At 59.3% G+C, this 45,575-nt stretch carries 43 protein-coding genes, 1 pseudogene and 1 riboswitch (1 of these 45 only partly in view); of the genes and pseudogenes, 28 read left to right on the forward strand and 16 right to left on the reverse strand.

Annotated features, from left to right (window positions below; all coding sequences use genetic code 11):
• Window positions 1-1,388, forward strand: partial view of a hypothetical protein gene (locus tag A462_RS06280; RefSeq protein ID WP_008438125.1) — the 3' portion only. Its footprint begins 544 nt before the window's first position; only the last 1,388 of its 1,932 coding nucleotides appear in the window; the start codon falls outside the window, past its left edge; it ends in the stop codon at window positions 1,386-1,388.
• A gap of 12 nt (window positions 1,389-1,400) precedes the next feature.
• Window positions 1,401-1,769, forward strand: coding sequence for a hypothetical protein (locus tag A462_RS32940; RefSeq protein WP_008438127.1), 369 nt, complete (start codon window positions 1,401-1,403; stop codon window positions 1,767-1,769).
• Between the two features lie 102 nt (window positions 1,770-1,871).
• Here the strand turns inward: A462_RS32940 and A462_RS34380 are convergent, their stop codons facing one another.
• Both A462_RS34380 and A462_RS06275 read right to left on the reverse strand, forming a co-directional pair.
• Complete coding sequence (locus tag A462_RS34380; RefSeq protein WP_177325583.1) at window positions 1,872-3,302, reverse strand: site-specific integrase; 1,431 nt, start codon at window positions 3,300-3,302, stop codon at window positions 1,872-1,874.
• A gap of 445 nt (window positions 3,303-3,747) precedes the next feature.
• Window positions 3,748-4,449 (reverse strand): annotated as a pseudogene (locus A462_RS06275) (mechanosensitive ion channel domain-containing protein); the annotation flags it as partial.
• Window positions 4,450-4,642: 193 nt separating this feature from the next.
• On the opposite strand from A462_RS06275, the gene A462_RS06270 reads away from it, so the two are divergent.
• The gene (locus A462_RS06270) at window positions 4,643-5,989 is read left to right on the forward strand and encodes a DEAD/DEAH box helicase (RefSeq protein WP_003210717.1); all 1,347 of its coding nucleotides are present in this window, start codon (window positions 4,643-4,645) and stop codon (window positions 5,987-5,989) included.
• Between the two features lie 46 nt (window positions 5,990-6,035).
• Here A462_RS06270 and A462_RS06265 read toward each other — a convergent pair whose 3' ends face one another.
• Entirely contained in the window at window positions 6,036-6,311 is a 276-nt protein-coding gene (locus A462_RS06265; RefSeq protein ID WP_008438131.1) for a hypothetical protein, read from the reverse strand.
• 153 nt (window positions 6,312-6,464) lie between these two features.
• On the opposite strand from A462_RS06265, the gene A462_RS06260 reads away from it, so the two are divergent.
• Window positions 6,465-6,854, forward strand: coding sequence for a hypothetical protein (locus A462_RS06260; protein ID WP_008438132.1), 390 nt, complete (start codon window positions 6,465-6,467; stop codon window positions 6,852-6,854).
• A gap of 3 nt (window positions 6,855-6,857) precedes the next feature.
• Here the strand turns inward: A462_RS06260 and A462_RS06255 are convergent, their stop codons facing one another.
• The 3 genes from A462_RS06255 to A462_RS06245 all read right to left on the reverse strand — a co-directional run bounded on the left by A462_RS06255 (window position 6,858) and on the right by A462_RS06245 (window position 8,904).
• On the reverse strand, window positions 6,858-7,724 hold the full coding sequence (locus A462_RS06255; RefSeq protein WP_008438133.1) for a DUF6279 family lipoprotein: 867 nt from the start codon (window positions 7,722-7,724) through the stop codon (window positions 6,858-6,860).
• Between the two features lie 66 nt (window positions 7,725-7,790).
• Window positions 7,791-8,516 (reverse strand): TorF family putative porin, encoded by a 726-nt coding sequence (locus A462_RS06250; RefSeq protein WP_003210721.1) that lies wholly within the window; start codon window positions 8,514-8,516, stop codon window positions 7,791-7,793.
• A 208-nt stretch (window positions 8,517-8,724) separates the two neighbouring features.
• Window positions 8,725-8,904 carry a hypothetical protein gene (locus A462_RS06245; RefSeq protein ID WP_003210722.1) on the reverse strand — a complete coding sequence of 60 codons (180 nt, stop codon included), beginning with the start codon at window positions 8,902-8,904 and terminating at the stop codon, window positions 8,725-8,727.
• Between the two features lie 323 nt (window positions 8,905-9,227).
• On the opposite strand from A462_RS06245, the gene A462_RS06240 reads away from it, so the two are divergent.
• From A462_RS06240 to A462_RS06230, 3 genes are all read left to right on the forward strand, one after another.
• The gene (locus A462_RS06240; protein ID WP_008438162.1) at window positions 9,228-10,064 is read left to right on the forward strand and encodes a CvfB family protein; all 837 of its coding nucleotides are present in this window, start codon (window positions 9,228-9,230) and stop codon (window positions 10,062-10,064) included.
• A gap of 53 nt (window positions 10,065-10,117) precedes the next feature.
• Complete coding sequence (locus A462_RS06235) at window positions 10,118-10,525, forward strand: DUF2177 family protein (RefSeq protein ID WP_008438163.1); 408 nt, start codon at window positions 10,118-10,120, stop codon at window positions 10,523-10,525.
• 211 nt (window positions 10,526-10,736) lie between these two features.
• Entirely contained in the window at window positions 10,737-12,179 is a 1,443-nt protein-coding gene (locus tag A462_RS06230; protein ID WP_008438164.1) for an NCS1 family nucleobase:cation symporter-1, read from the forward strand.
• Here A462_RS06230 and A462_RS06225 read toward each other — a convergent pair.
• Window positions 12,091-13,299: an MFS transporter gene (locus A462_RS06225; protein ID WP_008438165.1), complete on the reverse strand. Its 1,209-nt coding sequence runs from the start codon at window positions 13,297-13,299 to the stop codon at window positions 12,091-12,093. The two genes, A462_RS06230 and A462_RS06225, sit on opposite strands and share 89 nt — an antisense overlap.
• Before the next feature lie 104 nt (window positions 13,300-13,403).
• Between A462_RS06225 and ptrR the strand changes: the two genes are divergently transcribed.
• From ptrR to A462_RS06215, 3 genes are all read left to right on the forward strand, one after another.
• A complete protein-coding gene (gene ptrR / locus A462_RS06220) occupies window positions 13,404-14,297 on the forward strand; it encodes a putrescine utilization regulator PtrR (RefSeq protein ID WP_003210727.1) in 894 nt (297 codons plus the stop codon).
• Between the two features lie 137 nt (window positions 14,298-14,434).
• Entirely contained in the window at window positions 14,435-14,557 is a 123-nt protein-coding gene (locus A462_RS35085) for a PA1414 family protein (RefSeq protein WP_003210728.1), read from the forward strand.
• 441 nt (window positions 14,558-14,998) lie between these two features.
• Complete coding sequence (locus A462_RS06215; RefSeq protein ID WP_032899742.1) at window positions 14,999-17,098, forward strand: FAD-dependent oxidoreductase; 2,100 nt, start codon at window positions 14,999-15,001, stop codon at window positions 17,096-17,098.
• A gap of 61 nt (window positions 17,099-17,159) precedes the next feature.
• Here the strand turns inward: A462_RS06215 and A462_RS06210 are convergent, their stop codons facing one another.
• The 4 genes from A462_RS06210 to speB form a co-directional block, all read right to left on the reverse strand.
• Window positions 17,160-18,542 carry a sodium:solute symporter gene (locus A462_RS06210; RefSeq protein WP_008438170.1) on the reverse strand — a complete coding sequence of 461 codons (1,383 nt, stop codon included), beginning with the start codon at window positions 18,540-18,542 and terminating at the stop codon, window positions 17,160-17,162.
• A 111-nt stretch (window positions 18,543-18,653) separates the two neighbouring features.
• Window positions 18,654-20,159 (reverse strand): purine-cytosine permease family protein, encoded by a 1,506-nt coding sequence (locus A462_RS06205; RefSeq protein ID WP_003210731.1) that lies wholly within the window; start codon window positions 20,157-20,159, stop codon window positions 18,654-18,656.
• Window positions 20,160-20,180: 21 nt separating this feature from the next.
• A complete protein-coding gene (locus tag A462_RS06200; RefSeq protein WP_008438173.1) occupies window positions 20,181-20,606 on the reverse strand; it encodes a YybH family protein in 426 nt (141 codons plus the stop codon).
• A complete protein-coding gene (speB, locus tag A462_RS06195) occupies window positions 20,606-21,556 on the reverse strand; it encodes an agmatinase (protein WP_003210733.1) in 951 nt (316 codons plus the stop codon). The genes A462_RS06200 and speB overlap by 1 nt, the downstream gene beginning before the upstream one ends.
• Window positions 21,557-21,800: 244 nt before the next feature.
• Between speB and A462_RS06190 the strand changes: the two genes are divergently transcribed.
• The 7 genes from A462_RS06190 (at window position 21,801) to A462_RS06160 (ending at window position 29,590) form a co-directional block, all read left to right on the forward strand.
• On the forward strand, window positions 21,801-22,694 hold the full coding sequence (locus tag A462_RS06190; RefSeq protein WP_003210734.1) for a LysR family transcriptional regulator: 894 nt from the start codon (window positions 21,801-21,803) through the stop codon (window positions 22,692-22,694).
• A gap of 6 nt (window positions 22,695-22,700) precedes the next feature.
• Window positions 22,701-23,297: a tRNA-uridine aminocarboxypropyltransferase gene (locus A462_RS06185; protein WP_003210735.1), complete on the forward strand. Its 597-nt coding sequence runs from the start codon at window positions 22,701-22,703 to the stop codon at window positions 23,295-23,297.
• 100 nt (window positions 23,298-23,397) lie between these two features.
• Window positions 23,398-24,300 (forward strand): cysteine synthase CysM, encoded by a 903-nt coding sequence (gene cysM / locus A462_RS06180; RefSeq protein WP_032899727.1) that lies wholly within the window; start codon window positions 23,398-23,400, stop codon window positions 24,298-24,300.
• Window positions 24,300-25,652: a 23S rRNA (uracil(1939)-C(5))-methyltransferase RlmD gene (rlmD, locus tag A462_RS06175; protein ID WP_008438175.1), complete on the forward strand. Its 1,353-nt coding sequence runs from the start codon at window positions 24,300-24,302 to the stop codon at window positions 25,650-25,652. Before cysM ends, rlmD begins: the two co-directional genes overlap by 1 nt.
• A 136-nt stretch (window positions 25,653-25,788) precedes the next feature.
• Window positions 25,789-28,032 (forward strand): GTP diphosphokinase, encoded by a 2,244-nt coding sequence (gene relA, locus A462_RS06170; RefSeq protein WP_008438176.1) that lies wholly within the window; start codon window positions 25,789-25,791, stop codon window positions 28,030-28,032.
• Window positions 28,033-28,185: 153 nt separating this feature from the next.
• Window positions 28,186-29,019 (forward strand): nucleoside triphosphate pyrophosphohydrolase, encoded by an 834-nt coding sequence (mazG, locus tag A462_RS06165; RefSeq protein ID WP_008438185.1) that lies wholly within the window; start codon window positions 28,186-28,188, stop codon window positions 29,017-29,019.
• 25 nt (window positions 29,020-29,044) lie between these two features.
• On the forward strand, window positions 29,045-29,590 hold the full coding sequence (locus A462_RS06160) for a DUF2058 domain-containing protein (RefSeq protein ID WP_003210740.1): 546 nt from the start codon (window positions 29,045-29,047) through the stop codon (window positions 29,588-29,590).
• Between the two features lie 189 nt (window positions 29,591-29,779).
• Here A462_RS06160 and A462_RS06155 read toward each other — a convergent pair whose 3' ends face one another.
• The 4 genes from A462_RS06155 to purM all read right to left on the reverse strand — a co-directional run bounded on the left by A462_RS06155 (window position 29,780) and on the right by purM (window position 32,652).
• Window positions 29,780-29,968, reverse strand: coding sequence for a hypothetical protein (locus tag A462_RS06155; protein WP_008438187.1), 189 nt, complete (start codon window positions 29,966-29,968; stop codon window positions 29,780-29,782).
• A 253-nt stretch (window positions 29,969-30,221) separates the two neighbouring features.
• A complete protein-coding gene (locus A462_RS06150; RefSeq protein WP_003210742.1) occupies window positions 30,222-30,935 on the reverse strand; it encodes a DUF3108 domain-containing protein in 714 nt (237 codons plus the stop codon).
• An 8-nt stretch (window positions 30,936-30,943) separates the two neighbouring features.
• The gene (purN, locus tag A462_RS06145; protein ID WP_008438189.1) at window positions 30,944-31,594 is read right to left on the reverse strand and encodes a phosphoribosylglycinamide formyltransferase; all 651 of its coding nucleotides are present in this window, start codon (window positions 31,592-31,594) and stop codon (window positions 30,944-30,946) included.
• Window positions 31,594-32,652, reverse strand: coding sequence for a phosphoribosylformylglycinamidine cyclo-ligase (gene purM, locus A462_RS06140; RefSeq protein ID WP_008438191.1), 1,059 nt, complete (start codon window positions 32,650-32,652; stop codon window positions 31,594-31,596). Before purM ends, purN begins: the two co-directional genes overlap by 1 nt.
• A 359-nt stretch (window positions 32,653-33,011) precedes the next feature.
• On the opposite strand from purM, the gene A462_RS06135 reads away from it, so the two are divergent.
• From A462_RS06135 to A462_RS06115, 5 genes are all read left to right on the forward strand, one after another.
• Window positions 33,012-34,052 (forward strand): DUF2066 domain-containing protein, encoded by a 1,041-nt coding sequence (locus A462_RS06135; protein ID WP_003210745.1) that lies wholly within the window; start codon window positions 33,012-33,014, stop codon window positions 34,050-34,052.
• Window positions 34,053-34,105: 53 nt separating this feature from the next.
• Window positions 34,106-35,179: an AI-2E family transporter gene (locus A462_RS06130; protein WP_003210746.1), complete on the forward strand. Its 1,074-nt coding sequence runs from the start codon at window positions 34,106-34,108 to the stop codon at window positions 35,177-35,179.
• A gap of 217 nt (window positions 35,180-35,396) precedes the next feature.
• Window positions 35,397-36,101, forward strand: coding sequence for a DnaA regulatory inactivator Hda (hda, locus tag A462_RS06125; RefSeq protein WP_003210747.1), 705 nt, complete (start codon window positions 35,397-35,399; stop codon window positions 36,099-36,101).
• Between the two features lie 213 nt (window positions 36,102-36,314).
• The gene (locus A462_RS06120; protein WP_003210748.1) at window positions 36,315-36,944 is read left to right on the forward strand and encodes a C40 family peptidase; all 630 of its coding nucleotides are present in this window, start codon (window positions 36,315-36,317) and stop codon (window positions 36,942-36,944) included.
• Between the two features lie 144 nt (window positions 36,945-37,088).
• Window positions 37,089-37,631 (forward strand): C40 family peptidase, encoded by a 543-nt coding sequence (locus A462_RS06115; RefSeq protein ID WP_003210749.1) that lies wholly within the window; start codon window positions 37,089-37,091, stop codon window positions 37,629-37,631.
• Window positions 37,632-37,764: 133 nt separating this feature from the next.
• On the opposite strand, the gene A462_RS06110 is transcribed toward A462_RS06115, so the two are convergent.
• Window positions 37,765-39,078 carry a PQQ-dependent sugar dehydrogenase gene (locus A462_RS06110; protein WP_008438196.1) on the reverse strand — a complete coding sequence of 438 codons (1,314 nt, stop codon included), beginning with the start codon at window positions 39,076-39,078 and terminating at the stop codon, window positions 37,765-37,767.
• 99 nt (window positions 39,079-39,177) lie between these two features.
• Window positions 39,178-39,414, forward strand: a riboswitch (cobalamin riboswitch).
• An 80-nt stretch (window positions 39,415-39,494) separates the two neighbouring features.
• Between A462_RS06110 and cobO the strand changes: the two genes are divergently transcribed.
• From cobO to A462_RS06080, 6 genes are read left to right on the forward strand one after another with little or no spacing between them, the layout of a single operon-like run.
• Window positions 39,495-40,106, forward strand: coding sequence for a cob(I)yrinic acid a,c-diamide adenosyltransferase (gene cobO / locus A462_RS06105; RefSeq protein WP_003210751.1), 612 nt, complete (start codon window positions 39,495-39,497; stop codon window positions 40,104-40,106).
• Complete coding sequence (locus A462_RS06100) at window positions 40,103-41,494, forward strand: cobyrinate a,c-diamide synthase (protein WP_032899731.1); 1,392 nt, start codon at window positions 40,103-40,105, stop codon at window positions 41,492-41,494. Before cobO ends, A462_RS06100 begins: the two co-directional genes overlap by 4 nt.
• On the forward strand, window positions 41,491-42,141 hold the full coding sequence (bluB, locus tag A462_RS06095) for a 5,6-dimethylbenzimidazole synthase (RefSeq protein ID WP_003210753.1): 651 nt from the start codon (window positions 41,491-41,493) through the stop codon (window positions 42,139-42,141). The genes A462_RS06100 and bluB overlap by 4 nt, the downstream gene beginning before the upstream one ends.
• Window positions 42,138-43,046 carry an adenosylcobinamide-phosphate synthase CbiB gene (gene cbiB, locus A462_RS06090; RefSeq protein ID WP_008438198.1) on the forward strand — a complete coding sequence of 303 codons (909 nt, stop codon included), beginning with the start codon at window positions 42,138-42,140 and terminating at the stop codon, window positions 43,044-43,046. Before bluB ends, cbiB begins: the two co-directional genes overlap by 4 nt.
• Window positions 43,039-44,028, forward strand: a complete 990-nt coding sequence (gene cobD, locus A462_RS06085; RefSeq protein WP_003210755.1) for a threonine-phosphate decarboxylase CobD — start codon at window positions 43,039-43,041, stop codon at window positions 44,026-44,028. The genes cbiB and cobD overlap by 8 nt, the downstream gene beginning before the upstream one ends.
• Entirely contained in the window at window positions 44,025-45,476 is a 1,452-nt protein-coding gene (locus tag A462_RS06080) for a cobyric acid synthase (protein ID WP_008438199.1), read from the forward strand. The genes cobD and A462_RS06080 overlap by 4 nt, the downstream gene beginning before the upstream one ends.
• Window positions 45,477-45,575 lie beyond the last annotated feature (99 nt).

Genomic DNA, 45,575 nt, shown 5'->3' on the forward strand with positions numbered 1-45,575 from the left:
AGCATCCAGTAATTCCAACTCGCATCCTACTCCGTACAATAATTAACTATCAGGACGTTATAGCTGAGTTTTTGTCTAACAAAGAAAATATCCAAGAATTTGTTCTTAGGGCGGCCAACGAGCGACATTTTGGGAGAAGCGAGTGGTCTCGAGCTAGGGCCCAAATTGAATCCTCTTTGCGACTTGAATTGATTACTTTTGAAGATGCTGTTGAGCAATACGACCTAGAAGAGATTGTCAAAAAATATAAGCTTCTAAATATCAATCATATGACACGTTATCTTACTTTGGTTCAGTATTGCTGCAAGATGTTAATACATATTTTTTCTGGGATGCGAAGCTCTGAAGCTTACAGCATTAACCTTGGAGGTTATGACAGTCGACATGAGACCTACGGCAAGGTTTGCTGTCTGATTGGTGTTACGACAAAATTATTCTCAGGAACTGCTTCTTCTACTGAGCGGTGGATTACTTCTCCCGAGGTAGAGGGAGCCATAGAGGTAGCTGAGACGATAGCCAATATTGTTTATGGTTTTAACGACTGCACAGATGGTGAAGCACTTTTTGTTTCAACTGCGCACCTACCATTTGCTCGTAATTTGTATGACTGGCCGACTGCACAGTCTTCTGACAGCTACTCCTTGTCTTCCCTTGAGCCATCCAGATATGAAGCGCAGTTACCGGAGATATTGATCACTGAAGATGATCGGCTCGAGCTTCAGATGACAGATTTTTCAAGGGACTGGGGTGCTGAAAAAAAATTCGACGTCGGTCGTCGTTGGCCGCTGACTGTGCATCAAATTCGCCGGTCTTTGTGCGTCTATGCCGCACGAAGCGAGCTTGTTAGCCTGCCGTCGCTTAAACTACTTATGAAACATATCACCTCCCAGATGACGCTCTACTATATGAAAGGGTATGCATTCAGTGAGAACTTAATTAATCCATCCCCTAAGCATGTGATACACGATATAGCCAGAGAGACCCCATATGCAGAGTCAATTCTCTATGCAAAAGAAATCCTCATGTCCGAGGAGAAACTATGGGGTAGTGGGGGCAAATATCTAAATAATTCTGATTTTATTTCAGGGGTAAGAGTTATCGAAAGTTGGGAGGTTACTCAGAAACAGTTTAAATCCGGGCAATTATCGTATCGAGCCACTATGTTGGGAGGGTGTATGTCCAATGTCGCGTGTAAAGAGCGTGGCTTCGTGAACCCGCTTGGCTGCGTCGGTTGCGCTGAGGGAGTAATAATAAACTGGAAGGTTGAGCGGGCTTTCAATATGCAGAAAAATTTTGTCGACGCTTTGGATCCTGAGTCGGTCGAGTACAGAACTCAAGTAGAAGTAAAAACGGCTCTCGAAAAGCTGATGAAGGTCACAGGTAAATAGGAGGATAGTCCTATGAGGGACAACAAAGAGGGCTACGAGGCTTTGTGGAGAGTGGAGAATGACGTTCCTTTAAGAATCCCTAAAGGCTCTAAAATTAACTACGACAATATTGCGCTGGAAATGGGGTTGAAGAAAGGAGCGATTAAAAAGGGGCGAGGTTACGATGAGCTTAGGCTGGCAATCGACAAGGCTGCGAAGAGACAGCAGGAGCGTGTCACACCCGCAGATAGACTGCGAGAGGCAAAGAGTCTGGCTAATAAGTACCAGCAACTATGGGAGCAGTCCATAGGTCGCGAACTCTGTCTGGCCCGCCAGGTACGAGACCTTAGTAGTCAAGTCGAGGAGTTGGAGAAGCAACAGCCTCTACGAGTAGTTAAGTGAGGCTCAGTGCCGGGAGTCGGTTGTGCGATCTGTATCAGTTGTCACGTTATGGTACTTGCGAGCGAGAATAAATATTAGCCATTTTGGCTGATTCATCTTTTGTCAAAGTTTTCCATACAGGTTTTCTTCATGTTTCCTTTGTGCAGCAATTAATATTTGTCGACTCTCACCACACTGAATGTAATCATCAACCGTTTTTAGGTTGGAGTGCCCTAGCAGTCCAGCTACAAGACTTTTGGCTCGGAATGACGAAACACCTTTCTCTAGTAGGCCGCGATAAGTGTCTACAGCGAATGTCGCCCGAAGATCGTGAAAGCTAAATGTGAATACTCCTCCTAGGCGCCGGATCTCAGGCACAAGTTTAGTCGTAATAATCAGCCGCACAGCTGCGCCATCCGAAGGCGTTTTGTTCTTCCATTCCACGCGGTCAGAGTCGGATTGATAAAATGGATTTCCATATTTTGTGAGAAATACATACTGTTCGCCTTGTGGTTTTGGTTTGGCTAGTCTAACTCGTGCAAGTCGCCTTTCAGATTTCAGATATGTTCTTATTATTTCCAGTGTTTTAGAGCTGATGAACAGTTTGAATTTGGTACCTGACTTTGTATCGACCCCCGTTTTTCCCCCTACATCTATAGCGAATCTCAAATCGCCCCGCTCGTCAGAATAAGTGTGAAGATTGTCCAAATCTTTTTCACGAAGTCCAAATACTGTTTGTTCTCTTGCGCCAGTATCCAATGCTATTTCAGAGGCTAAGATAATCTCCGGAGTGCATGTATTTGTTATGGCTGAATGAAATATCGTTTTTTCTTCGATGGACATTGGTCGAAGCTTTCCGCCGTCCATAACGTAGTCTTGTGGTTGCTTTGACGAGTCTGGCTTCTCAATTTTTAGATCGCTTTTAATAAATTCAACTGGGCGAGTAAAGCCCTTGTCATCGGTTTCCGACCTGGTCTCGATAGTGTAACTCCATAATGGGTACTTAGGATTTATTCTCTGGGTTTTCACTAGCCATTTATAGAAATTATGTACGGCGGTTATTTTCCTATCGGCGTAACCTCTACCCCAGTGATCGTTGTCAATTTGATACTGTAAGTGAGATAGGTAGAAATACGTGGGTCTTTTAAATTTGTCTCGGGATGCTGATAAGTAGTCAATTCCCTCTTCGTCTATGACGCGTTTGAATTCGGCTAAATCGGCTGCTCTTTTAGCTAAAGTTTTATAATGTTCTGACTCTTCATATGCACAGTCATACAGATACAGTGAAGCGTCAAGCCAGGGCGAGCCATCAGCGTTTATGACGGCGGTAAAAGTTGGATAGAAGTCGACTTTTCTAATGTTAGTTCGGGGGGTGTAAATTAGCTGTTGCGCGTGAGCGAAATTAGACTGTCGAAGATCAAGCTCAAGAAATTTGAGATCAGGGAGGGTGAGTTGGCGAGTCGCCTCTCCTATTGTCCATCTGCTTTTTCTTGCCATGATAGTTGCCCTCTTGCGATCACTTTTCAGTATGGCACAATTTTCCATGGTTTTCACAACGTGACGCGCCGTGATACTCGATATTTTTAAGTGCCGCGATTCAATGTGTTGAGGGTTGATGGATTTTATTCAGTATACTTCTAGTAATTTATAATGCATTTGTTAACTCCTATGTTAATCGTAAGATTGTGGGGGTTATTTGTTTGGTTTTATGTTTTCATTATTTCTACTATGTATCCAGTATATTCATTTGTGACGTGTTTTAACTCCACATTACCCAGCATTATCCTGTGTGGAATTTTCGTTGAGGTCTGTCAGCAAATGTTGAAGGCGATACTGTAGGTAAAGGGAAAGCCGCCAGTCTTTGGTCAACGTCGGTGCAGGGCAGTATTCGATGGTCTGAGTGGAGACTGGTGTGCCCTCTCTGTGAAAGCAGGCTTCAACCTATGAGGCTTTTTTCATTTACAAACAGGTTCAGGATTTTGGGGTTTACATACGGGTGGTTCTGCACTTTGACGGTGTGCAGGGTGATGTCGACCACGTCACCGTCGGCGCCGACCTGGGGCATTTCGATCCAGTCGCCGACCCGCAGCATGTCGTTGCTGGTCAGTTGCACACTGGCGACGAACGACAGCAGGGTGTCCTTGTAGACCAACAGAATCACCGCCGACATTGCACCCAGACCGGAAAGCAGCAGCAGTGGCGAGCGGTCGATCAACGTGGCGACGATGATGATTGCGCCAAACACGAACAGCACCATCTTCGCCAACTGCACATAGCCCTTGATCGAGCGGGTGCGGGCGTGTTCGGTGCGGGCATAGATGTCCAGCAGGGCGTTGAGCAGTGCACTGATCGCCAGCACCATGAACAGAATGGTGAACGCCAGGGCGACATTGCCGATGAACAGGGTGGCGGTCTTGCTCAAGTCCGGCACCAGGTACAGGCCGAACTGGATCACCAGCGACGGCGTCATCTGCGCCAGGCGGTGGAAGACTTTGTTGTGCCGCAGGTCGTTGAGCCAGTGCAGCGCGGGTTGCCGGCCCAGCAGCTTGACGGCGTGCAGGATGAGGTAGCGGGCCACTCGTCCGAGCAGCAATGCCACTACCAGCAACACCACCAGCGCAAGGCTGGAATGCAGCAGCGGGTGTTCGTCGAGGGTGCCCCAAAGGTCTTTGACGTTGAGCCAGAGCTGTTTGATATCCATGGGTAAACGCGATTCTTCTGTAAGACGTGACGGGCCGATTAGAGCATTTAAGTACGTCAAAGTTGTGGTTGTGGACAAATCCCCTGACAAAAAAGCGCCTGATTAACCCAGTTCGCGTAAAGAAACTCGGCCTGAGCGCCCGAAACCGTTACCCTATGCAGCTGTTTTTTTGTATTTCTTCGAGGTAGCACCCGTGTTTTCCCAATTCGCCCTGCACGAACGCCTGCTCAAAGCCGTGGCCGAGCTTAAATTTGTCGAGCCAACGCCTGTGCAAGCAGCGGCCATCCCGCTCGCGCTCGAAGGGCGTGACCTGCGGGTGACGGCTCAAACCGGGAGTGGCAAGACCGCCGCTTTCGTCCTGCCGATTCTTAACCGTCTGATCGGCCCGGCGAAAGTCCGTGTCAGCATCAAGACCCTGATCCTGCTGCCGACCCGCGAACTGGCCCAGCAGACCTTGAAGGAAGTGGAGCGCTTCTCGCAGTTCACTTTCATCAAGTCCGGCCTGATCACCGGCGGCGAAGACTTCAAGGTCCAGGCCGCCATGCTGCGCAAGGTGCCGGACATCCTGATCGGCACCCCGGGCCGGATGATCGAACAACTGAACGCCGGCAACCTGGACCTCAAGGAAGTTGAAGTCCTGGTGCTCGACGAAGCCGACCGCATGCTCGACATGGGCTTTGCCGACGACGTGCAGCGCCTGGTGCAAGAGTGCGTCAACCGCCAGCAGACCATGCTGTTCTCGGCCACCACCGGTGGTTCGACCCTGCGCGAGATGGTCGCCAAGGTCCTGAACAACCCTGAGCACCTGCAGGTCAACAACGTCAGCGACCTGAACTCGACCACCCGTCAGCAGATCATCACTGCTGACCACAACGTGCACAAAGAGCAGATCCTAAACTGGTTGCTGGCCAACGAGACCTATCAGAAGGCTATCGTGTTCACCAACACCCGGGCCATGGCCGACCGCATCTACGGTCGCCTGGTGGCTCAGGAGTACAAGGCGTTCGTCCTGCACGGTGAGAAAGACCAGAAGGACCGCAAGCTGGCCATCGACCGCCTCAAGCAAGGCGGCGTGAAGATCCTGGTCGCCACCGACGTTGCCGCCCGCGGCCTGGACGTGGATGGCCTGGACATGGTGATCAACTTTGATATGCCCCGCAGCGGCGACGAATACGTACACCGTATCGGTCGTACCGGGCGTGCCGGCAACGATGGCCTGGCGATCTCGCTGATCTGCCATGGCGACTGGAACCTGATGTCGAGCATCGAGCGCTACTTGAAGCAGTCGTTCGAGCGCCGCACCATCAAGGAAGTCAAAGGCACCTACGGCGGGCCGAAGAAGGTCAAGGCATCGGGCAAGGCCGTTGGCGTGAAGAAGAAAAAGGTCGACGCCAAGGGCGACAAGAAGAAGGCCGGTGCCAAGTCGCCGACCAAGCGCAAGATTGCCAACCGTCCGAAGACCGACAACCTCTCGTTGGTCAGCAAGGACGGCATGGCGCCTCTGAAGCGCCGCAAGCCGGAAGCACCGGCTGCCGAATAACGCTTGAGCCATAAAAAAACCGGACAATGTCCGGTTTTTTTTCGCCTCAGTTTTTAATTTTGTCGGTCGCCTCATTGAGTTCCGTGAGGCGCTGGTCGATCAGTTGGCACTTGTCGGGCAGGTCTGCGCTGGCGGTTTCCAGCTTCATGTTCTGCAGTTCTTCGTTGATCTCCTTGGCCTTCTCTGGATTCTGTTGGGTGAGCTCGGTCACCTTCTTGGCCAGTTGCTCACGTTTGGCGGTGGCTTCTTCCGGCGTGCAGGCCCAGGCGGGCAGGGCGGCAAGCAGCGTGGCCGCCACGGTCATATTCAGCAGGGTTTTCATAATTCGGACCTCCATGGCGATGATGTTCGGTTGAGGGCCGCGAGCGCTTAAAAGTTCAGCGAAATTGCGCCTGTCCACTAGGCTGAACGGACGATGGCCCGGCATGTCACACCTTTGAAGGGCCTATTTCGTGTGCCTTCAGGAGGAATCAGGATGACGACTTACGATTGGGATTTGATCGAACGATTGCTGCATGAGGTACAGAACGGTGGCGCCAACTTCGCCCCGCGCAAATATGCCGAGGAGGAAGCCGCTGAAAGGGCTAATGCTAGAGAGCCCATCGGTAACCTTGATAAGTTCAAAAAGACCGCAGCGGATTACGAGGCGTTGTTGTTCAAGCACGGCTTTATTGAGTCGAGGTCAGAGGAAGAGTGCGGCAATGGGGAGAATTTCAAATTGACCCCGCGCGGCTCACAGCTGCTGAGCCTGATCGACAGCAGCATCCCCGGCAATAATCACCCCCGGCAGGTGCTGGACGAACAGGCGGATGCGCTGGATCCGGCGACGTTTGATGAAGTGGCTTCGAAAGCACAGATTGCCTGATGTCTACGGGGTGCCAGCCTTCAGGCATTTAAGGGCCTTGAAATCGCTGCGCACCTTGTCGATCTTCTGCGTGAGCTTCTGGCGTTGCGGCACGGTGCTTTCCGCCATCAGGTCGACGATCAGGCTGCGGGCTGCGGTTTCGGTCTGGGCGTAGGCCTGGCGATATTCAGGAGTCCACAGGCTTTCGCGGTTCACCAGCAGTTGCTCGATCTTCTGAGGGAAATCGCTGCTGTGGCGATCTTTGACCGCTGCGATAAAGAGCGTTTGCCAGTGGGCGCGGTTGCCAATCCATTGTTGGTTCTGCTCACCCAAGGCGATCGACCAGGCGGTGACGCGATTCTGCTGGCTGGCACTTAACGGCCCGAGCCACGCATCGAGGCGCTTATTCATGCGCTCGGCGCGTTCCTTGATCTGCTGCTCGAGGGGCGGTTTCAGGTATTCGTCCTGACGCTTGCGCAGGTCCTTGGCGAACGCTTGCTCCATATCCTGTACTTGCTGGTCGTCCAGCCCCTGCAGTAGCTCGACGGCGGACGGCGTGATCGCCCGGGCGCTCTCGGCAATAGCTTGTTTGGCTTCGGCGGTACGGGTTTGCAGGGCGGCGTCAGTCACCTGGTTGGTGTCGACCATCTGTTGCAGGCGATCGAGCCAGTCCAGGTAGCCCGGCAATTGTGTGGTGCAATGCCAGGCCAGGTGTTCCTTGAGTGTGTCGTTGAACCAGCTCTTCTGCCCGGCGTTCATTTCCAGGTAGTCGCTGAGGGTCCAGGGGATGATCACATCCAGATTGCGATAGGCCAGGCCCACCCGATTGCAGCCGGCAAGCACCAGGCTGAGGGTCAGCAACATCACCAGAAATTTTAACCGACGCAGCATGAGCGAGTCCTTGCGCAGACGAGAGTATTGCATCTGAACCCGTCAGGGCAGCGACAGTTCAGCCCATCAATAAAACGCCCGCTCGGCCTTCAGGGTCAACAGCCCGTCGCATTGCGAGTTGTGTCCGGAGTAGGCCGAGCAATCGCCGCCGCTGAGGCTGGAGTCGCTGTAGATCAGGTTCAGGTCGACGCCCATCCATGGCCTGGAAAATTGTACCGACCAGTCGCTGAAGCTGCGGATCGAGCTGCCATCGGCCACCGAGACCGGGGTGCCGAGCTGGTGGGTGGTGTATTTCATGCTGACGCCGATGCCGAACGGCTTGGTGCCGCCGAGGTCGGCGAACAGGGTGCTGTCCTGCCGGTCCGGGTCGTTGCTGAAGGAGGCGCCGAAGCGATTGCCCAGCAAGGTCAGGCCGCCGTAGAACTCCTGGCTGTCGAGGGGGCTCAGCTTGGGATAGCTGTAGTGAATCATCCCCAGTTCATAACCCAGGGTCTGGTCGAAGGGGCGTTTGAAACCCAGGTAGGAGTCGACTTCCAGGTTGCTGGTCGGGGAAATGCCCATGCTCGGTGAGAATTGGCCGAGGTACAGGCCGCTGCCGTGGCTCAGGTCCAGGCCGCCATGGAACGAGTCGCTCCCGGGTGCCGTGGGCTTTACCAGGCCTTGAGCCATGCTTCGGCTAGGTGTCGTGCCCAATTTCAGGTCGAAATCACCCAATTCACGCTGGAAAACCTGCGCTTCGGCGAGGGGGCTGGCCAACAGGGCACCGGCCAGGAATATGCAGGATTTGAGCATGCTTCACTCCATGAAAAGCGAGGAGCAGTAACGGGAAATATCAGGCAAATGCCCGATCTAGACGTGTGCAAGCATACCGGCGATGGTTCGCAGATGAGGCCCGTTCGTCGATTGGCGTAATAAAGGGGTATATCAGGGGGTAGGGCGGGCTCTAGTCCTAGCGCCTTGAAAGGCAAAGCGCATAGGGACCAGGTGTAATGCGCGAGTCTTACTTTTTACCCAGGGTGATCTGCTTGGACGGGCCGAAAGTCTGGCCGCTTACGCCTTTGGCAATCTGCTGGATTTCGCCGCCCTGCTTGAGGAATGCAGCAATTTGGCTGTTGATCGATTCGCTGGTTTCAACGGCGGGAGCTGGCTTTGCTTTGCTGTTGGATGCTTTTACGCGCATGGCGGCCACTAACCTGTAGAAAATTAACTTGGCCATGCATCGTACATGAAATGCTTGACAATTGCTTGGCAAATATCCCCCTGAAATATACGCAGGGTTTATGAATCGCCTGGATTATTAAGTGAAATACTCACCTAACTTGCTGTTTTAACTCGAATCCCTCGAGGAAATTCGGCCGTGGGTACTGGCCGGATTCAGCCCGATGACCTGACGAGCGGGGCGCTTCTCGGCAAACCCATGATTTTTCAGGCCTGTACGCCGGTACGCGGGACCGCCGTCGTCAACTCGGGTAGAATGCCGCCCACGCAATGAGGGTATTTGAGATGGCTTTAGTCGGGCGCTACAACAGCTTGCAAGTGGTTAAACACACTAACTTTGGTTTGTACCTGGATGGTGATCAAGAGGGCGAAATCCTCTTGCCCAACCGATATATCCCCAAAGATATTCCCAGTGAAGATGAAGACTGGCTCAACGTTTTCATTTATCTGGACAGCGATGACAAACTTATCGCGACCACCGAAAAACCAAAAGTACAGGTGGGTGAATTTGCCAGTCTGAAAGTGGTTGAAGTCAACAGTATCGGTGTATTCCTCGATTGGGGCCTGCCCAAGGATCTGCTGCTGCCTTACTCCGAAGAAAAGCGCCAGCTGACCGCCGGTGAGTATTGCGTGGTACACGTCTACCTCGACAAACACACCAAGCGCATCACCGCCACCGCACGCCTTGACCGCTACCTGGACAAAACCCCGGCCACCTACAAGGTCGGCCAGGAAGTTGACTTGCTGGTGGCTGAAGCCACCGACATGGGCTTCAAGGCCATTATCAACAACAAGCACTGGGGCCTGATCCACAAGAACGAAGTGTTCAAGTTCCTGCGCCCGGGTAAGGAAGAGAAAGGCTTCATCAAGGAAATCCGCGCCGACGGCAATATCAGCCTGAGTCTGCAGCCTGTGGGTGAAGAAGCGGCCTCCAGCCTGAACTCCAAGATCCTCGCCAAGTTGCGCGACAACAACGGCACCTTGCCGGTCAGCGATAAAAGCGACCCGGCACTGATCAGCAGTTTGTTCGGTGTCAGCAAAGGCAACTTCAAGAAGGCCATCGGCGCCCTCTACAAGCAGGGTCAGATTGTGATCCACGCGGATCGCATTGAACTAAGCTGATCGCGGTTTGCTCTTCTGTAGGAGCACGCTTGCTCCTGCAGAAGGCCGCCTCAATGTCCAGAAAAACGCTTTTCGCCTACCTCGGTACGTTGCTTGCCTTTCTGATGCTTGACGGCCTGTGGCTCGGTGTCCTCATGGGCCCGACCTACAAAGCGCTGCTCGGCCCGTTGATGCTTGATCAGCCGCGCCTGTTCCCAGCCGTGGCGTTCTATCTCCTCTATGTATTCGGTTGTGTGGTGCTTGTCGTCCTGCCTGCGTTGGCGAGCGGCGGCTGGCAGCGTGCCGCGCGGCTTGGTGCACTCCTGGGATTGGTAGCCTACGGCACCTATGACCTGAGCAATTGGGCAACCCTGCAGGGCTGGTCGGCCGGTTTGGCCTTCATGGACATCGCCTGGGGCACCTTCCTGACTGCCGTTTGCTGCACCGTGGGCTATCAATGTGCGCGCAGGGTGCACAATTGATTGTGTACAGTATTGCCCTGCACCATCCCTGAGCGAATCACCACCGTTCAATCGTCTCTACGCCGCCTGAAGAGCCAAGCTCCACGGGGGATTGTGCCGAGTTTTATTGCATTGGCACGCATTCTGCTCAACAACTCGTATACAAACCATGCCGCCTCCCGTACGCACTCCCGTCGCGGGTGGCAGGCCGGTATTTACGAGGAGCCCTGCGATGACCGAACAATTGCCCAAAGGCTACAGCCCGCGCCTGTACAACCAGGACCTGGGACCGCTGCCGCAAAAATGGAACTGGTACAACATCTTCGCCTTCTGGATGAGCGACGTGCACAGCGTCGGCGGCTACGTATTCGCCGCCAGCCTGTTCGCCCTGGGGCTGGCCAGTTGGCAGGTATTGATCGCCTTGCTCGCCGGGATTTGCATTGTGCAATTGATCGCCAACCTGGTGGCCAAGCCGAGCCAGCAGGCGGCAGTGCCGTACCCGGTAATCTGCCGGTTGGCCTTTGGGGTATTCGGGGCGAATATCCCGGCGGTGATTCGTGGGTTGATCGCAGTGGCCTGGTACGGGATCCAGACATACCTGGCGTCCAGTGCATTGATCATCGTGGTGCTGCGCTTTTTCCCACAGATGGCGGTATACGCAGAGCCGCACTTTGCCGGCCTGTCGTACCTGGGCTGGTTCGGTTTCCTCAGCCTGTGGACGCTCCAGGCGCTGGTGTTCTGGGCGGGCATGGAGTCCATCCGTCGTTTCATCGACTGGGCGGGGCCTGTGGTCTATGCGGTGATGTTTGCCCTGGCAGGCTGGATCGTCTGGAAGGCTGGCTGGGCCAATATCAGCTTCACCCTGGCGGAAAAATCCCTCTCAGGCTGGCAGGCGTTTGGCCAAATCATCGTGGCAACCGCGTTGGTGGTGTCGTACTTTTCCGGGCCGACCTTGAACTTCGGTGATTTCAGCCGCTACTGCCGCACGATGAAAGACGTGCGTCGCGGAAATTTCTGGGGCTTGCCGGTAAATTTCCTGGCGTTCTCCCTGGTCACCGTGGTGATCGTCTCGGGCACCTTGCCGGTGTTCGGCGAAATGCTCCACGACCCGATTGCCACCGTTTCGCGCATCGACAATGACATGGCTGTGTTGCTGGGGGCGTTCGCCTTTGTCACCGCGACTATCGGCATCAACATCGTGGCCAACTTCGTCTCGCCGGCCTTTGACTTCGCCAACGTGGCACCGAGCAAAATCAGCTGGCGTGCCGGTGGAATGATTGCGGCGGTGGCCTCGATCTTCATCACCCCATGGAACCTGTTCAACAACCCGCTGATGATCCACTACACCCTCGATATCCTCGCCGCGTTTATCGGGCCGTTGTTCGGGATTCTGCTGGTGGATTTCTACCTGATCAAAAAACAGAAGATCGACGTGGATGCGCTGTTCGATGACAGCCCGAGCGGGCGCTACTACTTTGACGGCGGCGTGAACTGGACGGCGGTCAAGGCGCTGGTGCCCGCGACGCTGGTGGGCGTCGCGATCACCTTCACCCCGGCGCTGCAGGGCATGGCCAATTTCGCCTGGTTTACCGGCTGCTTCCTGGGTGGGCTGTTTTTCCTGGTGTTGGCGCGGCGTGAACAGGTTCGCGCGCCTGTGTCGATGGTTGCCGGCTGACCAGCACCGATCCGGCCACCAACAAACCGGCGCCTGCTACCACCAGCGCCGGTTGCAGGTCGCCGCTGAGGTGGCTGCTCACCGACGCCAGCAACGGACCGCTCAATTGGCCGATCGCAAAGCTGGCGGTCAGCAACCCGGTGCTGCGCTGGTAGCCGTGGGGGGCGACCTCACGCAAGCGCGCCATCACCAGTTGCATGCACGCCAGGAATGGCCCACCGCACAGCAACACCCCCAGCGCCAGCCCCCAACCGTTGCCCAGCAGGCAGGCAAACACGCCGGCCGCTTGCAGCCAAAGGGTTGTCATCAGCCAGCGACGGGTAGTGTCCGGGTCCTTGCGGCGCAAACTTGCCGCCACCACGCCAATCGCGGCAGCCAGGCCAAAGCAGGGCCAGAACAGGTCTGCTTGCCATGCGCCCTTGAATTGCGCGCTGGCCATCTGTGACAGGAATGTCGCCGGGATTATGTAGCCAAGGCCATACAACACGTAGATCCAGCACAGATGTGTGATGCTGCCGTTGCTGGCCACGTCGGTGTGGCTGGCAACGGGCGAGTCGGCAGCAGAAGGCTTGGGCAGGAACGGCAGGATTGCCAGCAGCATGACCAGGGCGACTACCCCATACACCAGCCACAAGGTTGCAGAGTCTTGCCCCAACAGGTTGGAGCCCAGCGCCAGCAACCCGGTCAACAGAATCCCCAGCCCCGGCCCCGCAAATACCAGCGCACCCAGGCGTGGGCGCCCGGCCGCAATGGCCAGCGGCTGGCTCAGGCTGGTAATCATCACCAGCGCCCAGGCACTGGCTACACCGGTACCAAAGCGCAACAACAGATGCGGCCAGAACCCGTGGGCCCAGTACGACGCCAGGGTCAGCAGCACACACAGCCACAGCCCACCGTACAAACGCCCGCGTACATGGTGATGGCTGCGGGCAAAGATCGAATCCACCGCACCGACGAAATAACCCAGGTAGTTGGCCGCCGCAATCAGGCCGGCGCCGGTCAGGTCGATCTGCCCTTCACTGAGCAAATGCGGCATTTGCGGGGTGAGCGCGAATCGACCTATGCCCATGGCCATCATCAGGGCGATAAAGCTGGCGAGTAAGCGGATCAGCGGTGACATGGTGGTTTTTCCTGGGAGCAGCGAGTGACCATCAGGCTAAAGCGGATTGACTTTCTTTAAAAATGAATAATAGTGAGTAACTTGTTCAGTTTTGGAGAATGGTGATGGAGTTCAGTCAATTGCGGATTTTCCAGGCCGTGGCCGAGGAAGGCTCCATCACCCGTGCCGCTGAGCGCTTGCACCGGGTGCCGTCCAACCTGTCGACCCGGCTTAAACAGATGGAAGAACAACTGGGCGTCGAACTGTTCGTGCGCGAGCGCCAGCGCTTGCAGCTTTCTCCTGCAGGCAAAGTGCTGCTGGACTACAGTGCGCGCCTGCTGGCCCTGCATGACGAAGCCCATGGCGCGGTGCAGGGCGGGCAACCGGCTGGAGACTTTGTGCTCGGCAGCATGTACAGCACGGCGGCGATTCATTTGCCCAAGCTGCTGGCGCGTTACCACAAGGCGTATCCGATGGTGAACCTGCAGGTGCAGTCAGCTCCCAGCGGTGAACTGCTGGAAGGCTTGATCACCGGGCGCCTGGACGCCGCATTGGTGGATGGGCCGTTGACCCTGGCCACCCTCGACGGCGTGCCGCTGTGCGAAGAGCGCCTGCTGCTGATCTGCGAGGCGGATCACCCTCCGGTGCGTGGGCCGCAGGATGTTGCCGGCCGTTCGGTGTTCACTTTCCGACGCAGTTGTTCTTATCGGGCGCGCCTGGAAGCCTGGTTCTCCCACGATCGCGTGGCCATGGGCCGGGCCATCGAGATCGAGTCCTACCAGGGCATGCTGGCCTGTGTAATCGCCGGTTCCGGCGTGGCGTTGATGTCGGAATCGATGCTCGACAGCCTGCCGGGCAAGGACAGCGTGTCCATTCATCCGCTGGCCGAGCCTTTTGCCAGCGCCACCACCTGGTTGATGTGGCGCAAGGGCATGCTCGGCGCTAACCTCAATGCGTGGATTGACCTGCAGCAGGAGGGCAAGGTGCTACCGGAAACCGAAACCCGAGCGATTGCTTGAACGATCCGTCAGGATTTTGATCAATTCAGTAATAGTTCGTTGTGGTTTCGTTCAAGCAATACGTAAGACTTAAGACTACTATCTGTAGGAAGCGGCCACAGAATTCCAGCCGCTCGGCATTACCCCAAGGGGGCACCATGAAAGAGAAACTGCAAAACTGGCTGCACGACCTCGGCGTCGCACTCGGCTTGATCGAGCCACCGCTGCAACCGGTGCCAATCCGCACCGATGACGAGCAGCGTCGCCCGCGTCGCAGGTAAGTCCTGGAAAGCGCTCAAGCATGTTTGTTTGGGCGCGGCCAGGAGGTTTGCCTATGTATTGGAGTCATGATTGATCATGACCCGTTGCTGTGTACTTCAATTCTTCGTCTGGCTTTGGCCGGACGTTTTCATTTCCGGGGTTTGGTGATTTTCTCAAGACACCTGCTTTCGGAATAATCCTTCAAATATTTAATTTAACAATGCCACGGTAATACCGATTGGTAGTCCGGACGTGTGCGCGTCAGTCGAGTTTTGCCATTAAGTATCGGAATTGGACTACCTGTTTGTCAGAGTCGACGGGCTTATTTGATTATTAGGATAGGCGTAGGTTGAGTTTCATCACGAAAAGATTTGTATCGTTTGCAGTTCTTACAAGCCCCCAACTTCATTGAGTTGCGCTCTCCGGAGTATGAGCCAGTCAGAACTGTTGGAGACAAAACCATGATGTTCTCTTCCGTTCCGCCAGTCGCCGCGTCACTTATTGCCACCACCGAAAACATCTTGCATATCGCCCCTGCATCGCGTGGCTGGAAAGCTGATGCACCCAGCAACGTGGTGTTTTTCCCGCCGACGTTAACCAAGCAGGCTCTGCTTATACAGATTGCACTGCTGCGCCCATCAACGATCATTGTCGCAGACCAGGTTATTGATGCCGACGTCATCAACCAATGGCGTATATCCCACCCATTTGGCGAACTCTGTTTGGTCCGCAGAGGTACAAGTCTGGATAAGATCCGATTGGATCTGTGCGAGCGCAACAATGTTCGAGTGATTAACACGCCAGGGGTCAATTCGCCGCATGTTGCTGCCTATATTGCGCACTGGCTGACGCTGGCCGATGGCTCCTTGCCCCATGACATCTGTGTACTGGGATACGGCAATGTAGGGAAAGAGCTTGTTAAGTTGTTGCTTGCTCGAGATCCGGATGTTCGGATTAAGGTGTTGGGTCGACGCGATCGAGTGCCGGACAGTTTCGGGAAAGCCTCTTCCGATTGTAGGGTTTCATTGGTTGACGACTGGCTTGAGGCGCTCGAGGGGGCCAATGCAGTCGCCCTATGCTTATCCCTGAATGATGAATCCATTTATCGCATTGATCGGACCCTCATTCAGTGCCTGCACAGAAAGGCTCGCCTTGTCTGTGTCGCCAAGCCGGATGTCTTTAGCGACGATGCGTTGCAGACCCTGGCAATCTCCGAAGACATCCAGCTCATATTGGACTACGGCCCCAAGACACTGGATGCGTTTCGGGTGCGCACACAAGCGCTCGGCTGCAGTGTCTCCACGTGGTACAAGCCGGCGACGCTGACCACACAGGCGGCCACCACCGAAGCCTGCCATTGCGACCTCGACTATGCGGTCTCGGTGCAACTGAGCTTGATGGCCTTGCGCGGCCTTGTCCGGCGCAAACTCGCACACTCATTGGCGATCCCCTCTCGGCAAGCCGATGCCGGTGCGCCGCGTGTGTCGATCATCGGCAGAGGTATCAACGGGCTGCTCCAAGCCGTGATGTTCCGCCTGGCAAATTATCAGGTCACGGTTTACGGAGGAAATCAGCAGCGCGATGGTGCCAGTCACAAGCAGGTGAACATGCGTCATCTGTCAGCAACGGAGACGACTGCAAAACCGCTGCCTAACGATTACCTGACTCCCGCAAATCAGTACCTGGCCATTGAGTGCAATCGCGCAGGCATCGAGCTGTTTGAAAAATTCCTGGCCGACAACCCATCGCTGGCACGATTTGCACGATCGCGAATTGTACGAGCCTATGTGGACGACTCCAGTGGCACGGAGGCCGCGATCCGCGAGCAATGGGATATTGAAAACAGGCCTTGGCCGAGTGGCAAGCCGGGGCGAGAGCTTGCAGAGATCAGTCAGCTGCAATTCCAGGCAATGTATGGAGTTCCCGAGGTCGGGCGGGCGATTGAGGTGTCGGGCTACGATCTGGAATTTATCCATTTAATGGATGAGATGGTGACGCTTTTGCAGCGCTCAGGGGTTGAGTTCCTGCCACGGCACCTGAGTCCGGTCCAAATTGCCGATCTGAGTAGAGAGCACTTTGTCGTCACGGCCATGGGGGTGGACGAGCCAGAGGTCATCCCGATCATTGGCTGGTTTTTCAAGCTGCGCGCCGTTGATGATGAAGGTGTCGACATGCGCGGACTCAAGCTGCAGTACGACCTGCCAATCGGCGTCATGAATTGCCGCCTGGACGGGAACTGCATCCTTGTCTCCGCCGGGCAGGTGCCGCCCGATTCGACGCCGCAGTACAAGGAACAGATACGGGCGGCGTGCCTGGCTGCCGTTTCTCGACACTTTCCAAAGTCCTGCAGCCGTGCGATCGAACGTGGCGACTTGCAACAAATAGAATGTGCCAGGCCCGGCACCGCAGATGGACTTTCAATCGTGCATTGGTCCGCCTACAACCGCATTGTCGCGGGGGCAACTTATGCCGGGGGCACCACGCAGGGATTGGTATGGGCTTCTTTGGTCCAGGAAGTCATCCAGGCCAGAGCGCCGGGGGTTTCGGCAGTGTGGGAATAAAAAAAACGGGTGCGACATCCGACGTCGCACCCGCTGAAGAAAGCTTCTTTCAACTGTTTTTTCAGATCGCCCGAGCCGCAACAGCCTCCGGACGACGGGACAGCAAACTCACCAGCACAAAACTCACCAGGCCCACGCCCAGGCTGTAGTAGATCGGTGTATTGGCGTCCAAACCATCCTTGATCATGAACATCAACGCGGTCACAAAACCCAGGGTCATGGAGGTGATCGCCCCGGAAGTCGTCGCACGCTTCCAGAAAATCGCCCCGATCAGCGGGATCAACATGCCGCCCACCAACAGGTTGTACGCCAGGGTCAGTGCGCTGATCACATCACTCACCACCAGCGCGATACCCAACACAGCGATACCGGTCAGCAAGGTAAACAGACGGTTGATCTTCAAGCTCGACTGCTTGCCACCACGCAGGCGCGGCAGCAGGTCTTCGGTCAATACGGTGGAAGCGGCGAGCAAGCCGGCGCTGGCGGTGGACATCATCGCAGCCAGTGCAGCGGCGATCACCAGGCCGCGGATACCGTCGGGCAGCGAGACTTTGACGATGGCGGCGAACGCATTGTTGACGTTGTCCAGGTCCGGGATCAGTACGTGGGCGGCCATGCCGATCAGCGCACAGGCCAGGCCGTAGAGGATGCAGTAGAAACCGGCGAAGGTGCCTGCGTACTGGGCGACCTTTTCGTCACGGGCGGTGAACACCCGTTGCCAGATGTCCTGGCCGATCAGGATGCCGAAGAAGTAGATCATGAAGTAGGTGATGATGGTGTCCCAGCCGATTTCAGTGAAGCTGAAATTCGACGCGGGCAGCTTGGCCACCAATTCATCCCAACCGCCGACGCGGTACAGGCAGATTGGCAGCAGGATAAACATCAGGCCGACCGTCTTGATCACGAACTGCACGATGTCGGTCAGGGTCAGCGACCACATGCCGCCAATGGTCGAGTACACCACCACCACGCCACCGCCTACCAATACCGACATCCAGAAGGGCAGGTCGAACAACACTTGCAGCACGGTGCCGATGGCCAGGATCGAGGTCACGCCGATCATCAGCGCGTAGGCCAGCATGATCACCGCACTGGCCTGGCGGGCCATGGGGTTGTAGCGTTTCTCCAGGACCTGGGTCACGGTGAAGATTTTCAGTTTCAGCAGCGGCTTGGCCAGGAACAGGTTCAGCGCAATGATCCCCGCGCCCAGCGCGGCGCACAGCCAGAAGCCGGAAATACCATGTACATAGCCCAGGCGCACGGTGCCGACGGTGGACGCACCGCCCAGCACCGTGGCAGCCATGGTGCCCATGTACAGCGTCGGGCCGAGGTTGCGGCCGGCCACCAGGTAGTCTTCATGGGTCTTGGCGCGGCGCATGCCATAGTAGCCGAGCACCAGCATGCCGGCGGCGTAGATGAGGACGACGAATAGATCTAAGGCCATGACGGCGAGTCTCCGATTATCTTTTTTATGTGGGGCTAAAGGGGGCTGTGTGGCGAGGGAGCGTGCTCCCGCTGGGCTGCATTGCAGCCCCAATCCATTCCACGCAATTCATCAGGCAGCCTCGCGACTGCTGCGCAGTCGAACGGGAGCAGGCTCCCTCGCCACAGTCGGCCCGTAGACGGCAGCCGGTTCAGGGAACACGCGAAGCAGTGTCAGGTACACCAGCGAGGCCAGGCCCAGGGTCACCGGCAAGCTGATGTCGATGCCGTCGGCGAGGTTGCCCAGCGGCCCGACAAACTGCCCCGGCAGGTTGACGAAGCACAGGCCCACCAGCGCACTCGGGATCCAGGCCCCCAGGCCGCGCCAGTTCCAGCCATGGCTGAACCAGTAGCGCCCGCCGGTTTCGCCGCGAGTGAACACTTGCAGGTCATCCGGGCAGTAGTAACCCCGGCGCACGATCAGGCCGATGATCATCATCACCATCCACGGCGTGGTGCAGGTGATGATCAGCACGGCGAAGGTCGACACGCTCTGCACCAGGTTGGCGGCGAAACGTCCGATAAAGATGAAGGCAATCGACATCACCCCGATCAGCAGCGTCGCCTTGACCCGGGACAGCAGGCGCGGGAATACGCTGGACATGTCCAGGCCGGTGCCATACAGCGAGGTGGTGCCGGTGGACATGCCGCCGATGACCGCGATCAGGCACACCGGCAGGAAGAACCAGCTCGGTGCCACCGCCAGCAGGCCGCCGACATAGTTGTTGGCCGCGATATAGTCCGGTGCCTTGACTGCCACGATGGTCGCGGTGGCCAGGCCGAACAGGAACGGGATCAACGTGGCGATCTGCGCAAACACCACCGCCAGCATGATCCGCATCTTCGAGGTTTCCCGCGGGATGTAGCGCGACCAGTCACCGAGGAACGCGCCGAAGGAAATCGGGTTGCTCATGGCCACCAGTGCTGCACCGATAAACGCCGCCCAGAAGCCGGTCTGGCCGAGGGCAACGGTGCCGGCGAAGTGGCTGTCGAAGGCCGGCGCGAAGGCGAAGATCCCCAGCAGGAACAGCAGGCTCGCCGCCCACACTGCGATGCGGTTGACCCACAGCATGAAGCGAAAGCCGTAGATGCACACCGTCAGCACGAGAATGGCGAAGACGCCGTAGGCCAGGCCCAGGGTCAGGTCGGTTTCCGGCAAGCCCACCAGACGTTTCGCACCGCCCACCAGCGCATCGCCTGAACTCCACACCGACAGTGAGAAGAACGCAATAGCGGTCAGCAGCGACAGGAACGAGCCGACAATCCGCCCGTGCACACCAAAGTGCGCACCGGAAGACACGGCGTTGTTGGTGCCATTGATCGGACCGAACAGACCCATGGGGGCGAGGATCACCGCACCCACCAGCACGCCCAGCACAATCGCCCAGACGCCGGCCTGGAACGACAAGCCAAACAGCACCGGAAAGCTCCCCAGCACGGCGGTGGCGAAGGTGTTGGCACCGCCGAAAATCAGGCGAAACAAATCCTTCGGCCCGGCGGTACGTTCGTGGTCCGGGATCTGTTCGACGCCGTTGGTTTCTATGTTGCGAATACTGTTTTCGTTGTTTTTATTATTCATGATCTGCTCCGATCACATTGGCTAATGGGGCGGCAGCCCTTCCGGCATAGCGGACAAATGTTCGTGACAGGCCAGCCACAGGCCTTCTTTTTGTTGTGTGCGAACCCCTTGCCGCTTGAAGACAATGGTCTCGCGTTCCTGGCTAAAGAATTGCTCCCCGTTCATGCGCAGCTCGGTGGCCACGTCATGCACAAATACCGCGACGTCACCGTGCAGGCTGACGAAAGCGTTGCTTGAGGTGCAGGAAAGCACCTCAAATCCCTCGTCCCGGCGCCAGCTGTCCCACAACACCTGGTAGGCATCGCGACTCAGCAGCGGCTGGGGGAGGGTGTAGAACACGAAGCTGGCGTCGGCACTGAACGCACCGAAGTAGGCATCGCGATCATTGCGGGCGAAGGCCGACACCAGGTCGGCCGCGGCTTTTAATACCTCGGCCTGGGCGCTCATCAGCGGTGCGCCACGCCCGGCAATACGCAGAGCATTTCGTACAGCAGGTTGGCGCCCAGCAGCGAGGTGTTGCCGGTGGTGTCGTACGGCGGCGAAACTTCTACCAGGTCGCAACCAATCAGATCAAGGCCTTGGCAGCCGCGGATGATTTCAATCGCCTGGATCGTGGTCAAGCCACCGATTTCCGGGGTGCCGGTGCCGGGCGCCCAGGCTGGGTCGATGCCGTCGATATCGAAGCTCAGGTACACCGGGCCACCGCCGACTTTCTCGCGCACTTCAGCCATCAGAGGCGCCAGTGAGTGATGCCAGCATTCTTCGGCCTGGACCACACGGAAGCCCTGTTTGCGGCTCCAGTTGAAGTCTTCGGCGGTGTAGCCCTGGGCGCGCAGGCCGATTTGCACCACGCGGTCGCAATCCAGCAAGCCTTCTTCCACCGCGCGGCGGAAGGTGGTGCCGTGGGCGATTTTCTCGCCGAACATGTGGTCGTTGACGTCAGCGTGGGCATCGATGTGCACCAGCCCGACCTTGCCGTGTTTCTTGTGGATCGCCCGCAGGATCGGCAGGGTGATGGTGTGGTCGCCACCCAGGGTCATCGGGATCACATTGTGTTCGAGGATCTCGTCGTAGGCTTCTTCGATGATGCGTACGGCGTCCAGCAGGTTGAAGGTGTTGATCGCCACGTCGCCGATGTCGGCAACCGACAGCGAGTCAAACGGCGCGGCGCCGGTGGCCATGTTGTAAGGGCGGATCATCACCGATTCGGCGCGAATTTCCCGCGGCCCGAAACGGGTGCCGGCACGCAGGGAGGTGCCGATGTCCAGGGGCACGCCGACGAAGGCGGCATCCAGGCCCTTGGCCGATTGCAGATGGGGAAGACGCATCATGGTGGCGATGCCGGCGAAGCGCGGCATTTCGTTGCCGCCCAGTGGTTGGTGGAAAATCTTGTCCACGGGATTGCCTCATCGTTTTGTTTATTAGAAGCCGATTCTGCGAAATGCATGGGAAGGGAAGAATCGGCAGGGGCAAATACTTAGTTCAGATTTTTCTAAACTAATGCCTGAGGTAAACTCGGTTCAAATGTGGGAGCGGGCTTGCTCGCGAATACGGTGTGTCAGTCACGGAGGGTTCGATTGATCCACCGCATTCGCGAGCAAGCCCGCTCCCACAGGTTTTATGTTTGCCTCTGGAGAGCCCATGGCCAACGCCTTGCCCGACCTGAAACTCCTGCGCATCTTCGTCAGCGTCGTGCGGCACCAGGGTTTCGCCAATGCCCAGCACGAACTCAACCTGTCGACCTCGGCCATCAGCACTTACATGAGCCAGCTGGAAGCCGCGTTGGGCCTGGTGCTGTGCCATCGCGGGCGGGGCGGGTTCAGCCTCACCAGCAAGGGCGAGTTGTTCCATCAGGAAACCCTGCGCCTGCTGGGCGAGCTGGAAGGCTTCGAGCAATACGCCGCCGCGCTCAAAGGCGAACTGCGCGGCACCCTGAAACTCGGCGTACTCGACTCCACCGTCAGCGACAAGGCCTTGCCGTTTGCCGAAGTGATCGGCGCCTACAGTCAGGAACACCCTGCGGTGCATTTGCACCTGTCGGTGATGAGTCCTTACGAGTTGCAACTCGGCGTCCAGGACAATCGCCTGGACCTGGCCATCGGTGCGTTTTCCAACCGGATGAGCGGGCTGATCTATATGCCGCTGTACCGCGAACAGCACTGGCTGTATTGCAGCACCCGTCACCCATTGTTCAACGAGCGGCGCATTCCCGAACAAGTCATCACCCAGCAACGCATGGTCGGTCGTGGTTACTGGAGCCAGGCCGAACTGGCGCGTCACGGCTTCAAGCACAGCGCCGCCACGGTGGAAAGTATGGAGGCGCAATTGATCCTGGTGCTGTCCGGCGCCTACATCGGCTACCTCCCGGAGCACTACGCCCAGGCCTGGGCCGACAAAGGGGATTTGCGGGTACTGCTGCCGGCAACCTTTGGTTACCAGGCGCCGTTCTCGATGATCATGCGCCGGGGCCGCAGCCGCGAACCCCTGATCCAGACCTTCCGCGATTTACTCAAAGCCCAGCTCAACCAGGCCTGAAAACCCATGTCCAGACCCCAATGCTCCCGCTGCCTGCGGCCCACCACTCACTGCCTGTGCGCGCTGATTCCCCGGCTGGATAGCCGAACCCGGGTGTTGCTGTTGCAGCATCCGAGTGAGGTCAATCACGCCTTGAATACCGCGCGGTTGGCGGCGCTGGGCTTGGTGAATGCGCAGTTGGTGGTGGGGGAGGTGTTTGAGGATTTGCAGGCGTTGTTGAATCCGCCGGGTTATCAGGCGCGTCTGTTGTTTCCGGACGAAAATGCCCAACCCTTGCAGGCCTATACGCCATCCGACGAACCGTTGCTGTTGGTGGTGCCGGACGGTACCTGGCGCAAGGCGCGCAAGTTGCTGCACCTCAATCCTTTATTGGCGGCGCTGCCTCGGGTGACGCTGGCGGAAGGCGCCGTGTCCCGTTATCGGCTGCGCAAGGCACCGGGGCCCGGGGCGTTGTCGACGGTGGAGGCCATCGTGCAGGCGTTGCAGGTGCTTGAAGCGCCCACCTCATTTGAGCCGCTGCTGAAACCGTTCGAGGCATTGATCGAAGGACAGATTGCCGCGATGGGCGATGAAGTGTTCCAGAGAAACCACGGCCCCGCCTGAGTTATTCCATTAAGCGATAAGCACCACACTTTGCGTGATATGGCCCGCCAGCCTTTCCCGGTATGATAGTCGCCCCCGCAGTCTGGATTGCGAATACGCCATGACCTTGCAGTACCCCACCATCGCCGATTGCGTCGGCAACACCCCGCTGGTCCGCTTGCAGCGCCTGCCGGGCAACACCAGCAATACCTTGTTGCTCAAGCTCGAAGGGAACAACCCGGCCGGCTCGGTCAAGGACCGCCCGGCGTTGTCGATGATCACCCGCGCCGAGTTGCGTGGGCGGATCAAGCCCGGCGACACCCTGATCGAAGCCACCTCCGGTAACACCGGGATTGCCCTGGCCATGGCCGCGGCGATCAAGGGCTACAAGATGGTCCTGATCATGCCCGACAACGGCAGCGCCGAGCGCAAGGCGGCGATGACCGCCTACGGCGCCGAGTTGATCCTGGTCACCCAGGAAGAAGGCATGGAAGGCGCCCGCGACCTCGCCGAGCGTATGGCTGCCGAAGGCCGTGGCCTAGTGCTGGACCAGTTCGCCAACGGCGACAACCCCGAGGCGCACTACACCACCACTGGCCCGGAAATCTGGCGCCAGACCCAGGGCACCATCACTCACTTCGTGAGTTCGATGGGCACCACCGGCACTATCATGGGCAACTCGCGCTACCTCAAGGAGCAGAATCCCGAGATCCAGATCGTCGGCCTGCAACCGATGGAAGGCGCAGCGATCCCGGGGATCCGTCGTTGGCCCGAAGAGTACTTGCCGAAGATCTACAACGCGGCTCGCGTCGATCGCATCATCGACATGGCCCAGCGTGAGGCCGAAGACACCACCCGCCGCCTGGCCCGTGAAGAAGGCATCTTCTGCGGCGTGTCGTCCGGTGGCGCCGTGGCCGGGATGTTGCGCTTGTCCCAGGAGTTGGAAAACGCGGTGATCGTCGCGATCATCTGTGACCGTGGCGACCGTTACCTGTCGACCGGCATTTTCGACGCGCCCAACTGATGGCCAAGCACGAGAGAGGCCTGCGCTTCCAACCGACGGGCGGCAGCCGGGCCCCACAGATTCCCGTAGGCAAGAAGCAGCGCCTGACCATCGAGCGCCTGGCCAACGACGGCCGTGGCATTGTGTTCTTTGAAGGCCGCACCTGGTTTGTCGTGGGTGCGCTGGCCGGTGAAGAGGTGGAAGCGCGGGTGTTGGGCGCCCACGGCAAAGTGGTCGAGGCGCGCACCGAGCGCGTATTTACCGCCAGCGAACTGCGCCGTCCGGCACCCTGTGTCCACGCCGGCCGCTGTGGCGGTTGCAGCCTGCAACACTTGCCCCATGACGAACAACTCGCCCTGAAACAGCGCATGCTCGCCGAGCAATTATCCCGTGTGGCCGGTGTCGAACCCCAGGAGTGGGCCGCGCCTTTGAGTGGGCCGGAATTCGGCTATCGTCGCCGCGCCCGCGTGGCCGTGCGCTGGGATGCCAAGGCGAAGAAACTTGAAGTCGGCTTTCGTGCCGTGGCCAGCCAGGACATCGTCGCCATCGACGATTGCCCGGTGCTGGTACAGGCCTTGCAACCGATCATGCAGCGTTTGCCCAACATGCTGCGGCGCTTGAGCAAGCCTCAGGCATTGGGGCATGTGGAATTATTCAGTGGTTCGTCGATTGCCGTGTTGTTGCGACACATGGCGCCCTTGTCCGAAGCGGACCTGACGATCCTGCAGGAATTTTGCACGTTCCATGAAGCCCAACTGTGGCTGCATGGCGAGGGCCAGCCGCAACCGGTCGAACCAGACCAGGCCTTGGGCTATCGTCTGGAACCGTGGGATTTGCAGTTGGCGTACCGCCCGGGAGACTTTGTGCAGGTCAACGCCGGGGTCAACCAGGCGATGGTCGCCCAGGCGCTGGATTGGCTGGCGCCGAAGCCCGACGAGCGGGTGCTGGATTTGTTTTGTGGCTTGGGCAACTTCGCCTTGCCGCTGGCCCGCCAAGTGCGGGAAGTGGTGGCGGTGGAAGGGGTGCAGGCCATGGTGGACCGGGCGGCACAGAATGCCGTCAGCAATAATTTGCATAATGTTCAGTTTTTTCAGGCCGATTTGTCCCAGCCTTTGACCGACGCGGAATGGGCCAAACAGGGCTTTTCTGCGGTACTCTTGGACCCACCCCGCGATGGTGCCCTGGAGGTTGTGCGCAAGCTCGCTACCCTGGGGGCTGATCGCCTGGTGTATGTGTCCTGCAATCCGGCAACGCTGGCGCGGGACACGGTCGAGTTGGTCAAGCAAGGCTACCGGCTAAAACGTGCCGGGATCCTCGACATGTTTCCCCAGACGGCCCATGTCGAGGCCATGGCGTTATTTGAAGCGGGCTAGGATGCCCGTTTAATCCGACTGGCCTGCATCTCCTGGGCCTGTGACCTGCCAGGGAGCGTGCACAAGCTTTTTTTGTAAAGCAGGTCAGCGATGATTTTGACGCACTAAAAGGTGCGTCGTAGGGAAGGTAAGCAAGATGGTACAGGTGAGAGCACACCAGCCGATCAACACCGACGGCAGTATCAATCTCGAGGCATGGCTGGATCATGCCATCAGTGTCGACCCGGCACTGGACCGTGAAGCCTTGAAAGCAGCCTGCGAGTTCGCTCGTGAGTCTGAACAGCAAGACAATGCGGCGAAGAACCTGTGGGCCGAAGGCACTTCAAGCTTTCGCACCGGGTTGGAAATCGCCGAGATCCTCGCCGATCTCAAGCTCGATCAGGATTCGCTGATCGCGGCGGTGCTGTATCGCGGCGTGCGCGAAGGGCACATTCAGCTGCCCACCATCAGCCAGCGTTTCGGCACCGTGGTGGCCAAGCTGATCGACGGCGTGCTGCGCATGGCGGCGATCAGTGCCAGCCTCAGCCCGCGCCAGTCGATGGTGCTGGGCACCCAGGGCCAGGTGGAAAATCTGCGCAAGATGCTGGTGGCGATGGTCGACGACGTGCGCGTCGCCTTGATCAAGCTGGCCGAGCGTACCTGCGCGATTCGGGCGGTGAAAACCGCCGACGACGAAAAGCGCAACCGCGTCGCCCGCGAGGTGTTCGACATCTACGCGCCGCTCGCCCACCGCCTGGGCATCGGCCATATCAAGTGGGAACTGGAGGACTTGTCCTTCCGTTACCTCGAACCCGATCAATACAAACAGATTGCCACGCTGCTCCATGAGCGGCGGCTGGACCGTGAGCGCTTTATCGCCGACGTGATGAGCCAGTTACGCACGGAATTGCAGGCCACCGGGGTTGAAGCCGACATCAGTGGCCGGGCCAAACACATCTATTCCATCTGGCGCAAAATGCAGCGCAAGGGCCTGGCCTTCAGCCAGATCTACGACGTGCGCGCCGTGCGCGTGCTGGTGCCGGAGATGCGCGACTGCTACACCGCGCTGGGTATCGTGCACACGCTGTGGCGGCACATCCCCAAGGAATTCGACGACTACATCGCCAACCCCAAGGAAAACGGTTACCGCTCGTTGCACACGGCAGTGATCGGCCCCGAGGGCAAGGTACTGGAAGTACAGATCCGCACCCACGCGATGCACGAAGAGGCGGAGCTGGGCGTATGCGCTCACTGGCGCTACAAGGGCACCGACGTCAAGGCCGGGTCGAACCAGTACGAAGAGAAAATCTCCTGGTTGCGCCAGGTGCTGGAGTGGCACGAAGAGCTGGGCGACATCGGCGGTTTGGCCGACCAGCTGCGGGTAGATATCGAACCTGACCGGGTCTACATCTTCACCCCCGACGGCCACGCGATCGACCTGCCCAAGGGCGCCACACCGCTGGATTTTGCGTACCGGGTGCACACCGAGATCGGCCACAACTGCCGTGGCGCCAAGATCAACGGGCGCATCGTGCCGCTCAACTACAGCCTGCAGACCGGTGAACAGGTCGAGATCATTACCAGCAAGCACGGTACGCCGAGCCGCGACTGGCTGAACCCGAACCTGGGCTACATCACCACGTCCAGGGCGCGGGCGAAGATCGTCCATTGGTTCAAATTGCAGGCGCGCGACCAGAACGTCGCCGCCGGCAAGACCTTGCTCGAGCGCGAATTGGCACGCCTGGGCCTGCCGCAGGTGGACTTCGACAAGCTGGCCGAAAAGGCCAACATGAAGATCGCCGAAGACATGTTCGCCGCCCTCGGTGCCGGCGATCTGCGCCTGGCGCAGTTGGTCAACCTGGCCCAGCAACTGGTTGAGCCGGAGCGGGGCAGCGAGCAGCTGGAACTGATTCCACGCAAGGCCACCGGCTACAAGCCGGGCAAGCGCGGCGATATCCAGATCCAGGGCGTCGGCAACCTGATGACGCAAATGGCCGGCTGCTGCCAGCCATTGCCGGGCGACGCCATCGTCGGTTACATCACTCAGGGCCGCGGGGTGAGCATTCACCGCCAGGACTGTGCCTCGGTGTTGCAACTGGGCGGGCGCGAGCCGGAGCGGATCATCCAGGTCAGTTGGGGCCCGGTGCCGGTGTTGACCTATCCGGTGGACATCATCATTCGTGCCTACGACCGTTCCGGGCTGCTGCGTGATGTGTCGCAGGTGCTGCTCAATGAGCGGATCAACGTGCTGGCGGTCAACACCCGCTCGAACAAAGAGGACAACACGGCGCTGATGTCCCTGACCATCGAGATTCCGGGGCTGGACGCGTTGGGTCGGTTGCTGGGGCGTATTTCCCAGTTGCCGAACATCATTGAGACCCGGCGTAATCGCACGCCATGAGTAGCTGGATGAGCGCGGACTGAAATGTGGGAGCGGGCTTGCTCGCGAAGGCGATGTGTCTGTCAAATATCAGGCAACTGACACGACGCCTTCGCGAGCAAGCCCGCTCCCACATTTGATCCTCAGCGTTCCCACTTCTGCGGAAAGAGACTGATGTATTCACTTGAAGACCTGCTGCACCTGATGAACCGCCTGCGCGACCCGCAATACGGTTGCCCGTGGGACATCAAGCAAACCTACGCCACCATCGTCCCCCACACCCTGGAAGAAGCCTACGAAGTCGCCGATGCGATCGAGCGCGGGGATTTTGATCACCTGCAAGGTGAGCTGGGCGACCTGTTGTTCCAGGTGGTGTATTACAGCCAGCTGGCGCGGGAAGAAGGGCGCTTCGAATTCGCCGGGGTGATCGACAGCATTACCCGCAAGTTGATTCGCCGTCACCCGCATGTGTTTCCCACGGGAGACTTGTACGCGCCGCTGGATATTCCGCAGCTGAGCGAAGAGCAGGTCAAGCAGCGTTGGGAAGAAATAAAGGCCGAGGAGCGTGCGGAAAAGTCCGACGTCCCACAGCAGTTATCCCTGCTGGATGATGTGCCCACGGCCTTGCCGGCGCTTTCCCGCGCCGCCAAATTGCAAAAGCGTGCCGGGCAGGTGGGTTTCGACTGGCCGGCCGCGTTGCCCGTGGTGGATAACGTGCGCGAAGAGCTGGATGAAGTGCTCGAAGCCATGGCCGATAACGACCCGGCAGCCATCGCCGATGAAGTAGGTGACCTGCTGTTTGCGGCGGTCAACCTGGCCCGTCACCTCCAGGTCGACCCAGAAGCGGCCTTGCGTTTAGCCAACGCTAAATTCGAACGACGTTTCCGATTTATCGAACAGGCATTGCGCGAGACCCACCGTCCCATAGAAGATTGCACCCTCGAAGAGTTGGACGCCCTGTGGGGCGAAGCCAAACGCCAGGAAAAGAATCTGTCCAGCTGCGGCTGAGCCGTTGCCCAAGTGAGTAAGCACCATGAGCATTTCCCTTCGCGACCAGTTGCTCAAAGCAGGCCTGGTCAACCAAAAGCAGGCCAAGCAGGTCGGCAAAGAGAAACAGAAACAGCAGCGCCTGGTGCATAAAGGCCAGGCCGAAGCGGACGACAGCCAGGCGCGCCTGGCCATCCAGGCGCATGCCGAAAAGGTCAAGCGCGACCAGGAGCTGAACCGTCAGCAGCAGGAAAAAGCCGAGGCTAAGGCCCGCGTTGCGCAGGTCAAGCAATTGATCGAAACCTCGCGCCTGCCCAAGCTGACCACCGAGGACTACTACAACTTCGTGGATGACAAGAAGGTCAAGCGCCTGTCGGTCAACACGCTGATGCGTAACAAGCTGAGCAACGGCTCCCTGGCGATCGTGCATCACGGTGGCGGTTACGAGGTGATCCCGCGCGAAGCCGCGCTGAAGATCCAGGAGCGGGCGCCAGAGCGCATCGTCCAGATGAACGTCCTGACCGAAAGCCAGGTGCCGGATGAGGATGATCCGTACGCCGCCTACCAGATCCCTGATGACCTGATGTGGTAATGCGTTAGAAACACACATTGTGGCGAGGGAGCTTGCTGTGGCGAGGGAGCTTGCTCCCGCTGGGGCGCGAAGCGCCCCCAAAATCCCAATCCCAATCCCAAAAAAACACAAACCCCGCTCAAAAGGCGGGGTTTGTGTTTATAGACACTCCAGCTGCGTGGGGCTGGTTATCTACAGGATTTCAGAGTTTCAGGAGCTTTGCGCCTGGCGTTTCATCTCAAGGGTCTCGAGCTCGTTTTTATAATTATGAGCTTCGGTCTCGTCGTGAAACATGCCGACCAGCAGGTCTTGCTGGTGTACATCCCAGATGTGAATCCCGTGGGCTACTGCTTCATGGGACATATGTTCATCGTCGCGTTCAGTTACTTTTACAGTCATCTGCTTGCTCCAATCTCTGGTTGATCTGCGGCAAGGCGTCGCAGGCCTTTGTTATATGATTTGTTAGCTTGCTAAGTAAATAACCAGGAATTGCAACACACCTTTACAGAAACTGGAGTAATCCCGCGAGCCCACGGAAACCGCGACATTGCGTCGCAGGGCGCTGAGTTTTATGACAAAAGTTTCATGTTGGCGTCAGGCGACAGGCGAAAAAAAGCCCCGCGTACGCGAGGCTCTTTCATTGCGCAGAGGATCAGCTGCCTTTGACAGCCTTGCCGTCAACGGTACCGTCTTGCAGCATGATGTTGTATTCCTTGCCGTCAGTCTCGACCTGGCGCAGGGCAACCAGGATGCCGCCCCAGTCCTTGGCAAACCACATTTGGGTAATGCGCTTGCTTTGAGTCGGGTCACGCACGCGCTCGACCTTGATCGCATCGATGGAGCCGGCTTTGGTCTGGACCTTTTCCGGGCCGATCACGCGGAAGTCGTAGGTATCGACATCAGTGCCTTCGACGACGTTGTAGCTCATGCTTTTCTTGCCGGCTGCCACATCGCGCTGCAATGCCAACTGGTAGGTCGACTTGTCGAGCATGCCGCTTTGAAGGGCCACGTTGACCGGGTCCTTGTTTTCAAAGCCGGTGACTTTCTTGGCCGTCTGATCGAAGTCGAGGTTGATCTTCTTCGTCTTGCCCAGGCCACCGCGTTCGAAGGTGTAGCTCACCGGTTGCAGGGCGTCTTTGTCGAAGCGGATCACGCTGGTTTCAGTCAGGCTGGCGATCATCATGGAAGCCTTGAAATTCAAGGTCCAGCTGCCGTTGTCATTCTTGGTCAGGCTGCGTTCTGCCGAACCACTCATGGGCAACTGTTTCCAGTCGGCGGTGTAGCTGGCGGAGAAAGGGTGAAGGTCTGCCGCTTGCACGGCAGGCAAGGCGAACAGCGCAAAAGCGAAGAGCAGGGCGCGACGCATAAAGTCTCCTAGGTTCGAATCAAGTGGCCGCTGGCCGCAAGTAACTGACCGTCCAATAATGCACCGTGGTCGCCAAGAATCAACCGCCCCTCAGCGAACCAGCGAACAGCCAGCGGGTAAATCCTGTGTTCCTGGGTGTGAACCCGTTGCGCAAGCGTCTGCGCAGAGTCCGCAGACTCTACCGGAACTACTGCCTGTACGACCAGAGGCCCGCCATCGAGTTCCTCGGTGACAAAGTGCACGCTGCAGCCGTGCTCGGTGTCGCCGGCCTCCAGGGCACGCTGGTGGGTGTGTAACCCTTTGTATTTTGGCAGCAGGGACGGGTGGATATTCAGCAGACGCCCGTTGTAGTGACGCACGAAGTCAGCGCTGAGAATACGCATGAAGCCGGCCAGTACCACGAGTTTGGGGTTGAAGGCGTCGATCAGTTCGATCAAGGCGCTGTCGAAGGCCTCGCGGCCTTCGAAGGCCTTGTGATCCAGGGAGCGGGTGTCGATACCTGCGTCCCTGGCGCGTTGCAGGCCGTAGGCGTCGCTGCGGTTGGAAATCACCGCAGCGATGCGCACCGGGCTGTCGCCGGCGCGCGTGCTGTCGATCAGGGCCTGCAAGTTACTGCCGGTGCCGGAGAGCAGCACCACGACATCACAGGTTGCAGGCATCAGTGCGCCTTAAGGTTCTTCAGTTCAACCTGAGCCGCGCCTTCAGGGGCGGTAGCGATCTGGCCGATGACCCAAGGCTGTTCGCCGGCTTCACGCAATACGTTCAGCGCGCTTTCAACGTGCTCTTGAGCCACGCAGATGACCATGCCCACGCCGCAGTTCAGCACGCGGTGCATCTCGGTTTCGTTGACGTTGCCTTTCTCTTGCAGCCAGTCGAAGACTGCCGGGCGCTGCCAGCTGGCCACGTCGACAATCGCCTGGGCGCCTTTAGGCAGTACGCGCGGGATGTTGTCCAGCAGGCCGCCACCGGTGATGTGGGCCATGGCCTTGACCGCGCCGGTGTCCTTGATCAGCTTGAGCAACGGCTTCACGTAAATGCGGGTCGGGGCCATCAGCAGGTCGGTCAAGGGCTTGCCGTCGAGCTGGATGGTTTCGATGTCGGCGCCGGACACTTCGATGATCTTGCGGATCAGCGAGTAGCCGTTGGAGTGCGGGCCGGACGATGGCAGGGCCAGCAGGGCGTCACCGGCAGCCACCTTGGAACCGTCGATGATTTCGGATTTTTCGACAACGCCGACGCAGAAACCGGCCAGGTCGTAGTCTTCGCCTTCGTACATGCCTGGCATTTCAGCGGTTTCGCCGCCGACCAGGGAGCAGCCGGACAGTTCGCAGCCAGCGCCAATGCCGGTGACCACCTGGGTAGCGGTCTCGACGTTGAGCTTGCCGGTGGCATAGTAGTCAAGGAAGAACAGCGGCTCGGCGCCGCACACCACCAGGTCGTTCACGCACATGGCAACCAGGTCGATGCCGATGCTGTCGTGCTTGTTCAGGTTCAGTGCCAGGCGCAGCTTGGTGCCCACACCGTCGGTGCCGGAGACCAATACAGGCTGCTTGTAGCCGGCCGGGATCTCGCAGAGGGCGCCAAAACCGCCCAGGCCGCCCATGACTTCGGGGCGCGCAGTGCGCTTGGCGACGCTCTTGATGCGTTCGACCAATGCTTCACCGGCGTCGATGTCTACACCGGCGTCCTTGTAGCTCAGGGAGGGTTGCTTGCTCATGATCCAGGCCTTTAGGGGGGATTCAGGGGTAACGACCGAATGCGGCGGGTGTACCGAAACCTGAAGTTTCAGCACGGCCTGCCATTGACGGTCTGCGAAGGCGCGCGATTTTATCAGGCTTGAGGGGCAGCGGCCATCCTCGGGCCGACGGGCAGGGGCAATAGCTGTTAAAAAAATCGCTAATCGAGTCGGTCACAGGCCCTATTAAGGTATAGCCTTTAACTCGCTATCGTTATGACAGTACAAAAACTTGCCGAGACCCTGTGAATGTTTTGCCGGTCGCTGTGGTCACAGCCTTGCTCAACAGTGTTCACGCGGTCTGTTCCAACCGCTTATTTGCCGTTCGGGAATCTTCTTTCATGGGTCTGAGTAAATATTTTTTTGTGGGCTGCTTGTCGTTGGTCAGCCTGGCGAGTCATGCCGAAACCCTCAATGGTCTCTATCAGGTGCTGGAGCCGGTCAGCAGCCAGTCTCCCCAGGAGCGCGACCAGGCGACCCAGCGTGCCCTGCAAACCCTGGTGATCCGCCTGACCGGCGACGCCAAGGCCGCCGATGGCCCGGGCCTGGCGGCGATCCGCAAAGACCCGCAACAAATCATCAGTCAGTACGGCTACGACGCCGGCCCGCCGGAAAGCCTGCAGGTGGATTTCGACCCGGTCAGCACCGACCGCGCGTTGCGTGGCGCGGGCCTGGCGCTGTGGGGCAGCAATCGGCCATCGATCCTCGGTTGGTGGCTGAACGACTCCGTGGAAGGCAGCAGCCTGGTCGGTGATGGCCAGGCTGTCGCCCAGCCGCTGCGCCGCGCGGCCCAGCACCGTGGTTTGCCGCTGCGTCTGCCATTGGGTGACCTGGACGAACAGATCGTCGCCACCGCCCCGAATCTTGAAAGCCCTGACGCCACACCGCTGCGTGCCGCGTCCGAGCGTTATGGTGCCGATGCCTTGCTGGCGGTGCATGCTCGCGAAGACGGCGGCCAATGGTCGGCCAAATGGCGCCTGTGGCTGGGGGATAAAAGCGAGCAGGGCACCGCCACCGGCACTGATACTGCCGCATTGGCCGACGCCGTGCTGCTGGCCGTCAGCGAACGCCTGGCACCACGCTTTGCGGTCAAGGCCGGCGCTGCCACCAGTGATCAGTTGCTGGAAGTGCAGGGCATGAATCTCGAGCATTACGCCGCCCTCGGCCATCTGCTGGAACCGTTCGGTGCCCAGCCGGTGCGCGTGGACGGCACTCGCATCGTTTATCGGGTGAATGGCAGCGCCGAGCAGCTGCGCACCCAGTTGAGCCTGGCCAAGTTGCAGGAAATCCCGGCAGGTGAAGCTCCGGCTCCGCAGCCGGTGGTAGAAGGCGCGCAACCGGCACCGGTCGAGCCGACGCCGCAGCTACGTTTTCATTGGTAAGTGTTCTTCCTTCTTATATAGAAGCAGGAAGCAAATAACAGAGGGAGTGGTTTATGGCGGATACGCGTCGTTGGGTGTGGCTTGGCGGGATTGTCCTGCTGTGCGTTTTTGTGTTCCTGCTGCATTCGATCCTGACGCCGTTCCTGGTCGCGTTACTGCTGGCCTACCTGTTCGATCCGGTGGTGGATCGCCTGGAAAAGATCGGCCTGTCACGTACCTGGGGCGTGGTGGCGGTGTTTGCGTTGTTCACCTTGATCATCACGGCGCTGGTCCTGGTGCTGGTGCCGATGTTGGCCAAGCAGTTGTTCAAGCTCTATGAGCTGGCGCCGCAGATGCTCGACTGGCTGCAACACACGGCCATGCCGTGGGCGCAGGCCAAGCTGGGGTTGGCAGACGGCTTCTGGAAGTTCGACAAGGTCAAGGCGGCCATCAGCGAGCACATGGGCCAGACCACCGACATTGTCGGCGTGGTGCTGAGCCAGGCGACGGCGTCGAGCCTGGCGCTGATTGGCTGGCTGACCAACCTGGTGCTGATCCCGGTCGTGGCGTTCTACCTGCTGCGGGACTGGGACATCATGATGGCCAAGATCCGCGGCCTGCTGCCGCGCGACCGTGAGGAGCGCATTGTCTCCCTGGCCGAGGAGTGTCATGAGGTGCTCGGCGCCTTCGTCCGTGGCCAGTTGCTGGTGATGCTGGCGCTGGGGATCATCTACGCGGCGGGGTTGATGGCGATCGGCCTGGAACTGGGGCTGTTGATCGGCCTGATCGCCGGCCTGGCAGCCATCGTGCCTTATATGGGCTTCGTGATTGGTATCGGTGCGGCGCTGGTGGCCGGGTTGTTCCAGTTCCACGGCGACCTGTACCCGATGCTCGGGATTGTCGCGGTGTTCATGGTCGGCCAGGCCCTGGAAGGCATGGTGCTGACGCCACTGCTGGTAGGCGACCGGATCGGCCTGCACCCGGTGGCGGTGATCTTTGCGATCCTGGCGGGCGGCGAGCTGTTCGGCTTTACCGGCATCCTGCTGGCGCTGCCGGTGGCGGCGGTGATCATGGTGCTGGTGCGCCATGTGCACGACTTGTACAAGGACTCGGACATGTACGCCGGAACCGACGAACCGGAGTTATAACCGCAGCATCACAAACCCGGCTCAAGGCCGGGTTTGTCATTTATCGGCTCTGGCGTTTCGCCATTGCGTCAAACATTCCTCACCAAATCCAACAAGTTAACGCAAACCTTTGATTTTGCTTGTGGTCTGCTGCATTGTGCGCCCGGCGTCACGGGTATAAACTTTGCAAACTTTACACAGAGGTCACTAACGGTTCGATTGGAACCGTTCAGTCAGCATGAAACCGATTCAGCTGCCCCTAGGTGTGCGTCTGCGTGACGACGCCACCTTTATCAATTACTACCCAGGCGCCAATGCCGCTGCACTCGGCTATGTCGAGCGGCTCTGCGAAGCCGACGCCGGGTGGACCGAAAGCTTGATCTACCTCTGGGGCAAGCACGGCGTGGGGCGTACCCACTTGTTACAGGCCGCTTGCCTGCGCTTCGAACAGATGGGTGAACCGGCGGTGTACCTGCCGCTGGCGGAGCTGCTGGACCGCGGTATCGAGATCCTCGACAACCTCGAACAATACGAACTGGTCTGCCTGGACGATTTGCAGGCAGTGGCGGGGCGGGCAGATTGGGAAGAGGCACTGTTCCATCTGTTTAACCGCTTGCGTGACAGCGGCCGGCGCTTGTTGATTGCCGCCTCCACCTCGCCACGTGAGCTGCCGGTGAAGCTGGCGGACTTGAAGTCGCGGCTGACCCTGGCGCTGATTTTCCAGATGCGCCCGTTGTCCGACGAAGACAAACTGCGGGCCCTGCAACTGCGTGCTTCGCGCCGCGGGTTGCACCTGACCGATGAAGTCGGGCATTTTATTCTCACTCGCGGTACACGCAGCATGAGCGCATTGTTCGACTTGCTCGAACAGCTCGACCAGGCTTCCTTGCAAGCCCAACGCAAGCTGACTATTCCCTTCCTCAAAGAAACCCTGGGCTGGTAGCCAGCCCTTTAAAACCGGGGCTTTCGGCAAATTACAGGCGCCAGAAAACCTGCGTTTGGGCCGTTTTGGCCACGCAAATGGCTGGCATAGGGTGTTAAGGGCTTAGATGTCATAGTCCAAACAAGAAGTCACATAGATCACGATTGAATTTGCAAATCGATGTGATAGAAGGCATAGTCTCGGCTTCTTTACACATCAGCCACGGTCGTGCCCATGCTAAATCGCTTCGCACCCCTCGTGCCTCTCGCACTCGTTACCCTGTTGTTTGGTTGCGCCACCCACACTCAAAACGTGGCTGAGCAGCAAAAACCAGTACAGCAGTCCCAGGCAAAATTCGTTGCGTCGCAGTCTTCCACTGTTTATCAGGAAGAGATCGCAACTGAAAAAGAACTCGCCGACTTCGCCGGCGCCAAGCCTTACCAGCTTCCCGTTCTGGCCGACAGCATTCTCGAACGCGGCATGTCCCTGATCGGTACCCGTTACCGTTTCGGCGGTACCTCTGAAGCCGGTTTCGACTGCAGCGGTTTCATCGGCTACCTGTTCCGCGAGGAAGCCGGCATGAACCTGCCGCGTTCCACCCGCGAAATGATCAACGTGGATGCACCGTTGGTCGCGCGGAACAACCTCAAGCCCGGTGATCTGCTTTTCTTTAGTACGGCTGGCCGTGGTCGTGTCAGCCACGCCGGTATCTACCTGGGCGACAACCAGTTTATCCACTCCAGCAGCCGCCGCAGCGGTGGTGTGCGAGTCGACAACCTGGGTGACAGCTACTGGAGCAAAACCTTCATCGAAGCCAAGCGCGCCCTGGCGATGGCCCCGACTACCGTTACCGCCAGCAAGTAAAGTTAAAGTGATACTTGAAGTTTGACGTGTAAGCGCTAGAATCCCTGGACATTGTTGTAAATTGATCGCGCGAGCTTTGCTTGCGCGTTCTGTTTTTCAACGTTCGGCAGCGAAAGCCGCATCCAGATCAGGATTGTTCTGCCCATGTCGACCTCGGCCCGCCTAATTCTTCTCGTTTGCGCCGCGCTGCTCAGCGCCTGCGCAAGCCGTCCACCGCCTGCTCCCGTGGCCGTCAAGCCCAAGCCGGTGTTCAACACCTATGCCACCCAAAGTTTCTCGCCTGCGGCCGAAGACGTGCTTTTTCGTGCACTGGGCCTGGTCGGCACGCCTTATCGTTGGGGCGGCAACACGCCGGACTCGGGGTTTGATTGCAGTGGCTTGATCGGTTTCGTCTACCGTGACGCGGCGGGCATCTCCTTGCCACGTACCACCCGCGAGCTGATCGTGATGCGCGCCCAGGACGTGAGCGAAAACAACCTGCAGACCGGTGACCTGATCTTCTTCGCCACGGGTGGCGGCTCGCAGGTCAGCCACGCCGGGATCTACGTGGGAGAAGGGCGCTTTGTGCATGCGCCGCAAACCGGCGGTACGGTGAAGCTGGACACGCTGTCCAAGGCTTATTGGCAGAATGCCTACCTGAGCGCCAAGCGCGTGTTGCCGGCCGAGCACTTGGCAAGAAACCCCTAGGAAAACACGAAACCAAATGTGGGAGCGGGCTTGCTCGCGAATGCGGTGGATCAGTCGACAACAAGCTGACTGACACACTGCATTCGCGAGCAAGCCCGCTCCCACATTTGTTTTGCGGTGTTTGCGAAGCTGGCTATTTAGCCGCCGACACTCGCCACACCTTGTTCCCCACGTCATCCGCCACCAGCAAATCCCCCTGCTTGTCGATCACCACGCCGACCGGGCGGCCCATGGCTTTCTCATCGCTATTGAGGAACCCGGTCAGCACATCCACCGGCTGGCCTTTGGGTTTGCCGCCTTCAAACGGCACGAAGATCACCTTGTAGCCACTGTGGGGCTTGCGGTTCCAAGAACCATGCTGGCCGATAAACGCGCCATTGCTGAATTGTGCCGGTAGCTTGCTGCCCTCGGCAAAGGTCAGTCCCAGGGAGGCTGTGTGCGGGCCCACCGCGTAGTCCGGGGCAATCGCCTTGGCTACCAGTTCCGGGTTCTGCGGACTCACCCGCACATCCACGTGCTGGCCGTAATAACTGAAGGGCCAGCCATAGAACGCGCCATCCTTGACCGAGGTGATGTAGTCCGGCACCAGGTCGCTGCCGATTTCATCGCGCTCATTGACCGCCGTCCACAGCTTGCCGCTTTGCGGTTCCCAAGCCATGCCGTTGGGGTTGCGCAGGCCGGAGGCGAAGATGCGGTGCTGGCCGGTAGCACGGTCCACTTCCCAGATCGCGGCGCGGCCTTGTTCGGCTTCCAGGCCGTTTTCCGCGACGTTGCTGTTGGAGCCCACGCTGACGTACAACTTGCTGCCGTCCTGGCTCGCGACCACGTTCTTGGTCCAGTGATGGTTGATGCTGCCGCCCGGCAAGTCGGTCACCGTGGTGCCGGCTTCCTTGATCGAGGTTTCGCCTGGCTGATAGGGGAAGCGCAGCAGCTTGTCCGAATCGGCCACATACAGGTCGTTGCCCACCAGTGTCATGCCGAACGGCGAGTTCAGGTTCTCCAGGAACACCGTGCGGGTTTCGGCTATGCCGTCGTGGTCGGCGTCCCGCAGCAGGGTGATGCGGTTGGGGCTCGGCACGGCGGCCCCGGCGCGGCCCATGACTTTCTCCATCACCCAGCCACGAATACCCTTGGAATCGTCCGGCTTGGGTGGCGCATTGGTTTCTGCCACCAGCACATCGCCATTGGGCAGCACATACAGCCAGCGCGGATGGTCCAGGCCTTCGGCAAACGCCGCTACTTGAGTGCCTGCCGCTGCCGTTGGCTTGGTGCCTTCGGGCCAGCCGATGGCCGGGGCGATATTCACCGTGGGGATCAGGGTTTTATTCGGTTCCGGCAGTTTGGGCGAGGGCCCGGTGCCGTCGGACACTTGCAGGGTAGAGCTTTCGCCGCAGGCGGCGAGGGTGCCGGCGAGCATGATCAGTAGGGCAAGTCGGGTCTTGTGCATGGTTTTCTCCTTAATACCTGTAGCGGTAGAGGCGCGCAGCGGCCCGATGGTTCACGCGCATGTCCGGCTTTAATTGACGCTCCACCCCCAACCCACTAACCTTCGCGGCTTGTTTCAGGTGCTCTGTGGCGTACGCGCCGACTGAGTGAAACAGGGAAGCCGGTGAGTGAGCGCATTTTTCTACAGTGCTGCCACGATCCCGGCGCTGCCCCCGCAACGGTAAATGAGTCAAGACGGTGCCTTAAGCCACTGTATCGCCCGCGATATGGGAAGGCGCACCTTCGGCATCCAATGCCACTCATGAGCCCGGAGACCGGCCTGATCCATCCAACAGCATCACGGTGGGCGATGCTTGGCTGTCTGTATGTGTCTTTTTCCTGCCCGCCGTTTTTGTCCAGCCCCAACGGAGAGCTGCCATGACTGAATCCCCCGATCGTGACGAACGCCACCTGGCGCGCATGCTGCGCAAAAAAGCCGTGATTGACGAGCGCATTGCCAATTCACCGAACGAGTGCGGGTTGCTGCTGGTGCTTACCGGCAATGGCAAAGGCAAGAGCAGCTCGGCCTTTGGCATGCTCGCCCGGGCCATGGGCCACGGCATGCAGTGTGGCGTGGTGCAGTTCATCAAGGGCCGCAACAGCACTGGCGAAGAACTGTTCTTCCGCCGTTTCCCCGAGCAGGTGCGCTTCCACGTGATGGGCGAAGGTTTTACCTGGGAAACCCAGGACCGTGCCCGCGACATCGTGGCCGCCGAAGCCGCCTGGGCGGTCTCCCGGGAAATGCTGCAGAACCCGGCCATCGGCCTGGTGGTGCTGGATGAACTGAACATCGCCCTCAAGCACGGCTACCTCGACCTGGACCAGGTACTCAGCGACCTGCAGGCGCGCCCGCCGATGCAACACGTGCTGGTCACCGGCCGTGGCGCGAAACCCGAATTGATCGAAATGGCTGACACCGTGACTGAAATGGGCATGCTCAAGCATGCATTCCAGGCGGGTATCAAGGCGCAGAAAGGCATCGAACTTTGAATCAGCCCCGTCACTGTCCTGCTGTGCTGATCGCCGCACCGGCGTCCGGCCAGGGCAAAACCACCGTCACCGCCGCGCTCGCCCGTTTGCACCGCAACCTGGGGCGCAAGGTGCGAGTGTTCAAATGCGGCCCGGACTTTCTCGACCCGATGATCCACGAGCGCGCCAGTGGTGCGCCGGTCTATCAATTGGACATGTGGATGGTCGGCGAGCAGGAAAGTCGCCGATTGCTGTGGGAAGCGGCGGGGGAAGCCGACCTGATCCTGATCGAAGGCGTGATGGGCCTGTTCGACGGCACGCCGTCCAGCGCCGACCTGGCGCGGCATTTTGGCGTGCCGGTACTGGCGGTCATCGATGGCACGGCCATGGCCCAGACCTTCGGTGCCCTGGCATTGGGCCTGGCGCGTTACCAGCCGGACCTGCCGTTTGCCGGCGTGCTGGCCAACCGCGTCGGCACGCTGCGCCATGCGCAACTGCTTGAAGGCAGCCTGACCGAAGGCCTGCGTTGGTACGGCGCACTGTCCCGGGAAACCGGGATCGAATTGCCCAGCCGCCACCTTGGCCTGGTGCAGGCCAGCGAATTGAACGACCTCGACCTGCGCCTCGACGCCGCCGCCCAGGCTCTGGGCAGCAGCTGTGAGGTAGCGCTGCCACCGCCGGTGGAATTCGCTGCGCCCGAGGTGATCGAGGCCCAACCGTTGCTGGCCGGCGTGCGCATCGCCGTGGCCCGCGACGAAGCCTTCGCGTTTACCTACGGCGCCAGCCTCGACCTGTTGCGAGCGATGGGCGCCGAGCTGCGCTTCTTCTCGCCGATTCGTGACCGCGCATTGCCCGAAGCTGACAGCCTCTACCTGCCCGGCGGTTATCCGGAATTGCATCACCAGGCGCTGTCAGAAAATACCGCGATGCTCGACGCCATCCGCGCCCACCACGCTGCTGGCAAGCCACTGCTGGCCGAATGCGGCGGCATGCTCTATCTGCTGGACTCGCTCACTGATGTCGACGGCACCCGTGCCGAACTGGTCGGCCTGCTCCAGGGCGACGCCGTGATGCAAAAGCGTCTGGCGGCACTGGCCCTGCAAAACGTCGAACTGCCCGAAGGCCTCTTGCGCGGTCACACCTACCATCACTCGCTGACCAGCACCGAGTGGCAGCCGATTGCCCGGGGCCTGAGCCCGAATGGCGGGCGCGGTGCCGAGGCGGTTTATCGTCAGGGCCGGATGACGGCTTCCTACGTGCACTTTTACTTCCCGTCCAACCCGATGGCGGTGGCTGCCTTGTTTGCGCCAAGCCTTGAGACCGCCATCGCAGGCAAGCCAGCTCCCACACTTGACCGAGTTGAAACGCAATCCAATGTGGGAGCGGGCTTGCCCGCGATGAGGCCATGACTGACAACGCCTTTCCGGAAGCCGACCGCGAAGCCGTCTACCGCGCTATCGCCGAACGCCGCGACATGCGGCACTTCAGCGGTGGCAGCGTGGCGCCGCAATTGCTCCATCGCCTGCTGCAAGCCGCGCACCAGGCGCCGAGCGTCGGCTTGATGCAGCCCTGGCGTTTTATCCGCATCAGCGACCGCAACCTGCGCGGCCAGATCCAGCAGCTGGTGGAAGAAGAGCGCGTACGCACCGCCGAGGCTCTCGGCGAGCGCTCCGACCAGTTCATGAAGCTCAAGGTCGAAGGCATCAACGACTGCGCCGAAGTGCTGGTGGCTGCCTTGATGGACGACCGCGAGCGGCATATCTTCGGGCGCCGCACCTTGCCGGAAATGGACATGGCATCGTTGTCCTGTGCGATTCAGAATCTATGGCTGGCGGCTCGTGTCGAAGGGCTGGGCATGGGCTGGGTCTCGCTGTTCGAGCCCCAGGCCCTGGCCGATCTGCTGGGCCTGCCGCCCGGTGCCAAGCCGTTGGCCGTGTTGTGCCTGGGCCCGGTGGCCGAGTTCTACCCGGCACCGATGTTGCAGCTCGAAGGCTGGACCGAACCACGGCCGCTGAGTGACATGTTGTACGAGAATGTTTGGGGAGTGAGTCAATGAGTGTGGCCTTGCTGAGTGTCGCTGCCGTGGCGCTGGATGCGCTGCTGGGCGAGCCCAGGCGCTGGCATCCGCTGGTGGCGTTCGGTAATTTTGCCGGGCGTATCGAGCAGCGTTTCAACTCCGGCGGCCGTGGCTGGCGCAGCCATGGCGTTACCGCCTGGGTGATTGCGGTGGTGCCGCTGACCCTGCTGGCCACGGCCCTCTCGTGGGCGCCTTACATCGGTTGGGTCCTGGAAATCCTCGCGCTGTATTGCGCCCTCGGCATGCGCAGCCTCGGCGAACACGTGCTGCCGGTGGCGCAAGCGTTACGCAGTGATGATCTGGACGAGGCCCGCAAGCGTGTCAGCTATCTGGTGAGCCGCCAGACCAGCGAGCTGGATCGCACCGAAGTCGCCCGTGCAGCCACCGAATCGGTGCTGGAAAACGGCAGCGACGCGGTATTTGCCGCCTTGTTCTGGTTTGTGGTCGCTGGCGTGCCCGGCGTGGTGCTCTATCGCCTGAGCAACACCCTGGATGCCATGTGGGGCTATCGCAATGAACGCTTTGAGCGTTTCGGCTGGGCCGCAGCAAAGATCGATGACGTGCTCAACTACATTCCGGCGCGCCTGGTGGCGTTGACCTACGCGCTGCTGGGCAAAACCCGCCTGGCTCTCAAATGCTGGCGCACCCAGGGCCCGACCTGGGACAGCCCCAACGCCGGCCCGGTGATGGCTGCGGGTGCCGGTGCCCTTGGCGTGGAGTTGGGCGGTGCAGCGATTTATCACGGTGAGCTGCACCAGCGCCCGCCACTGGGCGAAGGCCCGCCGGCGGATGCGGATTCCATCGAGCGTGGCTGGCAACTGGTGCAACGCGGCGTGTGGCTGTGGTTGCTGATCCTGTGTGTGGGGGCTGAGCTTTATGCTTGAGCACGGTGGCCGCTTGCGCAAGGCGGCGATGCAGTACGGCATTCCAGAAGCAGACTGGCTGGACCTGTCCAGCGGCCTGGCGCCATGGCCGTTTCCGATTCCGGAAATCCCGCTGCGGGCCTGGGCGCGCCTGCCTGAAAACGACGACGGCCTGGAGCAGGCTGCCTGTGAATATTACGGCACGCCCCATGTATTGCCGGTGGCCGGCTCCCAGGCCGCGATCCAGTTATTGCCGCGCCTGCGCCGGGCCGGCAAGGTCGGTGTGCTGTCGCCGTGTTACGCCGAACACGCAGAAGCCTGGCGTCGCGCCGGCTACATCGTGCGCGAAGTGCTGGAGCAGGAAGTCGACTTCTTCCTCGACAGCCTCGACGTGCTGGTGGTGGTCAACCCCAACAACCCCACCGGCCTGAGCCTGACGCCGCAACGCCTGCTGGACTGGCATGCTCGCCTGGCCCAACGCGGCGGCTGGCTGGTGGTGGATGAAGCCTTCATGGACATCACCCCGCAACTGAGCCTGGCGGGCCAGGCCCATCAAGTCGGCCTGATCGTGCTGCGCTCGTTCGGCAAATTCTTCGGCCTGGCCGGAGTGCGGCTGGGGTTCGTGCTGGCCGAGCGCAAGCTGCTCAAGCTGCTCGCCGAACAGGTGGGGCCGTGGGCCGTCAGCGGGCCGACGCGGGTGCTTGGGCAAGTATGCCTGCGCGATACGGCCGGCCATGCGCAACAGCGGCTGCGTTGCGAATCGGCCAGCCAGCGCCTGTTTGATGTGCTTGAACGCCACGACTTGCGGCCCCAGGGCGGCTGCGCGTTGTTCCAGTGGATGATCACGGACCGGGCTGAGCAGCTGCATGAATTCATGGCCCAGCGCGGCATTCTGCTGCGCTTGTTTGTCGACAACAGCAGCCTGCGTTTCGGCCTGCCGGATACCGAGGCCGACTGGTTGCGGCTGGAACAGGCACTGAAGGCCTACAAGGAAGCCTCATGAGTACCTTGATGGTGCAGGGCACCACCTCTGACGCCGGCAAAAGCACGCTGGTGACCGCACTCTGCCGCTGGCTGGTGCGCCAGGGCATCCCGGTGGTGCCCTTCAAGCCGCAGAACATGGCGCTCAACAGCGCCGTGACTGCCGAAGGCGGCGAGATCGGCCGGGCCCAGGCGGTGCAGGCCCAGGCCGCGAACCTGGCGCCCCATACCGACATGAACCCGGTATTGCTCAAGCCCAGCAGTGACACGGGCTCCCAGGTGATTATCCATGGGCGCGCCGTAACCACCATGAATGCGGTGGCCTATCACGATTACAAAGCCATCGCGATGCAGGCGGTGCTTGCCTCCCACGCGCGCTTGAGTGCGGCGTATCCGGTGGTGATGGTCGAGGGTGCGGGTTCACCGGCCGAGATCAACCTGCGGGCGAATGATATTGCCAACATGGGCTTTGCCGAGGCGGTGGACTGCCCGGTACTGCTGATTGCCGACATCAATCGTGGCGGGGTGTTTGCGCACCTGGTGGGTACGCTGGAATTGTTGTCGCCGACCGAACAGGCGCGGGTCAAAGGCTTCATCATCAACCGGTTTCGCGGGGATATTGCGCTGTTGCAGCCGGGGCTGGATTGGCTGGAAGCGCGCACGGGCAAGCCGGTGGTGGGGGTGTTGCCGTATGTGATGGATTTGCACCTGGAGGCCGAGGACGGCATCGACCAGCGCCAGATTGATAAGGCGGCGCAGGTGCTCAAGGTGGTGGTGCCGGTATTGCCGCGGATCAGTAATCACACGGATTTTGATCCGTTGCGCTTGCACCCGCAGGTGGATTTGCAGTTTGTGGGGCCGGGGCAGGCGATTCCTTCGGCGGACCTGATTATTTTGCCGGGCTCGAAGAGTGTGCGCAGTGATTTGGCGTATTTGCGGGCCAACGGGTGGGATACGGCGGTGGCGCGGCACCTGCGTTATGGCGGGAAGGTGCTGGGGATTTGTGGTGGGTTGCAGATGCTCGGCGAGCAGGTGCACGACCCGCTGGGGTTGGAAGGGCCTTGTGGTTCTAGCGCTGGGCTGGGGTTGTTGGCGTTCAGTACGACCCTGGAGGAGGAGAAGCAGCTGCGTAACGTGCGGGGGCGGTTGTTGCTGGAGGAGGCCGAGGTGAGTGGGTATGAGATCCACGCGGGTGTAACCAGTGGCGCTGGCTTGGTGCGGGCTGCGGTGCAGTTGGACGATGGGCGCCTGGATGGGGCTCAGAGTGAGGATGGGCAGGTTCTCGGGACCTATCTGCATGGGGTGTTTGAGACGCCGGCTGCGTGTAGTGCGTTGTTGCGGTGGGCGGGGTTGGAGGATGTGCAGGAGGTGGATTATCACGGGTTGCGGGAGCGGGATATTGAGCGGTTGGCGGACTTGGTAGAGCGGCATCTGGATACCGGGTTGCTGCGTTCGTTGTGTGGGGTTTGAGTTGGTTGTAATGGACCGTGTACATATCCGTTGCTGCGGTAACGGCCGCTTATGGTTCCGCTCTTACAGCGGGTCACTTTTGGCAAACGCCCCAAAAGT

The sequence above is a fragment of the Pseudomonas sp. Ag1 genome (assembly GCF_000278565.1).
In the GTDB taxonomy this organism is placed as follows: domain Bacteria; phylum Pseudomonadota; class Gammaproteobacteria; order Pseudomonadales; family Pseudomonadaceae; genus Aquipseudomonas.

What these genes read in the sequence shown, in the direction of transcription:
- A462_RS06135 (WP_003210745.1), top strand. Translation starts at nt 33,012, where the DNA reads ATGGGTCTGAGTAAATATTTTTTTGTGGGCTGCTTGTCGTTGGTCAGC.
- A462_RS06190 (WP_003210734.1), top strand. Translation starts at nt 21,801, where the DNA reads ATGGCCAACGCCTTGCCCGACCTGAAACTCCTGCGCATCTTCGTCAGC.
- A462_RS06205 (WP_003210731.1), bottom strand. Translation starts at nt 20,159, where the DNA reads ATGAATAATAAAAACAACGAAAACAGTATTCGCAACATAGAAACCAAC.
- A462_RS06215 (WP_032899742.1), top strand. Translation starts at nt 14,999, where the DNA reads ATGATGTTCTCTTCCGTTCCGCCAGTCGCCGCGTCACTTATTGCCACC.
- A462_RS32940 (WP_008438127.1), top strand. Translation starts at nt 1,401, where the DNA reads ATGAGGGACAACAAAGAGGGCTACGAGGCTTTGTGGAGAGTGGAGAAT.
- A462_RS06115 (WP_003210749.1), top strand. Translation starts at nt 37,089, where the DNA reads ATGTCGACCTCGGCCCGCCTAATTCTTCTCGTTTGCGCCGCGCTGCTC.
- A462_RS06130 (WP_003210746.1), top strand. Translation starts at nt 34,106, where the DNA reads ATGGCGGATACGCGTCGTTGGGTGTGGCTTGGCGGGATTGTCCTGCTG.
- A462_RS06200 (WP_008438173.1), bottom strand. Translation starts at nt 20,606, where the DNA reads ATGAGCGCCCAGGCCGAGGTATTAAAAGCCGCGGCCGACCTGGTGTCG.
- A462_RS06250 (WP_003210721.1), bottom strand. Translation starts at nt 8,516, where the DNA reads ATGCTCAAATCCTGCATATTCCTGGCCGGTGCCCTGTTGGCCAGCCCC.
- cobD (WP_003210755.1), top strand. Translation starts at nt 43,039, where the DNA reads ATGCTTGAGCACGGTGGCCGCTTGCGCAAGGCGGCGATGCAGTACGGC.
- A462_RS06230 (WP_008438164.1), top strand. Translation starts at nt 10,737, where the DNA reads ATGACCGAACAATTGCCCAAAGGCTACAGCCCGCGCCTGTACAACCAG.
- A462_RS06160 (WP_003210740.1), top strand. Translation starts at nt 29,045, where the DNA reads ATGAGCATTTCCCTTCGCGACCAGTTGCTCAAAGCAGGCCTGGTCAAC.
- A462_RS06260 (WP_008438132.1), top strand. Translation starts at nt 6,465, where the DNA reads ATGACGACTTACGATTGGGATTTGATCGAACGATTGCTGCATGAGGTA.
- ptrR (WP_003210727.1), top strand. Translation starts at nt 13,404, where the DNA reads ATGGAGTTCAGTCAATTGCGGATTTTCCAGGCCGTGGCCGAGGAAGGC.
- A462_RS06110 (WP_008438196.1), bottom strand. Translation starts at nt 39,078, where the DNA reads ATGCACAAGACCCGACTTGCCCTACTGATCATGCTCGCCGGCACCCTC.
- A462_RS06155 (WP_008438187.1), bottom strand. Translation starts at nt 29,968, where the DNA reads ATGACTGTAAAAGTAACTGAACGCGACGATGAACATATGTCCCATGAA.
- purN (WP_008438189.1), bottom strand. Translation starts at nt 31,594, where the DNA reads ATGCCTGCAACCTGTGATGTCGTGGTGCTGCTCTCCGGCACCGGCAGT.
- A462_RS06240 (WP_008438162.1), top strand. Translation starts at nt 9,228, where the DNA reads ATGGCTTTAGTCGGGCGCTACAACAGCTTGCAAGTGGTTAAACACACT.
- A462_RS06225 (WP_008438165.1), bottom strand. Translation starts at nt 13,299, where the DNA reads ATGTCACCGCTGATCCGCTTACTCGCCAGCTTTATCGCCCTGATGATG.
- hda (WP_003210747.1), top strand. Translation starts at nt 35,397, where the DNA reads ATGAAACCGATTCAGCTGCCCCTAGGTGTGCGTCTGCGTGACGACGCC.
- A462_RS06080 (WP_008438199.1), top strand. Translation starts at nt 44,025, where the DNA reads ATGAGTACCTTGATGGTGCAGGGCACCACCTCTGACGCCGGCAAAAGC.
- cobO (WP_003210751.1), top strand. Translation starts at nt 39,495, where the DNA reads ATGACTGAATCCCCCGATCGTGACGAACGCCACCTGGCGCGCATGCTG.
- A462_RS06120 (WP_003210748.1), top strand. Translation starts at nt 36,315, where the DNA reads ATGCTAAATCGCTTCGCACCCCTCGTGCCTCTCGCACTCGTTACCCTG.
- A462_RS06255 (WP_008438133.1), bottom strand. Translation starts at nt 7,724, where the DNA reads ATGCTGCGTCGGTTAAAATTTCTGGTGATGTTGCTGACCCTCAGCCTG.
- A462_RS06265 (WP_008438131.1), bottom strand. Translation starts at nt 6,311, where the DNA reads ATGAAAACCCTGCTGAATATGACCGTGGCGGCCACGCTGCTTGCCGCC.
- cysM (WP_032899727.1), top strand. Translation starts at nt 23,398, where the DNA reads ATGACCTTGCAGTACCCCACCATCGCCGATTGCGTCGGCAACACCCCG.
- A462_RS06245 (WP_003210722.1), bottom strand. Translation starts at nt 8,904, where the DNA reads ATGCGCGTAAAAGCATCCAACAGCAAAGCAAAGCCAGCTCCCGCCGTT.
- mazG (WP_008438185.1), top strand. Translation starts at nt 28,186, where the DNA reads ATGTATTCACTTGAAGACCTGCTGCACCTGATGAACCGCCTGCGCGAC.
- bluB (WP_003210753.1), top strand. Translation starts at nt 41,491, where the DNA reads ATGACTGACAACGCCTTTCCGGAAGCCGACCGCGAAGCCGTCTACCGC.
- A462_RS06150 (WP_003210742.1), bottom strand. Translation starts at nt 30,935, where the DNA reads ATGCGTCGCGCCCTGCTCTTCGCTTTTGCGCTGTTCGCCTTGCCTGCC.
- cbiB (WP_008438198.1), top strand. Translation starts at nt 42,138, where the DNA reads ATGAGTGTGGCCTTGCTGAGTGTCGCTGCCGTGGCGCTGGATGCGCTG.
- relA (WP_008438176.1), top strand. Translation starts at nt 25,789, where the DNA reads ATGGTACAGGTGAGAGCACACCAGCCGATCAACACCGACGGCAGTATC.
- A462_RS06235 (WP_008438163.1), top strand. Translation starts at nt 10,118, where the DNA reads ATGTCCAGAAAAACGCTTTTCGCCTACCTCGGTACGTTGCTTGCCTTT.
- A462_RS35085 (WP_003210728.1), top strand. Translation starts at nt 14,435, where the DNA reads ATGAAAGAGAAACTGCAAAACTGGCTGCACGACCTCGGCGTCGCACTC.
- rlmD (WP_008438175.1), top strand. Translation starts at nt 24,300, where the DNA reads ATGGCCAAGCACGAGAGAGGCCTGCGCTTCCAACCGACGGGCGGCAGC.
- purM (WP_008438191.1), bottom strand. Translation starts at nt 32,652, where the DNA reads ATGAGCAAGCAACCCTCCCTGAGCTACAAGGACGCCGGTGTAGACATC.
- A462_RS06210 (WP_008438170.1), bottom strand. Translation starts at nt 18,542, where the DNA reads ATGGCCTTAGATCTATTCGTCGTCCTCATCTACGCCGCCGGCATGCTG.
- A462_RS06185 (WP_003210735.1), top strand. Translation starts at nt 22,701, where the DNA reads ATGTCCAGACCCCAATGCTCCCGCTGCCTGCGGCCCACCACTCACTGC.